Genomic DNA, 50,654 nt, shown 5'->3' with positions numbered 1-50,654 from the left:
GGCCCAGCAACCTCGCGCGAGGTTGCTGGGCCGCCGTCAGGTAGTAATTGGGTCAGTCGACTGCTTCTTCGAGTTCGTGGTCGAGGGCGATGACTCCGTAACTCCAGCCCTTGCGGCGGTAGACCACGGAAGGTTTGCTCGACTCTTCGTCGATGAACAGGTAGAAGTCGTGTCCGACGAGCTCCATTCGGTTCAGAGCCTCTTCGATGCCGATCGGTGAGGCGTTGAATGTCTTCTCACGAAGCACCACCGGCGAATCGCCTTCGGCCTTGATGCGACCGTTCGTCTGATCGATGCTGCGGTCTTCGTCACGCTGCGCGTCGTCGGCATCCGCATCGGGAATCATCGGTTCGGCCACCGGCATCTTCGCCAGCGCCTCGGCAGTGGATTCCTTGCGGTGATGACCTGATCGCGGCACCTTGTGTCGGTCCCTCGCTCGCCTCAGCCGTTCGACGAGCTTCGCCCATGCCAGATCGAGTGCCGCATATTTGTCGCTTGCCATGGCCTCTGCCCGAATTGCCGGCCCCTTCGCCACAACCGTGAGCTCGACTCGCTCGCTCGTCTCGGGCTGGCGGGAGTTCTTCTCGTGAGTGACATGCACTTCGACGCGCTGAGCGCGAGGGGCGAGCTGTTCGACCTTCGCGATCTTGTCCTCGATGTGGGCTCGAAAGCTGTCGGAGATGGTCAGTTGACGGCCGTTGACAACGATGTCCATGATGTGTCCTTAGCGACTCGCTCGTCGGATTCATCCGATCCCATGCCCTTGGATGGGTAAACACCGTTATACAGTAAAGGGAGAGACAAATCGAGTGCCCCCGCGACCGAGGCCGAGAACAGCTCCCACAGCGGGTCTGATCTGCACCGATGCTAGCAAACGTGCGCTTTCTGCCAGTGTTGCGCCGGTGGTGGAGAAGTCATCGATGAGCAGATCCGCAGGCACTGAACCGGTACCCGAGATGAACCGCGGCTTCGCGAGTTCAGCGATTCTCCTCCGGTCGAGATATTGAGTCCGCTGCGCATTCTGCGCCCGCTCGATCGCCCCGAGTCCGACCTGGTCATGCGATCGCTTGGCAGCGAGCACATCGTGGACTTCAAGAGGCAGCTCCGGTGACAGCTCCCTGGCCCGTTCGGCCAGGGCCGCCGTATGAGATCCGCCCCGACGACGTCTCGCCCGGTCCGAACTGGGCGCCGGAAAGAGTCGGATCGCACCACCCGAGTAGCTGATGAGATCGAGGGCGGCGACGATCGAGCGGGTCAGTGCCAGAGCCAACGGGTCGAGGATGTCCCGACGTCCTTCGTCCTTGAAGCCGACGACCATCTTCGAGATCTGCGAGTTGTATTCGCAGACCCCGACGATCGGAATCGATCCGTAGCGCGGTTCCATTGCTCGCGGAATTCCGCCGAGCAGCTGCAGGCAGCGAGTGCACAGAGACACGTTCTCCCGCCCGCATCCGGCGCACCGTCGGGGCAGGAGCAGTTCGCCGAACTCCCCGAGCAGCCCCATGGGAGAAATCTACTCCATCCCCGGTCCGAGGGGTCGTCGTGGATCTGACGGACTGATCGCCGACGCACCGGCCTCCCGGTCGCCTGCACACTCCCCGACGGGTCAGCCGGGGTAGGAGGGATCCTTGGCCGCGACGTCGACGAGTTTCTGCCAGGCGTTCGAGTTGTAGCTGTAGAGCGCGCCATCGGAACTGGTGACCAGGATCGATCGGCCGTCCACTCCGCCGGCGATGCGGCTGCCGTCCGAAACCTCGCCGAGCTGTTCTGCCGGCCCGGTGACTCCGATGCGGAAGGGCTGCGCCGATTCCCCCTCCTCTGCGGCCAGAGCCACGAGAGACGTCGATCCAGCCCACGAGACGTCCTTGACCTCATCGAAGTTCGCACCGACTTCGATCGGTGATTCGGAGACATGACCGGACGGATTACCCGCCTTGTCCCTGGGCACACCGACCACATCGACGCGGTCCGGCTCTCCCTTGTGCCGGCTGAGCAGAGCGACACGGGTTCCGTCTCGTGAGACCTCGATATCGACCAGCTGTCGGCCGTTGAGGAAGTCGGCGGCCACGGTGAAGGATTTGCCGTCACGACCGACGGCCTTGAGCTCGCCCTTGTTCTCCGCTTCACCCGTCCACGTCGTATTGAAGCGGTCGATGCTGGGGCGCACGAGCTTCTTGCCGTTGAGGATCGGGGTGGCATCCACGGCATCGGACTTCAGCCGCATGAGCTGCTTGCCGTCATCAGCCAGATAGACGTAGAGCGAGTCGTCCAAGGACACCGCGGGGTCGCTGGCCTTCGCCTTCTTCAGGTTCGGGCTGTTCTCGACCTTGGCGACGGTCGTTCCCGAGACACGGGAAAGGTGGTCGTCGGCGATCACCACAGGAGGCCCGTCCACCTGGACCGTGGTGTCGGTCTTCGGCTGCAGACTGGCCGGAACCGTCTGTCCGCCGATGCTCAGCTCGATCGCCGATATCGAGGGAATGACCTGCAGAGTGGTGGCGATCTGCTGGCGGATCAGCCCCTTCTCACGGTCCGACGGGGCAGGGTTCTGCGCCCCCAAGGACACGTGCGCGACGCCGTTCTCGATCGTCACCACGTTCGAATCGCTCAGCTTCGCACCGTCGGGGACCGAGGTGATCACCGCTCCCGAGAGATAGGGGGCGGGCCCGCTGAGCAGCTCGTTCATCAGCACGGTCGGAGTCGAGGAGGACCGAAGGAACCAGCGGGAGTCAGGGACGAGATACGAATAGTCGGAGGTGAAGAAATGCAGCGAATAGTTGAGGAAGATCGTGCGGAAGTCGGTCTGGCTGATGAGCAGCCCGTCCGGCGCCGAGGCGATCCTCCACTCCCCGTTCTCCTGCCGCAGTGAGAACTCCAGGGTGGATTCGGTGCCCGGCTTGGCGGAGTTGAAAACACCGGAGGAATCGACGAGGCCGACGACCGGAGCCGAGATGCTCATCGTCTTCTGGTCGGAGGTGGTCCCGACGTTCAGAGAGTCGATGTCCGTGCCGTTGGGCAGCACCGACACCGATTCGTGCGGACTCCATTTCTGCGCCTCGCCCTCGGTGAGGAACGACCGGGCCACGGAGAAGTTGTTGCCGGTGCCCGCTCCTGCCCGCAGGAATCCGCGCACGATGTCCGATGGGCTGTCGCCGGGTTCGGGTCCGTCGGGGATCCGTGCGTTGTTCGCCCCCGGATCACCCGAGTCGTCCTCGATATGGCCGACAGGCGATGACGTCGGGATCGACGAGCAGCCGACGAGGGCCAATGCCGTAAAGACCGAGACGAGCATGGTCTTCAGCCGGAACCCTCTGAGCGTCGTGCGCGTCATGACCGTCCTCCTTCGCTGTCGTCCAAGTCGTCGACCATGTCGCCGTCCGCGTCCGGCTCGCCGAGGTCCATGGACCGCTCCCGTGCATTCGCGTCGACAGCCATATCTCTGTCTGCCTCAGCAGAGTCTGCCTCAGCAGCGCCTATCTCAACAGTGTCCGCTTCGTCACCGTCTGACTCAACCTCCGTGTTGGTCGGCAACGACGATGCGGACTGCGGGGCCGCCTCGGCGGAATCATCGTGGTCGTCCTCGAGCATCTCCGGCTCGGTTTCGACGACGATCGGGATCGACCCGGTCTGGATGCGGACGGAGCCGTCCGAGGACAGCGGTCCTGCCACGAGCGCGGAACCGCGGATCTGCGCATCGCGCGGCGGCAGGGGCAGAGGCGAGGAGGTGATCTCCTGATCCGGGCGCCGGGGAATCGTCAGCCGGAAGCACGACCCTTCTCCGGGCTTGCCCCAGACCTGCAGCCAGCCGTTGTGCAGGTGGGCGTCCTCGAGCGAGATGGCCAGACCCAGGCCCGACCCGCCGAGGGTGCGCTTGCGAGCCGGATCGGCACGCCAGAACCGGTCGAAGACGTGCTCGACCTGCTCTTCGTTCATGCCGACTCCGTGGTCGCGCACGCTCACGGCCACCGCCTCGGCGTTGGAGGCGACATAGACGTCGACGGGGTTGTTCTCACCGTGTTCGATGGCGTTGACGACGAGGTTGCGCACGATTCGGGTGATGCGCACCCGGTCGACCTCGGCCATGACCGGCGAGGACGGGGCGTGGACGACGATCGCCGTCGACATCTGTTCGGCCACCATCGACACGGTCTCGATCACCGAGGTCACGATCGCACCGATGTCGACGGGTTTGGGCACAAGAGCCGCGGCCCCGGCGTCGTAGCGGGAGATCTCCAGCAGGTCGGAGAGCAGGTTGTCGAAGCGTTCGGCCTGCGAGTTCAGCAGTTCCGCACTGCGCGCGGTGACGGGGTCGAGGTCCTCGCGGGAATCGTAGATGAGGTCCGCAGCGGCACGGATCGTCGTCAGCGGTGTCCGCAGCTCGTGGGAGACGTCGGAGACGAACTGACGCTGCAGCACCGACAGCCGTTCCATCTGCTCGATCTGATGCTGGAGTGTGTCGGCCATATCGTTGAAGCTCTCACCGAGGACGGCGATCTCGTCGTTGCCGTGCACCGGCATGCGTTCGTCCAGGTCGCCATCGGCGATGAGCCTGGCCACTTCGGCCCCGGTGCGCACGGGGTGACGACGAGCCGAGTGACTATCCAGGCGACGGCTCCGACGAGGACGACGAGGACGAGGGCGGCGACGAACATCGACCGCTGCACGAAGTTGAGGGTGTCCTGCTGTTCGCTCAGATCGCCGAGGTAGTACAGCTGGAACTGACCGGCGCCCGGGATCTGCAGCTCCTGGGTGATGAGCAGCCCCGGTCCCGTGCCGTCGGGCAGGCTCACCGACTGGTAGAGCTTGTCATCGGACGGGGCTTTGCGGATGGCTTCGCGGAGTTCATCGCTGATGGGCACCTGCGAGGCCTCACCGTCCTCGCTCGGCCGCCGGCGGTGATCGTCGAGAACGAGGAGTTCGGGTCCGTCGGCTGCAGCGTCAGCGAATACACCGACCCAGCTGAGCGGTTGTAGATCGAGGACAGCTGCGAATTCAGCGTGTCCTGGGTGACCGCCTGACCGTCGACTGGCGCCAGGGAGCGCAGCTCGGCGAGGATCGACCGCGTCTGCGAGGACAGGGAATCGAGGCGGGTGTCGAAGAGTCCGCGCGCGATCTGCTGGGACATGTAGGTGCCGACGCCGAAGATCGCCACCGAGGTGAGGACGATCGTGAGCACGACGATGCGGACCTGCAGGGAGTGGCTGAACGATCGGAGTATGAAGTTCCAGAACGTCTTCAGTGCCGAGGCCGCGGTGCGGACGGGTCCGTCCGCGGCTGACTCGGAGGTCACGCGGCTCGGCCGGCCTTATAGCCGACGCCGCGGACGGTGACGATGATGTCCGGCTTCTCCGGATCGCGTTCGATCTTCGACCGCAGACGCTGCACATGGACGTTGACCAGTCGGGTGTCGGCGGCGTGACGGTAGCCCCACACCTCTTCGAGCAGAGTCTCGCGGGAGAACACCTGCCACGGCTTGCGGGCGAGCGCGACGAGGAGGTCGAATTCGAGAGGAGTCAGTGACACCGGGGAGCCGCCCTTGGTCACCGTGTGACCGGCGACGTCGACGACGACGTCACCGACGGTCAGCAGCTCGGGTGCCTGCGGTTCGGAGATCCGCAGCCGAGCCCGGACACGGGCGATGAGCTCCTTGGGCTTGAACGGCTTCGGCACATAGTCGTCGGCTCCGGATTCGAGACCGAGGACGACATCGACCGTGTCAGACTTCGCCGTGAGCATGATGATCGGCACCGAGGAGATCTCGCGGATCTCCCGGCAGACTTCGAGTCCGTCCTTGCCGGGAAGCATCAGGTCGAGAAGCACGAGGTCCGGATTGACCTTCTGGAATTCTTCGAATGCCTGGTCTCCGGTGGCACAGAAGAAGGGCTCGAAGCCTTCGCTTTTGAGCACAATTCCGATCATTTCGGCCAAAGCCGTGTCATCATCAACTACGAGGATTCGAGCGTTCATGCTCCCATTGTCCCTTATGTTCGCGTGTTCTTCGGTTCTCGACACTCCTACCCTATCGGGCGTTGTCGACGACCTCATGCACCACGTCCCATGACACAGGTGGCCAAAGCCCCAGCCGAAGCCTCGACCACGTCCCTGAACATACCCCAGAACACCGCCCCGAACACCACGTCCGAAGAGACCCGATCACACCCCCTGAGCCGCTCCCGAAGGCAGGGATCCGACGGGGCCGACCACACCGCAGAGGACAGGGAGACCGCTCGGCACGCGCCGGCGAATCATGGCAGGATTGGCGTGATGGGACAGACGAATGCATGGACCTCGGAGGTCGACTGGCACACGGGCCGGTGGCAACGACGTTCACCGTCCCCACCGTCACGCGGCTGGCAGCCGACTCCCCCGCGCGGACTCCTGCCCAAGCGTCCGCTGACGTTCATCGAGGCACTGGATTCCGGGTTCCGCCTGCTGCGCTTCATCCCGACGCTGTCCGTCGGCTCCTCCCTCATCGTCTTCAGCCTCTGGAGCCTGCTGCTCACCGCGATCGGCACACTCATCGCCGTGCAGTTCCTGCCGTTCCTCAATGACTTGAGCGGCAACGACGATGCCGTCTCCGGCTTCATCGCTCTGGCCAATTGGGATCGGTCGCGCTGAGCCTGCTCAGCCTCGGGTTGGCCCACCTGCTCTCCGGGCTCATCGCCACCGGCACCCGCGAGTCCTTCGGCGCCCGCAGAACCACCCTGTCGATGGCCTGGAAGTCACTGTCCGGACGCCGCTGGCGCCTCATCCTGGCGACGCTGCTGATGAGCGGAATCAATCTCGGTCTGCTGCTGGCCCTCACCGCTCCGACTCTGCTGTTCGTCAGCGCCGATTCGGTGATCCTCGCCTTCGTCTGGGCCGCGCTGGCCGCCCTGCTGTGGTTCGCTGCGCTCCTCTGGATCAACCTGCGCCTGGCATTCCTCGGTTCGGCGATCGCGGTCGAGGACCTGAGCGTGCGTGCCGCGATCCGGCGCTCATGGACGCTGACCGGGCGCGGCTTCTGGCGGATGCTCGGCCAGCTGGCGCTCGGATACTTCCTGTCCAATCAGCTCGTCCAGCTCATCATCACTCCGATCGTCTTCATCATCTCGCTCCTGTTGGGTCTCGGCATGTCCACGACCAGCGAATCGACGACCGCGCAGGCGGCGATCGCGATCGTCTCCGTCGGTCTGCTGCTCGGGCTCACCCTCATCTCCTCGGCCGTCCTCTTCGCCTATTTCGCCTGCCTGGTGACGGTCTGCTTCTTCGATCAGCAGATGCGCTCCGAAGGTCTCGACCTCGTCCTCATCCGCGCCGAGGAGAACCGTTGATCCTCTCCCCCATCACCGAGGCGGCCGGCGCCTCCACACCGCCATGACCTCCCAGCCGGGCGCGGGACGACTGCACGCCGCCTCGGCGAGCATCGACCGAGACACCGGACGCGAATGGGTCGAGCACGAGCTGTCGAAACCCGAATACGCCGCCAACGACCTCACCCCCTTGGAACAGATCGGACGGTGGCTGAGCGACCTGTGGAACTCGCTTATCAGGACCGCGCTGGGCGCGAACTCACCGTGGCTGCTCGTCTTCGTCGTCCTGGGGCTTGCCGCGATCATCGCCCTCATCGTCTGGCGCGTACGCCGGGCAGGAATCCGCCGTGTCGGGGTTCCGCTGTCGGCATTCGATCCGGTCGTGTCCCAGCCCGAACCGGGTCCATGGCGAGAAAGTGCGGCCCGGGCTGCGCGTGCCGGCGACTTCGAGACCGCGGTCATCGACCAGTCCCGTGCGATCTTCGCGGTCCTGTCACTCAAGCAGACCGTCTCCCTCGAGTCCTCGGCCACGGCGAGTGAGATCGCCCATTCCGCCGAGGCGGCCCTGCCCGAACACGGACCCGCCGTCCACGGTGTGGCCGAGGTCTTCAACGACCTCCGCTACGGGGAGGAGACCGCACAGACAGCCCGTACGAGACGCCTCGACGAGGTCTACGCGGATCTGTGCGCACTGGACCGCACACTGAGCGCACTGCCGGTCCGCCACCACCAGAGCGCAGGCCGCCAGGAGGCACCGGCATGAGCGCCCAGTTGGATGTCGCCGGCCGCGGCACTCGGTCGACCGCGCGGGTCCCGATGCGGGCCCGTCTGCGCTCGGCTTCGGTGTGGATCGTCGCGGCCTTCGTCATCCTCGTCACCGTCATCGCCCTCGTGCTCCTGACCGGTGACGAGGAGACCGACGAACCCCTGCACTATGATTCGACGGCGCGCACCGGCACGAAGGCCCTCGTCGAGACCCTGCGCGACAATGATGTCGACGTCACCACCTCCGAGGATCAGAAGAGCGCCCGCACTGCCGCTGCCCGGCCCGACACCACTCTGCTCATTCCCACGAACACCGATGCGCTGTCGCCCGGGGACATCGCCGGCCTCCAGTACGCTCTGCGCACTCACGGCAACCGGCTCGTCCTCGTCGACCCGGGGCCCTCGGTCGCGCAGTTCACCGACCGGATCACCGTCAACGACAACCTCAGCCCGCTGGCGGACCCGGATGCCACTACCCCGCCGGCCTGTGACTCCCCCATCGCCCGCGGTGCCGGGGCCGTGACCACGGGCGACGTCGAATATGCGGAGACGAAGAAGGGCACCGGCGGGATCACCGCCTGCTACCCGTTCGCCGGCCCCGGGGTCGATGAGATCGACGACGCCGAGGTGGCCCCCGGGTCCGCGCGCGGACAGTTCGTCACCGATTCGGGCGGTTCCGTACCGCTGACCGTGCTCGGCAATCCCGAGTGGGTGACCAATGAGCACATCGACGAAGAGGGCAATGCCTCCCTCGCGCTCTCACAGCTGTCCCAGACGCAGAACGTCGTCGTCTACTATCCGACCTTCGACGGAGCCGACCAGCAGTCGCCTCCATCGACGATCGACTTCGTCCCCGGCTGGTTCCTCGCGGGAGTCCTGTGGCTGATCCCCTGTGTCCTCGTCCTTCTGCTCGTCATCGGACGCCGGTTCGGACCGCTGGCCGTCGAACGCCTGCCGGTCATCGTCCCGGCAGTGGAGACCGTGCACGGTCGGGCCGCTCTGAGCTCTCGCAGCCACGACCGGGACGGTGCGCTGCACACTCTGCGGACCGGCGCGCTGCTGCGCATCGCCAAACGGCTGAGCCTCGGCCCCGATGCCCGCACCCCCGATATCATCACCCGCATCGCAGCCACCACGGGGGCCGACCCCGGCTATCTCCACCACGTCTTCGTCTCCGCTTCGGCACACACCGACGCCGAACTCACCGAACTCGTCCATCAGCTCACCCAGATCGAAAGTGAGATCCCATGACCCAACCGCCCCCGGACCCCACGAATCCTCAGGAACCGGTCGCGCAGCAGGCTCCGGCAGCCGTCGACGGGCAGACCCCGCAGGTGGAGCCGGACCCGGTTCGTAAGGCGTTCACCGGTGTGCGCACCGAGATCGCCAAGGCGGTCGTCGGCCAGGACCAGGCAGTGACGGGAATGCTCATCGCACTGCTGTGCCAGGGCCATGTGCTGCTCGAGGGTGTGCCCGGAGTGGCGAAGACTCTGCTCGTGCGCAGCTTCGCGGCCGCTGTCAGTCTCGACAGCTCACGTGTGCAGTTCACTCCCGACCTCATGCCCAGCGATGTCACCGGGTCGTTGGTCTACGACGCGTCCATCTCGGACTTCTCGTTCCGTCCCGGCCCGGTGTTCACGAACATCCTCATCGCCGATGAGATCAACCGCACCCCGCCGAAGACCCAGTCGGCTCTGCTCGAAGCGATGGAAGAGCATCAGGTGTCCGTGGGCGGACGCTCCCGGAAGCTGCCCGAACCGTTCCTCGTCGCGGCCACACAGAATCCCGTCGAATACGAAGGCACCTACCCGCTGCCGGAAGCCCAGCTCGACCGGTTCCTGTTCAAACTCGTCCTCGACCTGCCCGAGCGGGACCACGAGTTCGAGATCCTCGACCGTCATGCCCGAGGCTTCGATGCAGGCTCCCTGGCAGCCGCGGGTCTGCGTCCGGTCGCCGATGCCGAACTCATCGGCCGGGCGCGCGAAGCGATCGCGAAGATCTACATCGCCCCGCAGATCATCACCTATATCGTCGACCTCGCCCGCGCCACCCGTCAGACCCCGTCGCTGGCGCTCGGAGTCTCACCCCGCGGAGCGACGAGGATGCTCGGCGCCGCCCGTGCTCATGCGTGGCTCAGCGGCCGGCACTATGTCACCCCCGACGACGTCAAGGCACTGGCTCATATGTCGCTGTCGCACCGTGTCATCCTTCGCCCCGAGGCACAGATGGACGGTCTGGACGTCGGACAGGTCCTCGATTCGATCATCGCCACGACCGAAGTGCCCCGCTGAATGACCACGCGACTGTTCCTGCTCACCCTGCTCGGGCTCGTGCCCGTCATGCTGGTGCCCACGTGGCCGACGGCGCTCATCGTGGCCGGGGTGATCGTCGTGGTCGCGGTCCTCGACTTCTTCCTCGTCCCCCGGATCCACGATTTGGAGCTCCAACGCACACCGGGACCGATGGTTCGCCTCGGCGATGGCACCCACAGCACACTGACCCTGATCAACGGGACGAACCGTCGACTGCGGCTGCATGTCCGCGAAGCCTGGGTCCCGAGTGCCGGGGCGATCGAGACGCGGTCGCGTCATGTGCTGGAACCGGGTGCGCAGGCACAGGTGACCACTGAGCTGGAACCGACCAGACGAGGTGCGCTGCCCGGCGACCTGGTGACGGTGCGCAGTCGCAGCGTGCTCGGACTGATCCACCGGCAGAAGAGCATCGACGTGCCCGCCGCTGTGCGGGTGCTGCCTCCGTTCGTGTCCCGCCGGGAGCTGCCGTCGAAGACTCAGAAGCTGCGTGAGCTCGAGGGACGATCTGCGGTGATGATCCGCGGAATGGGCACCGAATTCGATTCGCTGCGCGACTACGTCGACGGCGACGATGTCCGGTCCATCGATTGGAGAGCCAGCGCCCGCGCGCAGGATCTCGTGGTCAGGACGTGGCGGCCGGAGAAGGATCGTCGAGTCGTCATCGTCGTCGACTCCTCGCGTTTCGCCGCCCGCCGCTGTGGCGACGGAACGGTCTTCGATGCCGCTCTGGAGGCGTCGCTGCTGCTGACGGCCCTGGCCACCGGCGCAGGTGACCGGGTCGATGTCATCGTCGCCGATGCCCGGGTGCGCGCAGCCGCGTCGAGCCATCGGGCACACGACCCGGTCCATGACCTGTCGGTGGCGCTGACGCCCGTGCACCCGGAGCTCTACGAGGCGAACTGGGAGTCGATCGCCGCCGCGGTCCTGCAGACCTCCCGGCAGCAGGCGCTCGTCGTATTGGTCACGCAGCTCGACGAAGCGACCGTCGCCGAGGACATCCTGCCCGTGCTGCCGACTCTCACTGCACACCACCGGGTCGTCGTCGCCGGAGTCGAAGATCCCACACTTGAGGACCTGGCTGCCCGGCGCGGCGACGCCGACGACGTCTATACGGCGGCGGCGCCGAGGCCGAGAGACTGGCGACGGCATCGCTGCAGACGCGTTTGCGTGGGCTCGGCGTCTCTTCGGTCTATGCTCTGCCGGAGAAGCTTCCCGGCGCTTGGCCGATCTCTACATCCGGCTCAAGGTCACCGGCGGACTGTGAGCGAACCGCCGGTCAGCGGTTCGTGGAGATGACCGAATATCCGGCCTGGTGTTCGTCCAGATCGGCACTGAGGCCGGCCGCGGCAGCTCGTCGGCCGAAATGCCAGGCGTAGATGACGACCGCGGCGGTATAAGCCACGCCGATGGCGATCTTGAGTGCCGACGGAATCGGGTTCGGTGTCACGAAGCCTTCGATGAGACCCGAACCCAGCAGCAGAAGCACGAGTCCGCCTGCGACGACGAGCAGCGACCTGGCCTCACCGGCGAGCTTGTCCCGGCGCAGCCTGGGACCCGGCAGCACCCAGGCGAAGAACAGACGGAGACCCGCGGCAGCGGCGAGGATGATGCAGCTGATCTCCGGGATCCCGTGCGGCAGGATGTAGAGGAAGAAGTCGGAGGCCCGGTCGAACTCGAACATCATCGCCCCGGAGAAGCCGACGTTGACGGCATTCGAGAACAGTCCGACGATGACATAGGCGCCGGTGATGCCGAGGAGGACGAATTGGACGGCGATCCACGCATTGTTCGTCCACACTCCGACAGCGAAGAATCCGTTCGGGTTCTCCTTGTAGTAGTCGACGAAATCATGTTCGGCGAACTGGCGTCGGAACTCACGATCCCCGAAGGTCTCCAGCACTTCCGGATGCGTCCCCGCCCAGATCCCCGACAGGACGGCCACAGCGAGGAACCCTGCGGCCACGATGACGAAGTCCCAACGCAGCCGATACAGCGACAGCGGCAGACTGATGACGAAGAAGCGTGCGATTCCCGACAGTCCCCCGCTGGGCACGGAGGAGAGATGATTCCGGGAGCGGTGGACGATGGCCGAGAGCCGGGCGGCTTCGAGGGAATCCGGGGCGACGGTCGTGATCCGCGACAGATCCTTCGACGCCGCCCGGTAGAGCTCAAGGAAACGAGTCGTCTGCTCGGGCGTCAGCGTGTTCCTCTTCGCCAATGCCGACAGCTCCAGCCAGTCATCGCCGTGCAGCTGGGCCAGCAGGTTCGGATCCATTCCTCCACCCTATCGGAGACCAAGCTCGGGCACCTCCGACGAGACGAGCGGCTCACGGCATGCTCTGGGCGAAACGCCCGCCTCGGGGCTGGAAACGCCCGCCTCGGGACCCAGCGATATGACACGATGGTCGGGTGAGTACTCTGATCACCGGTGAAGCCGTCGAACTCAATGTCCAGCCGGCCGCTCTGGCGGCTCGGGCGCTGAGCTGTCTCATCGACTACATCGTCTATTCGCTGGTGAATATCGGATTGCTCATCGCCATGTTCTGGCTGATGCTCAAGGTGCTCGATCTCAACGGACTGCTCCTCGGCTCGCTCATGACCGTCATGACGATCTTCGTGTTCGTGCTGCTGCCGATGCTCGTCGAAGTGCTCAGCCACGGTCGGTCTCTGGGCAAACTCATCCTCGGGCTGCGTGTGGTCCGCGACGACGGCGGTGCGGTGCGGCTGCGGCACTCCTTCATCCGAGCACTGCTGTGGCCGTTCGAGATCGTCTCCACCGGCGGCGGCATCGCGGCTCTGTCCGGGCTCCTCTCACCTCAGGCCAAACGCCTCGGCGACTATCTGGCAGGAACCATCGCCGTGAGCGAACGCAGCCGACCTCTGCCGCCCATGCACACCCATGTGGCTCCGCACCTGCACGACTGGCTGCACCGCACCGACGTGACATCGATCCCCGACGGACTGCATCGGCGCATCGTCCAATTCCTCGCCATGGCACCGCAGCTCGGCGCGGAATCGCGGTGGCAGCGGGCGATCGAACTCGCCACCGAACTCAATCCCTATGTGGCTCCGGCACCGCCGGAGGGAACGTTCCCCGAACAGTTCCTGTCCGCGGTCATCCACCGGCAGCGCATCGCGGAGACCGAGAAGCAGCGCCGACGTGCGGACCGTGCTCATGCGTTCCGGTCCGGAGTCGACGCCCTCCCCTACGGCCTCCGCCTCACCCGCCGCTGACTCGATCAGCACCGGCAGGGCCCGGCCAGCCGCGGGGCACGGCCGGCGTCAGTACTCAATCAGCAGCGTCAGTACTCGATCAGTACCGGTAGTGCTCGGGTTTGAACGGTCCCGCCACGTCGACACCGATGTACTCGGCCTGTTCCTTGCTCAGATCCGACAGCTTCGCGCCGAGAGCCGGCAGGTGAAGACGCGCCACCTTCTCGTCGAGTTCCTTCGCCAGTCGGTGCACCGAGTTGCCGTAGTCGGCGTGGGCGTTCCACAGCTCGATCTGGGCGAGCACCTGGTTGCTGAACGATGCGCTCATCACGAACGACGGATGACCGGTGGCGTTGCCCAGATTGAGCAGGCGTCCTTCGGAGAGGACGAGGAAGTCCGTGCGATCGCGGTCGAGTCCCGCCTCGGCGGGCACGGGCACGCTCCACTCGTGGACCTGCGGTTTGATCTCGACCTTCTCCACTCCGGGCAGGCGGGACAGACCGGCGAGATCGATCTCGTCGTCGAAGTGACCGACGTTGCCGACGATGGCGCCGGGTTTGAGCGTCTGCAGCACATCGACGTCGACGACCCTGGTGTTGCCGGTCGTGGTGATGATGATGTCGGCCTGGGGAGCCGCCTCGGCGAGGTGGTCGACCTGGTAGCCGTCCATCGTCGCCTGCAGCGCACAGATCGGGTCGATCTCGGTGACGATGACGCGCGCGCCCTGCCCGCGGAGGGCCTCGGCCGCACCCTTGCCGACGTCGCCGTAGCCGACGACGACGGCGATCTTTCCGCCGATGAGGACGTCGGTGGCACGGTTGAGTCCGTCGGGCAGCGAATGGCGGATGCCGTAGCGGTTGTCGAACTTCGATTTCGTCACCGAGTCGTTGACGTTGATGGCCGGGAACGGCAGTCCGTCCTGCTCAGCAAGGCGGTAGAGGCGGTTGACTCCCGTCGTCGTCTCCTCGCTCACGCCCTTGATCCCCGCGGCCAGGCGAGCGAACCGGCCGGGAGCGGCCTCGATGGACGCGGCGATCTGCTTGAGCAGGACCTTGAACTCCTCCGGGTCTTCGGCACCGGCGGTCGGCACTCCCCCGGCGGCTTCGAATTCGGTGCCTTTGAGCACGTACATGGTAGCGTCGCCGCCGTCGTCGAGGATGAGGTTCGGTCCGTCCGCGAAGTCGAAGATCTTGTCCGCGGCCCACCAGTACTCTTCGAGGGTCTCGCCCTTCCACGCGAAGACCGGGACACCTGCCGGGGCTTCGGGAGTGCCGGAGCCGACGACGACGGCCGCTGCGGCCTCGTCCTGAGTGGAGAAGATATTGCAGCTGGCCCACCGGACTTCTGCGCCGAGGGCGACGAGGGTTTCGATGAGCACTGCGGTCTGCACGGTCATGTGCAGGCTGCCGGCGATGCGGGCCCCGGCCAGCGGTGCGGTCGAGGCGTATTCCTCACGCAGCGCCATGAGGCCCGGCATCTCCCTTTCGGCGAGGCGGATCTGGTGTCGGCCGGCCTCGGCCAGGCTGAGATCGGCGACCTTGAAGTCAGTGGAATCGAGCACGGTACCTCCATACGGCGGGCTGTCTGATCGGCTTCGAGTCTATTGCCGAGCAGGCGGCTTGTCGCGTCGCGCCCGTTCTGCGGACTGCAAATGCCTCCGGTGGACGGTCATCGACGGTGCCGCGGAGATCCGGCTGCCGGAGATCCAGCTGCCGGAGATCCGGATTCAGGCGCACCGGCTTCAGGCGCGAGCGGTGACGAAGTCCGTGACCTGGCTGGTGAGCGCGTCCAACTGCTGCGAATCGGCAGCTTCGACGTTGAGTCGGACGAGTGGTTCGGTGTTGGACTTGCGCAGATTGACCCACCAATCCGCCCCCTGCAGACCGATTCCGTCGAGGTCGTCGACGGTGTTTTCGGGGAAGTCTCCGGCATGCGCGGCGAAGTCGGCGAGCACGGCGGCGGGGTCTGAGACGGTGAAGTTGATCTCCCCCGACTGCACGAAACGGTCGTAGTCCGCGACCAGACGGGAGGCGGGAGCGCGTGATTCGGCGAGGGCGGCGATGAGGTGGCAGGCGGCGAGCATGCCCGAGTCAGCTCCGTAGAACTCGTCGAAGTAGAAATGCGCGGAGTGTTCGCAGGCGAAGACCGCACCGGTTTCACGCATGAGGGTCTTGATGCCCGAATGACCGACCTTCGACCGCAGCGCGTGTCCGCCCGCGGCGGTGATCGTCTCAGCCACGCTGCGGGAGGTGATGAGGTTGTGGATGACGGTGGGCCGGTCATCGCCGAGTGCCCGGGCCCGTGCGATCTCGCGTTCGGCGACGAGTGCGCCGACGGCCGAGGCCGACATCGTCGCTCCGGTCTCGTCGATGAAGAAGCACCGGTCGGCATCCCCGTCGAAGACGAGCCCCAGGTCGGCACCGTGGTCGACGACCGCGCGTGCGGCGTCGACGAGGTTCTCGGGTTTCAGCGGGTTCGCTTCGTGGTTGGGGAAGGTGCCGTCGAGTTCGGTGAAGAGGCCGATGACGTCGAAGGGCACCGAGGCGGCTCCCGCGTCCGTGCCGAAGACCTCCCCGAGGAGGCGTCCGGCCATGCCGTTTCCGGCGTCGAGCACGATCGTCAGTCCTGTGACCTCATCGACGTGGGTGAGTTCGCGGATCCGTGCCGCGTACTGCTCACGCATCCGGGATGCCGCGTTCTCGTCCTCGTCGATGCTCCGGCCGTCGGACTGCGGTGCGATGATCGCGAGCTCTCTGACTCTCGAGAGACCCGAGGCCAGGCTGACGCCGGCGGCTCGGGGTCCGCAGATCTTGATCCCGTTGTAGTCGGCCGGGTTGTGGCTGGCGGTGATCATGGCGCCGGGCAGGTCGAAGATGCCCGAGGCGAAGTAGAGCTGGTCGGTCGAGCACAGCCCCAGCAGCACGGCCTTCGATCCGGCGGCATCGACTCCGGCGGCGAAGGAGTGGGCGAATCCGGGAGAGCTCGGTCGCATATCGTGGCCGATGACCACCTCGGTGACGGTGTGGATCTCGGCCATCGCTCGCGCCGTCGCCCAGCCGAGGGCGAACAGGATGTCGTCGTCGAGCTGATCGGGAATGCGACCGCGGATGTCATAGGCGCCGACGGCGGCATCGAGGGCAGCCGTCCGGGCGCGTCCGAGTTCGGAGTCGGAGGGGGTCTGCGGTGCGGGATCGGCCCCAGTCGATCCCGATCCGGGGTGATTCATGAGTCGCCGATGATGCGCAGGTGACCGTGTCGGCGTCCCGTGGCCGCCGGATCGTCTGCTGGTCCCGGCGCGGTCCGGGTCGGGGTCTGATCGGCACGGTCGGCAGCTTCGCGAACGGCATCGGCGATGGCCAGCAGGTCGTCGTGGCTGCGTTCGGTCGGGGCCTGCCCGGAGTCGATGCGGATGAGCTGCCAGTCCACGGGTGGGGTCAGCTTCGCCGCATGTTCGGCGCACAGGTCATGAGCGCCCGGCTCGGCTCGCCTGCCCAGAGGTCCGATGACGACGGTCGCATCGGCGTGCACGTACGTCATGGTGGCGGCGGCAGGGCGCGAACAGCTGACTTTTGAACACATTCTCACGGCTGACACAGTCCCACACTCTACACGGCGCGCCCGCCGATTCGCTCAGGCACGGCGGCCTCGCACGTAGAATGAAGTGCTATGAGACCAAGCCGACATCGCGACCGACACGGACGGGGTCTGCGGTCTCCGTTGTACCGGGCCGAGGTGCCCGCGCGGCTGAGTCGGGCGGAGAGCTTCGCGAAGGTCGCAGCCGCAGAGTTCGCCCGGATGCGCGGGCGCGAACCCGATCTCCTCGCCGAGGTGGTGCTGGCCGTCGATTCGGTCCCGCCGGCGAGTTCGACCGAACCGAGCTTCGGCCGGGTGTTCCCGGCCGCCGGTGATCGGCCCACCCATATCGTCCTCTACCGGCGGGTGATCGAAGATCATGCCGGCGGCGAGGCCAGGGATGCGCTCATCGCCGAGGTAGTCGCCGATCAGGTCGATATCCTCCGTCGCACCTGATCAGACGGCACACCGAGGCGGCTCGCCGCCGCGGCTACTCAGCCGAGCCGGATGTCCCGGTAGGCGACACCCGCCGGAGCCGGCGCCGGGACGACCGTGGAGATTCCGTCCTTCGTGGTGACGACGAGAGTCGCATGCACCCCGTCGGCCTGCGAACCCGAGGCCTGGGAACCCTTGAGGACGAGCGCACGCACCGAGTCCTCGGAGACGTCGCTCGGGTTGAGCACGGTCGTGCCCGTCGGGTTGAGATCGATCGACTGCGGATCGGTCAGCGAGCCGTCGTCGAGCATTCCCTGCACCTGCACCTGCCCCTGACCGGGCGAGAGCTGCAGGGAGGACTCACCGGTGCGAGGAAGTGCCAGGATCTGCGTCTCGGCGACAGGGTCGGTGGACGGGATGCTGCCGAAGTCGACGGCTCCGTTCTCGCCGTCCTTGCCGATGAAGGCACCCGCTTGGACGCGCTGCGATGATTCGAGGACGACGCTCGTGGTGTCGAGGTCACCGAGATCGGCTTCAGCGACGCCGCGGCCGACCACGGTCATCGAGGAACGGGGAATGTCGATCTCTCCGTCGGGACCATATGCCTTCAGGGACACCTCGGCGAGGTTGCTGCCCGGGTTCGCGACCCGCACTCGCACATCCTTGCCGCTGAGTCCGGTGAGCACCTGTTGGCGATCGGCCCCGGCGCCGCCGGCGGCGAGGTCGATGCCCTGCGGCTTGAGCCCGTCGAGGACGGTCTCCTGGATGGATCCGGCCAGCACTCCGCCGTCGACGGTGACGTCGACGGCCAGGGCGTCGGCCCCTCCCGCCAGTCCGCCGAGCGGAACGGCGCGCTGCTCACCGGCCTTGATGCTCAGTTCGGTCGGTTCAGCGGTTTCGCCGCCGGGAGTCATGAGAGCGACCTTCGCCTGGACGGGAACGTCTCCTGGGTTGCTCAGCAGCAGCTGGGAGTTCGACCCGGTGGCACCGGATCCTGCGACGATCCGGAAGCTGCTCGCCGCTTGGGCGCAGGTGAGTGTGGCGAGGCCCGTGAGGTCACCGGAGCTGCCTTCGACGGTCTCGAGGCCGGTTGTCAGCGCGGGGGCACCGGGGCGGGCGAAACCGGTGACGAGCTTCGTCGAGTCGATGCTGTCGTCTCCGGAGACAAAGCCCTGGCCGGAGGGATTGTCGAAGTCGATCGACCCGCCGAGATCGGCGACCTGCAGTCGCGCCGAGGAGGTCGATCCGTCCGCAGCGCCGATCGGCGCGGAGGCGGAGAGACGCGGGTCGAGACCTTCGAATCGTCGACGAATTCGGGGTCGGTGCCTTCAGCCTCTCCGGCGGTGAGCAGCGGCCCGGGGCAGACCACGCGGGTGTCCGCGGTGGGCATCCGCACCTGTTCGGGACTGCGGTCCAGAGTGCCGGGGGTCAGCGGGGTGAGGAACGACGTCGTGGCCACGAGCACTCCGGGCACGGCGATGGCCGCGAAGGTGACGATGCTGCGCTGATGCTTCATGCTTTCTCCTCCCGGCGGCCGGGCTTCGCCGTGTTCCCTGCCCGACCGAAGGGAATGGCCACGATGAGGCTGAGCAGTCCGAACACCCATCCGGCGATGACGCCGACCGGGTAGAGCGGTGAGTTCAGTGAGATCTCGACGTCTCCGCCGGCGGCGGGGAGGTCGAATTCGCTCGCCCAAGCCTCTTCCCCGGGTTTCGGCTGCGGCAGCGGCTCACCGTCGATCTTCGCGGTGATTCCGTCGGCGGCATCGGCGATGGTCAGGGTGCGTCCTTCTTGGCCGGCCGGCACCTTTGCAGTCGTGCCGCTCATCGTCGCCGTGGAGACCTGTCCCTCGGATTCACGGATGAGGAATCGTCCGCTGTAGGGCTTGTCGACGCGCCACAGCTGTCCCGACGAGGTGGGGCCGACCGGCAGCAGGCCCTCCGAGACGGACACCGAGTTGGTCAGGCTGCCGGCGTTCTGACCGATGAGGACGAAATCGACTCCGAGTTCGCCGAGGATGCCGCTGACGTCACCGGCGTCATCGGCCGAGAGCGCGGACGCCGCCTGAGCCACGAGCACCTGGTCGGACGTGATCGGCAGGGGGCGCCGCTGCCACGGCCATCCCCCGACGGTTTCGGCCGAGGTCACCGTCGATGTGCCGAGAACAGTGCCGTCATCGGAGGAGACGAGGGTGGCCAGGACCTCTCCGTCGACATTGTCCAGACGGAGAGTCCGCGCCTGCGTCGCCCCTTCTGCACGGTCGGCGGCCAGGGCGGGGACGGTGCTCTCGGAGGTCGCGGTGACCGCCTCGGCCGAGGATGTGGAGCGTCCGGCGCCGATGGCGATGAGCCCGATGGCAGCCACGGTCACGAGCCCGACGAGTCCGCGCATGGGCAGCCGACTGGAAGCCGTTGAGGTCCCCTTGGCAGCACTCTTCGCGTCTGTCGAGCCGGCAGTCCGGGTCCGCCCGGGTCGACGACCGGCCGTGCGGTCGGCGCCGAGGGACAGCAGCAGAATCGATCCGAGGCTGACCAGCGTCAACCCCGCTGCAGGGTAGGAGCCGATGAGGTGGAACGGTCCCGTCTGCGCGGGCAGGTGCACTTGGATCGCGGCCAGGAGGAGGCCGCCGAGGTAGAGGCCGACAGCCCAGGACAGGCGGGAGAGTTCGAGCCGCGCTTCGATGAGGGTGAAGAACGCCAGGATGAGCATCGGCAGGAGGAGGACCGGCACCCAGAGCTGGAGGATGCCGGCAGAGACCTCGCCGAGTCCGAGGCTAGAGATCAGGTCTGCCAGCCAGGTCATGTCGATCGGAGCGGGGAACCCGACGGCCAGGAGGTAGGTCGGCGCAGACTCCGCGGCGATGGTCTGCCCGGGCATCGTCAGCAGGGTTCCCGGTTCGCGGACCACAGTCCACAGCCACGGCCAGCCCAGGAATACGGTCGGGGCGAGCAGCCACAGATGGCGCAAGCCGCGACCTGCCACCAGAAGCACTGCGGTGCCGAGGACCGTGGCCAGCAGAAGGAGCGGGACGCCTGCGGTGATGACGAACAGCAGCAGGCCTGTGCCGGCGGCCGCGGCGATCGATCCGGTGGTCAGGCTGCGGCGCAGAGTCACCGCCACCAGCGGTGCGCAGATCCAGACGAAGACCACGCCGAGGCGGCCGTCCGACAGTGCGGTCGTGAACAGTGGAGACGCGATCCACAGCAGAGCGGCGAAACCTCGGACCCACCGCCGGGCCAGCACGCTGCCCGCACCCGCGTAGGCGCTGATGGCGGCCGCGATCGGTGCAGCCAACAGCAGGGAGCGGACCATGACGTCGACATGGCCGAAGAAGAGGAGGGAGAGGACGCCGAGGACGAGGTGATAGGGGTCGGCAGGCACTGCCGCACCGGTCGAGACGTCGAGGTGCCGGCCGAGCAGGCGGTCGACGATCTCACCGAGGCCGATGTCCGTCGACCCCAGGGCGCCGCCGTCGAGGTGACCGGGGCCGAAGAGTCGGTAGCTGATGACACCGCTCATCACCACGGCAGCGAGGATCACATAGGTCAGGGGTGCGCGCAGCAGGCTGGAACCGCCGGTGATCTCCAGTCGGGAGAAGGAGTCGATGGCCTCCTCGGTGTCGCCGACCGGATTGAGCTCCGCATCGGCGTCGGGGCCGCCGGTGGGCACCTCTGCAGGACGCGGGTCGTCGGTCTCACCGCTCATCGTCCGGCGTTGGACGGCGAGTTCTTCGTCATCGGCGAAGAGCGCGGCAACGTGAGCGGTGTTCGATCGTTTGGCCACTCGGTTGCGACGTGCGTTGGCCCGCCGCAGCGGGGCGGTGGTCGACACGTCCGCGGGAAGTCCGAAGAGTGCCGAGAGATGCCATCCGGCGGGGCGGAAGTTGTTCGACAGCAGCCCGCCGAGGATGCGGCCGATATGGCCGATCGCGAGCAGGCAGAACAGGGAGAACAGTCCCTGTCCGGCGAGGCTGAGACGGTATCGCTGCTCGGTCCGGATCTGGGCTTTCGATGTCGGCGGGTGGGGTGAGGAGCCGAGTCGGGCGGCCGAGGTCGCGGAGATCTCCATCCGCGCACGCGGTGCCAGCAGCACGCGGGCGCCGAGGTCGCGCAGACGACGGGAGTATTCGAGTCCCGAGTAGGCGGGGCCGAGCACTCGGGAGGGTGCGCCGATGCGCTCAAGTTCCGTGGTGGCCATGAGCAGGCCCGGGAGGTCGAGACCGAGCGTTTCGATCTGACTGTCGCGCTGGCCCTGATCGATCTCCCCTGAGCCTACGGGGTTGAAGCGCTCCCCCGCCGAGGTGGTGCTCACTCCGGCGGAGACGATGCGGCCGGAGCACATGAGCTTCGGTCCGACTGCGGCGATGGATTCCGTCTCCCCGATGGCGTCGAGCAGCTCATCGAGACAGTCGAGTTCGGGACGGGAGTCAGGGGTGAGGAACCACAGGAAATCCGATTGCGCGATCTCCGGCATCTCGCCGGCTTCGCGGACCGTCCGTCCCCCGAGATCCACCACGGGGATCTCGGGGAAGTGCGGACGAAGAGCCGTTTCGAGCTCGAGCTTGCTGGCATCGTCGCCGGAGACGACGACGATGGTGACGGCTTGACTCACACGACCTTTTTCTTGAGCCGGCGGCGTTCGCGTTCGGACATTCCGCCCCAGATGCCGAAGCGCTCATCGTTGGCGAGAGCATACTCGAGGCATTCGGAACGGACGTCGCAGGATGCGCAGACCCGCTTGGCCTCACGAGTCGATCCGCCCTTCTCCGGGAAGAACGCCTCGGGATCGGTCTGCGCGCAGAGGGCCTGGTCTTGCCAGGACAGTTCGCCGTCTTCTGCGGCGCCCAGGAGCAGCGACAGCGGAGAGACCGCGGAGTTGTCCGGCTGCAGCGGCGTCAGATCGCTCGGATCGACGGCCAGCGGATCCGGCAGCGTCTCGGGTGTGCGTGCTCCAGGTTCGATGAACCAGTCTTCGGCACGACGGGAGGTGACTCCCGGTGCGGCGGTGAAGTCTTCTCCCTCCCGCCATTCTCTCTGTGCACTTTGCACGGTTTTCCCCTTTCTCACGCTCGAGCAGGTCCGTTGCCGTGACTGAGCCGATCAGTCCGATGTACGGTCGAATCCACAGGATCCATGCTCGGCGCGTTCCCCTTAGGTATAAATTACACGCGTGTCATTACCGCCCCGTCAAGCCCTTATGGAGTATTGAGACACCCCTTGAGACACTATTCGAACAGGCGTTCACATGCACACGCACCCAGAACCCCATATATAGGTCATGGCCCGGTCACGCGGCACAACCTGTGGGATCCGCCTGAACAAACCTGGAGAATTTAGAAAGTAGGCGTCCACAATGGGATTATGGAGGAATGAGAGTGGAATCACCGGTGGCCCGGCATGAATGATCGTCTGCTCACCGTCTACGCGCCTCCCGTCGAAGAAGAGATCGCGCAGGGTTCCGACCTCTCGGCGATCCTCATCAACGCTCTGCGGCGCAACCGCATCGACCTCAAGGACGGCGATATCCTCGTCGTCGCATCGAAGGTCGTCTCCAAAGCCGAGGGTCGCCTGCGCACAGTCGCAGATCGCGCCGAATTCGAGGAGCTCGTCGCACAGACCGGCACCCACCTCGTCGCTGAACGCTCCTATCGCTCCGGCACCACCGTGCAGGTCGTGCGCACACCCGCAGGCACCGTGCAGGCCGCAGCTGGTCTCGACCAGTCGAACTCCGGCGGTGCCGTCATCCTCCACCCGCTCGACAGCGACCGGTCCGCCGATGGGCTGCGTCAGCGGGTCGAACAGGCCTTCGAGGTTCGCATCGGCCTGGTCATCTCGGATACGAGCTCACGGCCATGGCGGTTCGGGGTCGGTGATATCGCCATCGGCCTGTCCGGGTTCTCCGGCCTGGACGACCAACGCGGTCGCCCCGACGACGACGGACGCGTCCAGACCGTGACCGTCCGCGCGATCGCCGACGAGATCGCCGCGGCCGCCGACCTGGTCAAGGGCTCCTCGCGCGGACTGCCCATGGCGCTGGTCCGCGGGGCCGGCGGATACCTCGACAACGGTCGTGAAGGTGCCCGAGCGCTGTCCCGCGACCTCGGAGAGGACTGGTTCCGTCACGGCCATGTCGAAGCCATTCAGCGGGGACTGGGTGTCACCGATCTGCCCGGCAGCGCTCCGGCCGGGGACAACAGCGACGACATCCTCGAACGGGTTTCCCGAGCCATCCGGGTCGTCCGCGCCGGGCAGTCCCGGACTCCCGGCCATGCTGCGTGGCGGATGCGCATCGAAGGGTCCGGGTCGCGTATCACGCTGAGCCCCTCTGATTCGCCGGCGACCGCTCAGTCGGGCGGCCCGCCGCTGCTCGAGGCGATGGTCGGGCTCGGTTCTCTCGTCGAACGACTCCATACGGCTCTCTTCGCCGAGGATCTCAGCGCCTCCACGCGCTATCACTGGGTCGATGGTGAGCTCGGGGCCTTCCCCCGCGGGTGACGATCGACATCGGCCTCATCGTTCCCTGACCCACCCGACACAATCCCGGCTCCCCCGACAGACAACCCTGGCCCCACCCGACAGACAACCATGGAAGCGGATATGGATCTCTCAGCCATCGCGCACACCGGCGGACCCGTCCTGATCTGGCGCGGACCCGATTTCGATCGCCTCGACCTCACCGGACCGGTCGTTGCGAATTGGGTGAATAAGGGAGTCGGTCTCTTCGGCGACTACGACCTCGGCCCGGACTTCACTCTCTTCGCTCCCCTGCCGGAGGGCCTGCACTGGCGAGAACTCGTCGCGATCCTCAGCGTTCTGCTGGCCGGTGGCCGCGTCGTCATCGCAGCAGAGGCGCCGGAAGAGGACTTCATGGCCTTCGTTCCCTTCGGCCATCAGGGTGATGACACGGTGGCGGATGCCGATGAGGTCTTCGTCTTCAATCCCCCGGCCCTGGCGTTGAGCACTCCGGTTGATACCGACTTCATCGATGTCAACTCCGCCATCCGGGCCTATCCCGATGTCACGGCGCGCCGCCTCGAGGCATCCGGGACCCTCGACATCGACGGACAGGTCATCGACTGGACGAGCACCGCGGGAGCCGACGGCACCCGTCCGCAGGGACTGCTCGTCTCGAACTCGACCCCGCCGCCCGGCGAATGGCCGCGCCTTCTGCAGCACCTCCTCAGCGGTGGTGAGGTCCTGCTCACCAGCAGAGTCGACGATGCTCGCATCACGGACCTGGCCGACGGGCTCGGAGTGGTCCATGGCACACTGGGCACATGGACAAAGTAGTTGATACCCCCGCAGCAGCGGTGGCCGACATTGCAGACGGATCATCGATCGCCGTAGGCGGCTTCGGTGTCGTGGGCGTGCCTGAATTCCTCATTCGGGCGCTCCAGGACCAGGGAGCCAAAGACCTCGAGGTGATCTCGAACAACGCCGGCGTCGACGGCCGCGGACTGGGCATCCTGCTCGCCGACGGACGACTCCGCCGCATCATCGCCTCCTATGTCGGCGAGAACAAGGAATTCGCCCGTCAGTACCTCTCCGGTGAACTCGAGGTCGAACTCACCCCGCAGGGCACCCTGGCGGAGAAGCTGCGCGCAGGAGGAGCCGGGATCCGGCTTCTACACCATCACGGGCGCCGGGACGCAGGTCGCCGAGGGCGGCATGCCGTGGAAGTACGACTCGGACGGCAACGTCGTCAAAGAATCTCCGGCCAAGGAGACGAAGGTCTTCGACACCTTCGGCGAAGAGAAGGAATACGTCCTCGAGAAGTCGCTGGCCCCCGACTACGCACTTGTGCGCGCAGCGATCGGCGACCGGCACGGCAACCTCGTGTTCCATTCCTCGGCGAGGAACTTCAATCCCCCGGCCGCACAGTCGGCTCGCATCACCATCGCCGAGGTCGAAAAGCTCGTCGAACCCGGTGAGATCGATCCGGACATGGTCCACGTGCCAGGCGTCTTCGTCCACCGCGTGGTGCCGCTGACGCCCGAGCAGGTGGCGGACAAACCCATCGAGAAGCGCACCGTACGAGAAGCCTGAGGAGACACAGAAATGTCATTGACACGCAATCAGATGGCGGCCCGTGCCGCCCAGGAACTCGAAGACGGCAGCTACGTCAACCTCGGCATCGGCATGCCGACCCTGGTTCCGAACTTCCTGCCCGAGGGCGTCCACCTCGTGCTTCAGTCGGAGAACGGCCTGCTCGGCGTCGGCCCCTACCCGACCGAGGATGAGATCGATCCCGACCTCATCAACGCGGGCAAGGAGATCGTCACGATGAACCCGGGCGCCGCCTACTTCGATTCGGCGGCGAGCTTCGGCATGATCCGCGGCGGCAAGATCAACGCCGCGATCCTCGGCGCCATGCAGGTGGCCACGAACGGCGACATCGCGAACTGGATGATTCCGGGCAAGATGGTCAAGGGCATGGGCGGTGCGATGGACCTCGTCCACGGCGCCCAGCGCGTCATCGTCATCATGGACCACGTCGCCAAGGACGGCTCGCACAAGCTGCTGATGTCCTGCGAGCTGCCGCTGACGGGCAAGGGCGTCGTCGAGCGCATCATCACCGATATCGCCGTCCTCGACGTCAGCGGCGACTCCTTCACCCTCGTCGAACTCGCCCCCGGTGTGACCGTCGACGAAGTCAGGGAGAAGACCGGCGCCGAGGTGATCGTCCCCGAGGACGTCCCCACCATCGAGGTCGCCGCCTGAACCACCGGCGGAGCCTGATTCACAGGTGACCGACCACGGTCCTTAGGTGAGAAGTGGTCACGATCGGATACAGACTTTCGATGTCAGTATCCGATCGTGACCACTTCTTTCATGTGTGGGCGTTCTGACCTCACACCTGCCGGCTATCAGACAGCGCTGGCCGATACGCCGTGGTGCCGCCCCTCTGTCAACGTCGGACGCTGCGCGACTTCGTTGGAAACCAAAATTGTTGGGTCGATCCACGGTGATTTCGTTGCAGAAATCACCGTGGATCGACCCAACAATCTCTGTTTAGAGTCCTGCACTCCGGTTCGCAGGGGTGACAGGGGTGGGGAGCAGGCAGTCGACCTCAGCGGCCGGCTGCTCCGGAGTTCAGACCAGTGGTCCCCACGAACAGGTCGCCGTGGCCATCGGCCGTGACCGTCGGTTCGTTGGCCGCGATGAACGCGCTCTGCCCACGTTCGAGCGTGAGGGTCGAACCGAGCGAGCTGAGTGTGACAGTGCCTGCGGTGCACAGGGCGATCGCCGCGCCACGGCGCTCCACCGTCGTCATCCGCGGGCAGCGCAGCGCCTGCAGAGCGAAATCGTCGGTGGGCCCGAGCAGCATTCCCGAGTGGTCGGGTTCGACCATCCGGGGTGCGCCGGAACGGAATTCCGTGATCGTCGCCAGCTGTTCGATGTCGACGTGCTTCGAGGTCAGTCCCCCGCGCACGACGTTATCGCTCGAGGCCATGATCTCGATGCCCGTGCCGAAGAGGTAGGCATGCAGCACACCGGCGTCCATGGTCAGCGCCTCACCCGGCTGCAGGTGGACCCGGTTGAGCATGAGTCCCACCAGCGCACCCGGATCGTGGGGGTAGTCGGTGACGAGTTCGCAGAACGTCTGCGCCGGGTCGACCGCGCTGCCGGAACGGCTGATGTGCCCGGCGGGCAGCTCGTCCATTCCGTGGGCGGCCACCTCGTCGACGAGCCCCGAAGCCCGCGGATCGCTGAGGATGATCTCGACGGCGCGAGACAGCGCTTTCGACTCGCTGAAGGACTTCAGCGCGCCGATGATCGCTCCGAGAACGTCCAGGGACGGCGGGGTCAGCGGCTGGGAGAGCATCCGTTCGAACGTCGCCCGCACGGCCTTACGCGGCCGGAATCCCGTGAGCGCGTGGAAGTCGGTGAGCGCGTAGATGAGTTCCGGTTTCGCCGAGGCGTCCTTGAAGTTCCGATTGGGAGCGTCCAGCGCCGGTCCGGCCTCCTCCTCGGCGGCGAATCCTGCCCGGGCCTGTTCGCTGTTCGGGTGCACTTGGATCGACAGGGCCTTGCTGGCCGAGAGCACCTTGAGCAGGAACGGCAGTCGTGCACCGAAGGATTCGAGCGAATCATGCCCGAGCAGACCCTCCGGGTCTCCCGCCAGGTATTCGATGAGGTTGGGTCCGAGCCGTGGCTCGGCTTCGGTCGCCACGCTGCCCGCCGTCGCCTGCCCGCCGAGGCGGTTCTGCTTATCCAGCGGAGCCTGGGTCCGCGTGTGGCCGACGTCGAGTCGAGAGGGACTGACCGGGTGGGCTCCGAGCCAGAGTTCCGCGCAGGGGGTGCCGTCCGGAACAGTGCCGAGGATCGCGGGAATCGCGTCAGTGCTGCCCCATTCGAAGTTTTTGACCGTGTTGTGCAGACGATGCACTGCGGGCCCCCTTTGACAGGATCGAGTCGGATTCACATCCGGTGAATACCGGGTGTGCTCCGTCCAGCCTAATCCCACCACAATGCGCGAAGCAGGCACTTCACTGACTATTCAGCCGAAGTCACAATCTATTCACCGCTTGTCACCTGGGCTGATGCTTTCTCCCCGGTCAGAGCCTCCCGCATAATCGTGGGGAGAACCAGACAGTGCCCCGAGGGAGATCCACAGTGGGATCGCCCTCGGGGCACTGACTCTCGGACGCTGAACGCCCTGTCTTCGGGGCCGGAGATCAGCCGACGACGCGGATGACCTTGGCTCCACGATCGAGCATCCAGCTGTAGCTTCGCTTCGTGGTGTTCGACCGCGACGAGCCGGCGTCGTACATCTGGCCCTTGGTCTCGGAGATGATTCCGATGTGCCCCGGGATCCAGATCAGGTCGCCGGGCTTGGCGTCCTTCAGCGAGATCTCCTTGCCGGCATACCGCTGCTGGCTGGTTGTGCGCGGCAGTTTGATGCCGTTCTTGCCGTAGACGTACTGGGTGTATCCCGAGCAGTCCCAGCCGGACTTCGGCGAGGTGCCGCCCCAGACGTACTTGACGCCGAGGTTGGCCTTCGCATCCTTGATGATGGACGCACGCTGGGCCGCGATCTTCTCGGCCTTACTCGGCTTGTCCTTCTTCTTGTCGTCCTTCTTGTCGTCCTTGGACTTATCGTCCTTCGAGTCCTTGTCGTCTGCAGAACCTTCCCCGGAGTCTGCAGGCGACTTGTCATCGGAGGAATCGTCTCCGGGCGGTGTCGTGCCGCCCGGAGCATTGTCGTCGGTGACTCCGCCGGCAATCGATCCCTTGGGAGAGAACTCGGTGGTTCCGTAACCCTCGGCCCAGACCAGACGTGCTCCCTGGAAGAGCTGCTCACCGCGGCCCTTCTTGTAGACCACGTCCGACTTGGGGTAACCGAGGTGACCCTTGACGGTCCCCTTGTCACCCCAATACTTCATGATGGTGCCGGAGGTGTAGTGAGCGCCGGTGTCCTTCGACCAGTAGAACGAGCCCTTCTCGAAGCTCTGCGCGGCGCCCCCGCCCTTGAGGCCGCCCTTCTCCGCAGAGGTGGGCAGCCCCAAGTCGGTGACTGCATCGCCCTTGTACGCCGAAGCGATCGCTCCGGACAGGTGGTAGGCACCGGTCTTCTTGGACCAGTAGACGGTGCCCTTCTCGAACTTCTGGGCCTTGGCGCCCGAGATGCCCTTGACGCTGTATTCCTTGCCGAGAGCCTTGCCGAGCTTGTGCTTCTCGGCATATTTCTCGATCGAGGTCTTCGGCTTCGGCTTCTCGGTCTTCTTGTCGTCGTCCTTCTTGTCGTCCTTGCCGTCGCTGGGCTGTTCGCCGGTCTTCAGAATCGAGTTGACCGTCGAGCGCATCTCGCCCATCTTGGCGTAGAAGGCGTCACCCGGGCAGTCGGTCTGTCCGAGGTCGCGGTGTCCGACCATGTTCGACGAGGAGGCCTTGGAGATCCCGTTGAGCGAGAACTTCCAGGCGATCGCCGAGGCGACGGCATCGCGGGTCTTCTTCGGCGGGGCCGAGCTGTTGTAGGTGCCCAGCACGGAGATGCCGAAGGTTCCGGTGTTGTGTCCGGCGACGTGGGCGCCGATGACGGCCTTCTCGATGTCACCGCCGCGGGCGTGCCAGAGACGTCCGTATTTGTCTGCGACGACGTTGTACCCGATATCGTCCCAGCCGCGGCCCTGCTGGTGGTAGGCCTGGATACCGCGGATGATTCCCGGAACGTCGGCAGCCGAGTAGCTGTTCGAGCCGGAGGTGTGGTGGACGACGGCCTGCTTGATGCCGCTGGCGTAGTCGGGGCTGCCGTTGTACGCCTTGGCACCCCATGAGCTGCGCGAGCCGATCTTCGGCTTCGACACCTTCTTCGCCACGGTGTCCACCGTCGACGATCCGGGCACGTAGTTCTGGTTGGTCACCGTCGCACCGGCTGCGGCATCGACATTCTCAGCAGCTGCCGCCTCGGCGTCGGTCGAGTCTTCGGTCGGCTGCGCCGGTGCGGATTCGGCACCGGCGGAGTCGCCGCCGGCCTGGCCGGGAAGCTCGACAGGATCGTTCTCGGCGACGGCCTGAGCGTCTCCGGGGCCCTGCTTCGAATCGACGAGCACGAGTTCGGCCTCGCTCGGTGCGGAATCACCGAGGATGCGCATCTGAACAGCGGAGGCGTTCGACACCGTCATCGGCTCCGAACCCTTGTTCTGGGCTTCCTCCTGCTCCTCTTCGTCAAGAGTGTTCCAATTGCCCCATTCCGATCCCTGCTTGGTGCGGACCTGGATGCGGATATTGGACTTCGATTCGGAGAACGTGAAGCCGATGAGACTCGGGTTGTCGTCCGGAACGTCGAGGACATCGGAGATGAGAGCGATATTCACTCCGTCTTCGGTCTTCTGACGGACCGAACCGGAGATGTCGTCTCCGTCCTGAGTCTTCGACTCCTCGGACGAATCCTTCGCACTCTCGTCCCCGGCATCGTCGGACTTCTCGTCCTCCGACTTCGGGGCCTCGTTCTCTGCGCCTTCGGCGGGAGCCTGCTCGGATGGAGTCGACCCCTCGGACGGTGCGGCCTCGTCGGTACCGGAGGTCAGTCCGGCGGAGACGTTGTTGACCGAACCCGTCGTCGCCGATGCGGAGGCCTTGACGATATCGGGCACCTTGGTCGAGGCCAGGGCCGTCTGCGACTTGAAGATATTCGGCAGATTGCTCGTGGCGCTCTGGTTGGCGGCAGTGGCGTTGGAATCACTGGAATCGCGGGCACCGGGGACCTTGAGTCCCTCTTTGCTGACGTTCAGCGCCTCTTTGGATACATCGGGCGACGTCGCGGCTGCGGAAGCCGTCGGTGCCGAGACCAATAAGGTGCCGACCAGCGCTACGGAAGCGCAGCCCGCAACAGTGGGCAATACATATTTCATCGTTACAGCCTTTTCGAGGAAGACAGGGAAGTTCAGGCCTCGAGGTCCCCTGCACCGTTGGCAGAACGGTGGGCAACCCCAACATCTCAAAATTGTTACACATTTTCGGCGTGTCAGACTAGCCACAGAGCAGAATATTCTAATTACACGAGTGTCGTTCCCAGTATTGGCAGGGGACACACCGAGCAAAAGATTTTCCAGGAATCGTCATGGGATCGACCGATTCGGTCATCGACCCGATCACGATCGGTCCCATGGCGGCACCTTACGGCACGTAGCAGATCGACTTTGCGTCGGCTTCTTCGCCATTGTCAGCAGAGGTGTCGCCGGCGCCCTGTGCCAGCAGCTGCGGCCCTGAACCGGGGTTCGGATCGAGTCCCGCATCGACTCCGGCGGCGGCTGACAGGTCGCTTTCGGGAACCGAGAACGCGTTTTCGTCCTCTTCCGAGGACTTCGACGACTCCTCGATCTTATCGGCAACCAGCTGATGTGCCACATCGAAGTCGGGCTGCGACGGTGTGATGCGAGGTGGGGTGAGGTCGACGGATTCGATCTTCTGTGACTTCACCTTGAGCGCGAGGTCGACGAACGAGTCCACCTGAGATGACGGGATATCCGTCGACACAGCGCCCGGGGTGGCTTTCGCGATCGACTGGTAGCGGGTGAGAACGGTGGCCGGGTCGAGCTGTTTGACCATCGCGGTCTGCACGCAGCGCTGGCGGACCATCCGCTCGTAGTCGCTGGAGAACTCGCGGGACCGCGCGAACCACAGCGCATGGAAGCCGTCGAGCTTCTGCTTGCCCGGTTCGATCCACCCCTTCACCGGCCCGTGCTGGCCCGTGTTCGGATCGACCTTCGACGAGATCGGCACCCGCTTGCCGGAGACCAGAGTGATTCCGCCGAGGGAGTCGATGAGGTTCTCGAACCCTTTGAGGTTGATCATCGCGTAGTACTGGACCTCGAGACCGGTGGCACCCGAGACGGCGTCCATCGTCGCCTGCTCTCCGGCCTTCTTCGGGTCCTCGAACTCGTCCTTGTGCCGCTCGCCCTGCTGGAAGACGGCGTTGAGCAGACATTCGTCTCCGCAGTTGTATCCCTGCGGGTAGTGCTTGTGCAGCGGAGAGTCGTCGGGGAACGGCACGTTCTCCATATTGCGGGGCAGGCCGATGATGACGGACTTGCCGGTCTTCGCATCGATCGAGACCAGCGACAGGGAGTCAGGGCGGATTCCCGTCCGACCCTTTCCGGCGTCCGAACCCAGCAGCAGGATGTTGTAGCGGCCGTCGACGGGCTTGAGCGCCTTGCCCGAGGCGAACAGGTCGCTCATCAGTCCCCGCTGGGAGTTGAGGATCGTCGTCCCGTAGGCCAGTGGTCCCACGACGATGAGCATGAGGGCGCAGAAGGCCGCTATGAAGCGCTTGCGGGCTCTCCGCGAGATCGTGACGAGCCGGATACGGCGCAGGGTGTCGAAAAGACACACCGCCCAGTTGACGGCGATGACGGGCACCCAGATGGTCAGGAAGGTGAGAATGAACGGGTTCGTGCCGATGGTGAAGAGGAACGTCCGGCTGATGAGGACGATCACTCCGGCGATCAGGGCCAGGATCCAGCTGATGGCGGTGATCGACAGTGAGATCTTCGCCCAGCGGCGATGACCGAAGAGGAGCTGCACTCCCCCGGGCACGATGGCCGTGACGAGCAGCAGGAGCCACGCCCGCACATCACGCGTCGGCTGCGAAGCATACGACGGGTGGCGGATCGGGTCCACATATCTCGTTTCGGCCACTGACTTCCCTTCGCTTCGGGCTCTGCTCACGGACTGATTCCGACGTCGACATCCGCGGGTGGCCACACACAGGTCGCTTCGCCCTTCGGGTGCCCACAGCAGACTACTGTGCCAAAGGCACTTCAGAGTCCACTGTGTTCACCTATTGTGTCGCGTGAGAACCGTCGATTCCGGCACATCCGCGCCGCGCATGTCGCATTCGTCGCGTGTGCGATTGTTCACAGACCGAAGAACGGGTGCTGCGGACTCCCTTCCGGGGAATCCGCAGCACCCGTTCGACACAGCCCCGTGCGATGCACCTCCGGCCGACGCCGTGCGCGGCCCTGGGCACAGGCTTCGCTTCGAACCCGACTCAGGCGATGAGCTTGCGTCCCATCACCATGCGCTGGATCTGGTTGGTGCCTTCGTAGATCTGCGTGATCTTCGCATCGCGCATCATCCGCTCGACCGGGTGGTCGACGACGTAGCCGGCGCGCCGAGCAGCTGCACGGCGTCCGTGGTGATCTCCATCGCGGCGTCGGAGGCGAAGGCCTTCGCAGCGGCACCGAAGTAGGTGAGGTCATCGTCGCCGCGCTCGCTCTTGGCGGCGGCGGTGTAGGTGAGCTGACGTGCGGCCTCGAGCTTCATGCCCATATCGGCGAGCATGAACTGGATCGCCTGGTTATCGGCGATCGACTTTCCGAACTGCTGACGATCCTTGACGTAGGCCAGGGCGTAGTCGAGCGCGCCCTGAGCGATGCCGACGGCCTGCGCGGCGATCGTGACTCGGGTGTGGTCGAGGGTGCGCAGGGCGATCTTCAGACCCTCCCCGGGCTCGCCGACGATGCGGTCGCCGGGCAGGCGGACGTTGTCGAAGAGGAGCTCTCGGGTGGGCGAGCCCTTGATGCCGAGCTTGCGCTCCTTCTCACCGAAGGTGAAGCCCTCGTCGGACTTCTCGACGACGAAGGCGGAGATGTTGCGGCCGCGTGCTCCGTCGGGGTCGGTCACGGCCATCACCGTGTAGTACTCGGACTCTCCGGCGTTGGTGATCCAGGTCTTGACTCCGTTGAGGATCCAGTCGTCGCCGTCGCGTTCGGCACGGGTCTTCATCGATGCGGTGTCGGAACCGGCTTCGCGCTCGGACAGGCCGTAGGAGAATCCCGCTTCACCGGCGGCCACGGACGGGAAGTACTTCTTCTTGATCTCTTCGCTGCCCCCGAGCTGGACCGGCATGCTGCCGAGCTTGTTCACGGCCGGAATGAGCGACGACGAGGCGCAGCCGCGTGCGACCTCTTCGATGATGATCGCCACAGCCAGCGCATCGGCGCCCATGCCCCCGTACTCTTCGGGGATGTGCGCGGCGAAGAAGTCCGTCTCGACGAGGGCGTCATGCGCTTCCTGCGGGTACCGGGAGTCCGCGTCGACCTCGGCTGCGAACGGCGCGATCTTCTTCTCGACGACGTTGCGAACTGCGGCGCGGATCTCTTCGTGCTCTTCGCTGGGCTGGTAGAGGTCGAACATCATTCTCCTAAGACTTATCAAACGTTCAGCAAGAGCTATTATTCCTGCAGTGCCCGACCTTTGTCGAGAGCGACCTGCCGCAGCTGCCCCCGATAATCGTCGAGACGGGACCGCAGAGCCTCGGCCTCGGTCCCCTGACCGGCCCCGAGGATGCGCGCGGCCAACAGGCCCGCGTTCTTGGCGCCGCCGATCGAGACGGTGGCCACGGGAACTCCGCCGGGCATCTGCACGATGGACAGCAGCGAGTCCATTCCGTCGAGGTACTTCAGGGGCACGGGGACGCCGATGACCGGAAGAGAGGTCATCGAGGCGATCATTCCGGGCAGGTGGGCCGCTCCCCCGGCTCCGGCGATGATGACGCGGACGCCGCGATCGGCCGCGGACTTCGCCCAGTCGATCATGTCCTCGGGCATACGGTGGGCGGAGACCACCTCGGCGCTTGATTCGATGCCGAGCTCGTCGAGCGCTTCGGCCGCGGCCTTCATCGTCGGCCAGTCCGAGTCCGAGCCCATGACGATGCCGACCGGAGCCGCCGTCGGAGTGGAGCCTTCATTCGCTGTGGTCATCTGTGCTTCCTTCGCTGCAGGCGGTTCTGTCCCGTCCGTGCGGACGAGTTGCGGGCGGTGACTGAGTGCAGCACGCGCTGGGGCTCAGCGTGTGCCGGGCTCGCCCTCGGCCCGGAGATCCTCGGGAGTGGGCATCTGCGGATGCGGATCGACATCGACACCGGCGATGAAGTCCGCGGCATGCCGTGCACGGGCGAGCACGAGCTGCCGGTCCTCGCCGTAGGCATTGACGTGGCCGACCTTCCGGCCCGGGCGCACGCCCTTGCCGTAGAGGTGGACCTTCACTGCCGGGTCGTGAGCCATGACGTGCAGGTACGGCTGATAGAGGTCGTCATGATCGGCGCCGAGGATGTTCACCATCACGGACACGTCCTCGCGGGCCGCGGGGCTGCCGAGGGGCAGGTCGAGGACCGCGCGGAGGTGCTGTTCGAACTGGCTCGTCACCGCTCCGTCCTGCGTCCAGTGCCCCGTATTGTGCGGTCGCATCGCGAATTCGTTGATGAGGAAGCCCTCGGGAGTCTCGAACATCTCCATCGCCATCACGCCGGTGACCTCGAGGGTGCCGGCGACCGTGAGGATCGCCTCGGTGATGGCCCGCGCCTTCTCCGCCGACAGGTCGGGGGCCGGGGCGATCGCCTCCTTGCACACGCCGTTCTGCTGCCAGGTCTCGACAACCGGCCACACCGCGGTCTGCCCCATCGGGGAGCGTCCGACCATGACGGCGAGTTCCCGAGCGAAGTCGACCTTCTCCTCGGCAAGCAGCTGGGGCACCTCGTCCAGCCACTCGACGGCTTGATCGAGGCTGTCGATGACGCGCACGCCCTTGCCGTCGTAGCCTCCGCGAGGAGTCTTGAGGATGAAGGGGTATCCGACGCGAGCGGCGAAGGCCTCGACATCGGCGGCCGAGGTGATCTCGGCCCACGCGGGGTTGGGCAGACCGAGTTCGTCCATCCGCGCGCGCATCCGGATCTTGTCCTGGGCGAAGATGAGGGCGTCAGGGCCGGGGCGCACAGCGTGTCCGGCTTCAACGAGGGCCTGCAGATGCTCCGGCGGGACGTGTTCGTGGTCGAAGGTGATGACGTCGACGGTCTCGGCGAAGGCCTTCAGCGTCGGATAGTCCGTATAGTCGCCGACCGTCACCTCATTGATGACCTGTGTGGCGGGGGCGTCAGCGGTCTCCGCGAGAACGGAGAAGCGGACGCCGAGGGCTTCTGCGGCGGGGGCCATCATGCGTGCCAGTTGACCGCCGCCAATGACACCGATTCGAGGAAAAGTCACGTGTGCCATCCTAACGCGGGCAGTCAGACGAGAAGGAGCGGGATCTGCAGTTCCTGCTCCGTGGTGGAACCGTGGTGGCCGATGAGCGCCAACGCCGAGGCGGATTCCACATCCGAATCGACCACGGCGAAGCCATCGGTGCAGATGACGAGGAAATCCCCGATCCGCGGATAGACGTGCGGGGCGACGGGGCCGAAATAGCCGCGGGCGATCGCCTCGGATTTCGGCAGGATGAGCCCGCGGTCGCCGAGCGTCTCCTGCCATGCCGAGAGCACATCCGCCTCGGCGCCGTCAGCGGCGTAGAGATGCAGTGCGCGCGGCTCTCCGCCGACGTGGCGCAGACCGGCCTTGAGCTCGGGGAGCTCCGCGAGATCGAAACGTCGTTCGTGGTCGACGTCGACCATTCCGTGATCGGCGGTGACGAGCATCGTCGCGTCGTGCGGCAGGTCGGAGGCGAGCCGGGACAAGGCGAGATCGACGCGTTCGAGCTCCTCGGTCCAGGCCGCGGAGTCCGCACCGTGCACATGTCCGGTCTTGTCGAGGTTGCCCCAGTAGAGATAGACGAGGCGACGACCGGGAGCCTTCGCCTCGGCCAGGGCTTGGGCGCAGCGTTCCTCAAGTGTCTTCGAATCCCGGAATCTGCCGCCGCGCAGCGAAGCCCGGTTGAGGCCGCGTCCGGCGAACTTCTTCTCGCCGAGGCTGACCACATCGATCCCGGCATCCGTGAGGCGTTCGAAGAGCGTCGCATCGGGGACCCAGGCGACGGGGTCGACGTCGAGGTTCCACGTCAGCTGGTTGAACACCGCGTCCTTCTCCGGGTCCAGGACGCGGTAGCCGACCACTCCATGTGCACCGGGAAGGCGGCCGGTAGCCAGAGACGACAGAGAGTTCGCCGTCGTCGACGGGAACCCGGCGGACAGCGTCCGGCGGGTTCCGGCCTGTGACCGGAAGAAAGGGGTGTATCCGCTGTAGCGGCGCAGCTGCTGCTCTCCGAGACCGTCGATGAGCACGACGATCGTCGCCCGGGATTCCCTGTCGAGTCCGAGCGCTCGAGCGCGATCGGACATCGGCGAGTCGAGCGCGTCGGCCGCACCGAGGCTCAGCGCCGCAGCGGGAACGACATCGGAGAGCATGGGGCCCGCATAGTCCGGAGGCCCCAAAGGCTCACTGCCGGAAGGGGACGCCTGTCCGAGCCGCGTCGAATCCTCACCCATCAGCGGCGCGACCGCAGCCGGGCATGGAAGACCGCGGCACGCAGCTTCCCGGCGAAGTCGGCCATGCGGTCGACGGCGGCCTGCCCCTCGGCTTCGGCCGAGACCCGGAGCATGACATCCTCGGCGAAGATCGATCCGCCGTAGCCGTGATCCCCCATGCAGTTGGGGTCTCCGCAGGTCTCGGGGAAGGCCTCGATGCGCTTCGACGCGCCCCAGGACATGGTCAGCGAGACCTCGACGGGCTTGTCTCCGGGCTTGAACGCGGCAGGATCGGCGAAGGTGCGACCGACCATCACGGTGCCCAGACGATCGAGTTCGATGTCCTCGCTGCTCGTGACCGCACGGGGTTTGGAGCCGGGTTCCGCATTCGGATCGTCATCGACGTGAGCCAGCAGGAGGCGGGTCTCGGTGAGGACGAAGGCGGTGACGTGCCGGTGGATGGATTCGATGTCGACATGGGTGTCGATGTGGACGAAGTGAGCCAGGACCGGTTCGTCGTAGAGCGAGTCGGCGAGTATGCCCTGTGTGAGCTGGGGATAGTAGCCGGCCGACTGCAGATCGTGAACGAGAACCTCGGGTAATGCCATGCCCACCATTGTGCCCCACTCCTCTGACACTTCCCAGCGAGGTCGGCCATAACCGAGCGCCCGACGCATATGCTGGGACCATGGAAAACTATCCTGCCGGGTGGGAAGCCGATGTCGTCCTCCGCGACGGCGGCACCGCCCATCTGCGTCCGATCACCCCTGACGATTCCGCGGCCCTGGCCCGCATGCACGAGGCTCAGTCGCCGGAGTCGGTCTATCTGCGCTTCTTCGCTCCGCTGCCCCGGCTTCCCAAACGCGACCTCGACCGCTTCGTCAACGTCGACCACCACGACCGAGTGGCGCTGATCATGCTCATCGGCGACGACATCATCGGCGTCGGCCGCTTCGATCGGATCAGCGACACCGAGGCCGAGGTGGCGTTCAACATCGCCGACGCCCACCAGGGTCGCGGGGTCGGTTCGATCCTGCTGGAGCATCTGGCCGCGGCCGCGCGCGAATCGGGGATCCAGCGATTCACCGCCGAAGTGCTTCCCCAGAACCGGTCGATGCTGCAGGTCTTCCAGGCCGCCGGCTACGAGGTCTCCCGCGGGTTCGATGACGGTGTCGTGGCCGTGAAGTTCGACATCGATCCCACGGCGCGGTCCATCGAAGTGCAGGCCTCCAGGGAACACAGGGCCGAGGCCCTGAGCGTGCGCACGGTCCTCCACCCCGCCTCGGTGGCGGTGATCGGCGCCAGCCGCAAACGCAACTCCACCGGCCATCTGCTCATCCGCAACATCACGGCCGCGAAGTTCACCGGCGACCTGTGGGTCGTCCACCCCGAAGCCGATCAGATCGCCGGCGTCCAAGCCTATCCGAGCCTCGCCGATCTGCCGGGCAAGGCCGACCTCGCGGTCATCGCCGTGCCCGCCGAATCCGTCACCGAGGTGGTCAAGGACTGTGCCGTGCACGGGGTCAAAGCCGTGCTCGTCATCTCCTCAGGATTCGCCGAGACCGGCCCCGAAGGGGCCGAACTCCAGCGCCGCATGGTCGCAACCTCCCGCGCCTACGGAATGCGCGTGGTCGGGCCGAACTCCTTCGGACTGGTCAACGAGGCCGCCGACATCTCGCTCAACGCCTCTCTGGCCCCGTTCCTCCCGGCCTCCGGAACGCTCGGGCTCTTCAGCCAGTCCGGAGCCCTCGGCACCGCCCTGCTCGCGGCGGCGAAGACCCGCGGACTGGGCATCTCCACCTTCGTCTCCGCAGGCAACCGCGCCGACCTCTCCGGCAACGACCTCCTCCAGTACTGGGAGGAGGATCCGGCCACGCAGACCGTCGGCCTCTACCTCGAATCCATCGGCAACCCGCGCAAGTTCTCGCGCATCGCCCGTCGAGTCTCCCGCGTCAAACCCGTCGTCGTCATCAAGTCCGACCTCACGGGGCGGGAGCTGCCGCCCGGGCATATCGTGCGCACCTCATCCCTGGCGCCGAACACCCTCGACCAGGTGCTCGAGCAGGCGGGAGTGATCCGCGCGGATACGATCCACCAGCTCTTCGACCTCACCCAGGTGTTCTCGACCCAGAAGCTGCCGGCGGGCCGCCGGGTCGTGTCATCGGCAACTCCGCGGCGATGAGCACCCTGATCATGCAGCGCGCCCGTTCCGAAGGTCTGCGCGTCGACACCGAGCCCGTGTCCCTGCACCCCGAGGTCGATGCGGAGACCTTCCGGACCGAACTCGATGCGATGTATGCCCGCGACGACGTCGACTCGGTCATCGTCACCTTCACCCCGTCGGCGGGAGCCGAGGAGTCGGAGATCGCCGCGCTGCTGTCCGAGGCCGCCGCACAGTCGGAGAAGACCACTGTGGCCTGCTTCCTCGGCATTCAAGGTGTCCGCGACGAACTGACCAGCTACCTCAAGGACCAGGACGGCAACCGCGTCTCCCGCACGGTGCCCAGCTACATCGGCCCGGAGGATGCCGTGTGGGCGCTGGCCAGGGCGACAGACTACTCGCGTTGGCGCGCCGCCGACCACGGTCGGTACGTCGAACTCGACGACATCGACGACAAAGCGGTGCGTTCGATCATCGATTCGGCTCTCGACGGGGCGCCGCTGGGCACACCGGTTCGCATCGAACGCGATGCCACGAGAGAGCTGCTCCGCGCCTACGGGATCGAGGTCCTGCCTTATATCGCTGCTTCCTCGGTCGCCGAGGGGCTCGCCGCCGCCGAGAAGATCGGCTATCCCGTGGCGCTGAAGGCGGTGACGAACGTGCTCCGGCACCGCATGGAGCTCGGCGGGGTGCGCCTGAACATCGATTCGCCCGAAGAGCTGGCCGAGGACTTCGCTGCCGTGCAGCGGATCATCACCCAGGTGATCGGCGACGACGAGCCCCTCGTCGACGTTCAGGCCATGGCCCCCCACGGTGTCCCGTGTGTCATCCGCGCCGGCGAGGACCCCCTCCTCGGACCGCTGCTGTCCTTCTCTCTGGCCGGGGACACGACCGAGCTGCTCGGCGACGTCTCGCACCGGGTCGCGCCGCTGACGGATCGGGAGGCCGACGACATGATCCGCACGGTCAAGGCCTCCCCGCGCCTGTTCGGCTACCGCGGTCTTCCGCCGATGAACATCGGCCCGCTCATCGACGTCCTCGAAAGGCTCTCGGTGCTCGTCGAACGTCATCCGCAGATCCTCGAACTCGTCATCCATCCGATGATCGCTACGGAGACCGAGGGGCATGTGCTCAGCGCCCGTGTCGATCTGCTGCCCGACCCCACCCGCATCGACGGCACCCGCCGACTGCTGAGCTGAGACGGTTCGGAGCAGACACCCGCCCAGCTGAAAGGAGAATCCACGCCCGCCGCAGGACGCCTCCGACTTTCGGTGTCCCAGCGCCATATTGGCGCGTCCTATACCAATTCGCAGACTTGACGGGTAGTGTCTGTATCCGTTCACCACGAAATGTTATGAATTCGTGTTTTAATGAGTGGCCGCTCCGGCGGCCATTGTCTGTGGCCAGTCACTGGTCATCCACCGTCCCAGGCGTCCGCATTCAGCGGGTGTCCCATGAGAGCGAGGCCTCACAGTCATGATTTCGCGCAGAGACGTCGTCACCGACTCCGCGATCGCCGTAGTCGCCGAACAAGGAGTCCGCGGGCTCACCCATCGGGCAGTCGATGCACTGGCCGAACTGCCGGTGGGGTCGACTTCGAATGTCTACCGCACCCGCGATGCCCTGATCACAGGAATCATGGAGCGCATCGGGGAACTCAACTCCCAACAGCTCGAACGCCTGCCGGAGCTCGTGCGCGCTCCGGGCGCCGATGCCGTCGAAGTCGCCATCGACTTCTGCATGAACTGGCTGACCACCGACCGCAACCGGTTCTACACGATGATGATGCTCAGCCTGGATCCGGCGCTGCCGCCCGAGGCAGTGATCGCCAAGGAGAAGAACCTCCGCGCGATCAAGGAATTCATCATGCGCTTCGCCGGCATCGACGCCGAATATGCGGAGCGGGTCAACAGCTCGGTCGCGGGCATGATGGTCAGCGAACTCGTCGCCGGCACGGCCGATCGCTCACATGTCGAGGCCTACATGAAGGAGTTCTTCCAGTGGCTGCGCGGCGGCCGCGAAAGCGCCTGAACTCCGACACGGACCCTCCGGGAACGGCCGATTGAGCCGGAGAGCGCAAATCGAACGCTAGAATCGACGGGTGCCCTCCCCCGCTGAGGTCAGGCCTCGGCACGGGCGGGTGTTCGATTCGAACAGTTCGTGCGTCAAAGGAGTTCCATGCCCGAAGGCAGAGTCATCGAAGTCGACGTCTCGTCAGAGATGGAGAGTTCGTTCCTCGAATATGCGGTCTCGGTCATCCACTCCCGCGCCCTGCCTGATGCCAGGGACGGCCTCAAACCCGTCCAGCGTCGCATCGTCTACCAGATGGGTGACATGGGCCTGCGGCCCGAGCGCGGTCATGTGAAGTCCTCGCGCATTGTCGGCGATGTCATGGGCAAGCTCCACCCGCACGGCGATACCGCGATCTACGATGCCCTCGTTCGCCTCAGCCAGGGCTTCATCATGCGTGTGCCCCTGGTCGACGGCCACGGCAACTTCGGCTCCCTCGACGACGGTCCCGCTGCCCCTCGCTACACCGAGGCGCGGCTGACGACCGCGTCGATGCAGATGATCGCGGGCCTCGACGAAGACGTCGTCGACTTCGTGCCGAACTACGACAACACGCTCACCCAGCCCGAGGTCCTGCCCAGCGCCTTCCCGAATCTGCTCATCAACGGCGCCTCGGGCATCGCTGTGGGCATGGCCACGAACATGGCCCCGCACAATCCCGGCGAAGTCATCGCCGCCTGTGCTCACCTCATCCGCAATCCGGAAGCCGGGCTCTCGGAGCTCATGCGCTTCATCCCGGGACCGGACCTGCCCACCGGCGGGCGGATCATCGGTCTCGACGGAGTGCGAGAGGCCTACGAGACCGGTCGCGGCACGTTCCGCACCCGCGCCACCGTGTCCATCGAGAACATCAGTGCACGCCGCAAGGGAATCGTCGTCACCGAACTGCCCTACCTCGTGGGACCTGAGAAGGTCGTGTCCAAGGTCAAGGACGCGGTCGGTGCGAAGAAGCTGTCCGGAATCGCCTCGATCGATGACTATTCGGATCGCAAGAACGGCATGCGCCTGGTCATCGGCGTCAAGAACGGCTTCAACCCCGAGGCGGTGCTGGCCGAGCTCTACCGCCAGACACCGCTCGAGGAATCGTTTTCCATCAACAATGTCTGCCTCGTCGAGGGACAGCCGCGGACGCTGGGGCTGCGCGAGCTGCTCATGGTCTATCTCTCCCACCGCATCGACGTGGTGCGCCGGCGCTCGGTCTTCCAGCTGCGCAAGGCCAAGGACCGGCTCCACCTCGTCGAAGGTCTGCTCATTGCGATCCTCGACATCGATGAGGTCATCCAGCTCATCCGCTCCTCGGATGATGCGGCCACGGCGCGCACTCGCCTCATGGACGTCTTCGAGCTCTCCGAGCTGCAGGCGACCTACATCCTCGATCTGCAGCTGCGTCGACTCACGAAGTTCTCCCGCCTCGAGCTCGAGGCCGAACGGGACGAGCTGAGGAAGAAGATCGACTACCTCGAATCGCTGCTGGCCGATGAGGCGAAGCTGCGGGAGCTCGTCGCCTCCGAACTCGAGGCCACGGCCGAGATCATCGGCTCGCCACGGCGCACCGTCCTCATCGAAGGGTTGATGAAGGAACTGTCGGCCAAGGGCAAGAAGGCTCCGGCGAATCTCAAGATCGCCGACTCCCCCTGCCGGGTGCTGCTGTCGACGTCGGGACGCATCGCGCGCACCTCGGACGCCGCTCCGCTGGCACGCGAGGGTCGACGCTCCAGCCATGATGCGCTGGTCTCGGAGATCGTCACCACCACTCAGGGCAAGGTCGGTGCCATCACCACCACCGGTCGACTGCACATGGTTGATGTCGTCGATCTGCCGGCCCTGCCGCCGGCCGCAGCGCGCCCCAATGTCGCCGGCGGTGTGAAGATCGCCGAATACGCGGCCCTGGAGAAGAACGAGAAGATCATCGGACTGGTCGACCTCGACCGCGAATTCGTCCTCGGCACCGCCGAAGGCGTCGTCAAGAGGGTGTCGGTGGCCGGAAGACCGAATAAGAACGAATGGGAGGCCATCACCCTCAAGGGCAAGGACTCCGTCGTCGGAGTCGCTCAGCCCGAGGACATCGACGATTCCCTCTCCGTGTTCGTGACCTCGAATGCCCAGCTGCTCGCCTTCGACGCCTCCGGTCTGCGCGCGCAGGGCTGGAACGCCTCCGGTGTGGCCGGCATCAAGGTCGCCGCCGAAGCGAAGGTGATCTTCTTCGGAATGACTCCTAAAGCGGCGAAGACCGACGAAGACGGTGCCGCGGATGCCGAGCTCGCAGCTTCGCGGTCGTGACGATCGCCAGCGGTGAGAACTTCTACGGTGCCCCGTCGTCGTCGATCAAGGTCAGCGAATTCTCCGAGTTCCCGACCAAGGGACGAGCCACCTCGGGGGTGCGTGCCCATAAGTTCCTCAAGGGCGAGACCGAGCTGTCGCTGGCCTGGGTCGGCGACTCTCCGCAGGCAGCCGCCACCGCCGGTGGTGCACGCACACTTCCAGCCGAACTGTCCCGTCGCGATGGGACGGGATCGCCGCTGGAATCGAAGATCGATGTCATCGGAACCCTCCCCCGCCTCGGCGGCGCCGAATCCGCCGACCATTCCCCGGCAGCCGACGATAGCTCGGCCGATGCCTCTGCCGACGCCGAGGCGACCGCGGATTCCGCGACCGGCACCGGCGCGAAGACGGCGAAGTCCGGGACGAAGCGATCGGCAGGCAAGGCAGCGAAGGGTCAGCAGGGCCTGGCGACGAGTTTCGACGAGCTCGATCTCGACCTCGATGAGGCAAAGGATGAGATCGCGCGGTCGAAGTTCGACACCGAAGGCGCGGTGATCGTCTCCCACGACGATGACGAAGACGGAGACGACGACTCCGCGCTGTTCTGAGCTCGGCCCGGTTCGGACGATGGCTCGGCAGGGTTCGGTCGATGCGCCGACTCCGCCGAACTGCCCGGCCAGCCGGCCGTTCCAACACTTGAGCCCAGCACCTTGGTGCTGGGCTCAACTGTCGGTCGGCCGTGCTGTCAGTTGTCGATGTGGTCGGTCACTGATCCGAGTTCTCGGGTTCGTCGTCGAGGTCGAGGCGCATCTGGGCCGCGGTGCCGCGCTTCATCTCGCCGATGGCGGTCTCGCCGAGTCCGTGCAGCGAAATCGAATCGCGCGGTTCGAAGACGTAGTCGTCCGATGCCGAGAGCACTCGCGCGGTCTCCTCGTCGGTGAAGATCGTCCCGGGATCGGCCACTGCTGTCAGGCGGGCGGCGAGGTTGACGCTGGAGCCGAAGATGTCGCCGAGGCGGGAGAGCACCCGGCCCCAGACGAAGCCGACGCGCGCCTGGGGCAGGTCCTCGGCTGCGGTCACGCGCTCCATCAGTGTCATGGCGATCTCGGCCCCGGCCAGCGGTGTCGAGGCGGCGAAGAACACTTCATCGCCGACGGTCTTGATGACCCGTCCGCCTCCGGTGGCGACGATGTTGTAGGCCATGCCCTGGAACTCCTGAACCATGTCCGCCAGCTGCCGCGGCTCCATCTTCTGCGACAGGCGGGTGAAGGAGACGAGGTCGATGAATCCGACGGCGCGGGCCAACGGCATCGAGGAGTCGTACCAGCCCTGCCTGTTGTCCATGGCCAGCCCGTCGGAGACGTTGACGTTGAGACGGCCCATGACGTCGGCGAGGTTCCGCCGCCAGGAATAGGTCAGCATCTTCTGCAGCGGGTCGATCATCTCTTCGACGACGGCCAGGGCATCCCGGCGCGCTTCCGGGTCGGTCAGTCCCTTCTCCTCGGTGAGGAATTCGACGAGGGTCTCCATCTGCCAGACGACGAGGCGGTCCGTCGTCTGCCCGATCGCTCGGGCCAGGGACAGCGCGGTGGTCTGGTCGATGAGTCCGTCGGCGACGGGCTTGGCCCAAATCCGCAGGGCATGCGCATCGCTGACGGTGTAGGCCTTGTCCTCCGGCTTCGCCTGGGACATGCCGAGTGCCCGCCACATCTTCCGCGCCGAGACCGTGGAGATTCCGCCGAGTTTCGCCGCCTCTCGGCGGTCGAGGACGCGTTTGCCGTCGAGCAGGATCTCTTCGAGTCGCTGGGCGGCGGTGCGGGTCTCATAGATCGTGTCGTCGAAGTCGGGACCGGCCGCGTCGAGAGCTCCGTCGGCGTCGTCCTCATCGATGATCGGCAGCGCTGTGGTGCGCGGATCCTCGCGCAGTCCGCTGAAGAAGTCCTCATCGACATCGATGTCCGGGTCGGCGTCGGCGCCCGGTTCTGCTTCGGCAGAATCGGCGTCAGCGGAAGCCGTGCCCGGATCGGCCGTCACTTCGTCGGCGAGGTCGGCGCCGACCTCTCCTGCCTGCGGAGCGGATCCCGTCAGACCGCCGACGGGTTCGTCGTCGGCCTCGTCGAACAGATCGTCCGCACTCGACTCGGCGTTCTCGTCGGTGACGGCATCTGCGGAACGGTCGTCCGCCTCGGCGACTGACGGGGTCTCCCCGTCGTCCTGCGGGGTCGGATTCGTCGAAGCATCGGAATCGGGCTGATTCTCTGAATCGGCCTGGAATCCGACCTCGGGCGAGCCCAGCCGTTCCGGATCGACGATGTCGAATCCGGCAGTGAAATCCGAAACAGCCATCAGCGATCGCTCCTCTCCGACGCGGTCGGAGAGACGGCGGGACGCAGGTGGTGGACGTCTCCGGCGCTCAAGGACACATGATCGTCGATGATGAGGTCGGCTCCGGAGTCCAGACCCGTGGCGATGCCGATGATGTCGGAGCCGTCGGGCTTCTCCACCCGGACCTTCGATCCGAGCGTCACCATATGATCACGCACTCTCCGCGCTGTGCGGCTGGCGCGGAAATCCTCGTCTCCATAGTCGACCAGCTCTCTGTAGCAGGGGATCAATGTGCCGAGAATTGAGACTAGCAACGCTTCATGATCAATTTCTGAACCGTCGACACCGGTTTCGATCGCCAGCGAGCTCGCGTCCTCGCGCGGCAGGTCCGCGGGCTTCAACCGGGTGTTCAGCCCCATCCCCAACACGATCTGCGGGCCGCCGGCCAAGGGTTCGACGCGCGCGAGGATTCCGCACAGCTTCTTTCCGTCTGCGGTGAGCACATCGTTGGGCCATTTGATCGCGGCGGGCACCCCCGCCTCGGTGACGGCTGAGTGCACGGCCTCACCGGCGATGAGCGGGATCCATCCCCACTGCGAGAATCCGGCCGGGGGTGTGAGCAGAATCGACCAGGTCAGCGACCGGCGGGCGGGCACCGTCCAGGTCCGGCCGAGGCGACCGTGCCCGGCGTTCTGAAAGTCTGTGCCGCGGATGGTGAATTCGGCGACGGACGAATCGGCCTCAGCGCCTTCCCGGACCAACTGCGCGAGTTCGTCATTCGTCGAGGTACAGCTATCGTCCCAGATCAGCGGCGGGAGCGTCAGACCACGGTCCGCAGCGGTGCGGCGCACTGAGTCGACGTCGACGAGCAGAGAATTGTGTTGGCTGTTCACCAGTCCACTCTAGATTCTTTTGGTGAGAGTGCACAACGAAGTCTCACACCATCGTTATTGTGGAGGCATGACGGATACTCCACGGACCACAGCCGAGCGCATCGACGCTTTCACCCAGCGCCGAGAAGCAGCCCACACGGGCAATCAGCGCTCGGTGGACAACCAGCACAAGCGCGGCAAGCAGACCGCCCGTGAACGCATCGATGCTCTCCTCGACACTGACTCCTTCCAGGAGATCGACGAGTTCGCCCGCCACCACAACCACCAGTTCGGGATGCAGGACAACCGCCCCGACGGTGACGGAGTCGTCTGCGGCCTGGGCACGATCGAAGGCAAGACAGTTGCCGTCTTCGCCCACGACTTCACGGTTCTCGGCGGTTCCCTGGCCGAGGCGAACGGACGCAAGATCGTCAAGGTGCAGAAGCTCGCTCTCAAGCTCGGCTGCCCGATCATCGGCATCAACGACTCCGGCGGTGCCCGAATCCAGGAGGGTGTCGGATCGATTGCGCTCTTTGCCGAGATCTTCCGCCTCAACGTCGCCTCGTCCGGCGTGATCCCGCAGATCTCACTGATCATGGGCCCCTCGGCCGGCGGCGCCGTGTACTCCCCCGCGCTGACCGACGTCACGATCATGGTCGATCAGATCAGCCACATGTACATCACCGGTCCCGACGTCATCAAGACCGTCACCGGCGAATCGGTCGGTCATGAGGAGCTCGGCGGCGGACGGACGAACAACACCGTGTCCGGAAACGCCCATTACCTGGCCTCCGATGAGGACGATGCGCTCAACTATGTGCGCGATCTGCTCTCCTTCCTGCCGCAGAACAACCTTGACCCGGCCGATGCCGACGAGTTCGAGTCCGATCTGTCGGTGACTCCCGAGGATGAGGCCCTGGATACGCTCATGCCGGATTCGCCTTCGCAGCCCTACGACATCCTCGACGTCGTCACCACGATCCTCGACGACGGCGATTTCCTGCAGGTCTCTGAACTCTTCGCTCCGAACATCGTCACAGGCTTCGGCCGCGTCGAAGGTGTGAGCGTCGGCGTCATCGCCAACCAGCCCATGCAGCTGGCAGGCACCCTCGACATCGACGCCTCGGAGAAGGCCGCACGCTTCGTGCGCCTCTGCGATGCCTTCAACCTGCCGATCCTCACCTTCGTCGATGTGCCCGGGTTCCTGCCGGGCACCGACCAGGAGTACGGCGGCATCATCCGCCGCGGCGCCAAGCTCATCTACGCCTACGGCGAGGCCACCGTTCCGCTCGTCACCCTCATCACCCGCAAGGCCTACGGCGGCGCGTACTGCGTGATGGGGTCGAAGCAGCTCGGTGCCGATATCAATCTCGCCTGGCCGAGCGCGCAGATCGCGGTCATGGGTGCCCAGGGTGCTGCGAACATCGTCTATCGCCGCAAGCTCAAGGCCGTCGAAGAGGCCGGAGAGGACGTCGAAGCGGCACGTGCCGAACTCATCCAGGACTACGAGGATGCGCTGCTCAACCCGTACCTGGCCGCCGAGGAAGGCTACATCGACGCCGTCATCAAGCCGAGCGAGACCCGCAGCCGAATCGTGCGTTCCCTGCGTGCGCTGAAGAACAAGCACGTCGACGCTCCCGCGCGCAAGCACGGTAACATCCCCCTATGAGCGATGATCTGCAGACCGACGCCGAGGCGCACCTGCCCGGCGAAGTCGATGCCGGGGTGACCGTCCCCGGTGAGGGTACCGCCACCGAGGTAGCCCCGACCTCGGACGAGACGCTGCGGGTGCCCTCGGTGGAGGGGCGGTCACAGGTGCACGCCGACGACGGCGAACCGATCAGTGACGAGATGGCCAGTGCCGCCGCTGTGGCCGCGGTGGTGGCGATCCGTCAGGTAGCGATCGCCTACGCAGCCCAGCAGGCCAGTGCGGAGGCCGAGTCCGAAACCCGCAAGGGCGATCGGGCCGGCTTCCGGGCTCCGCGTCGCAATGTGCGCAAGCGCCTCCCCCAGACCTGGGACCAGCACCTGGGTCGGTGACCTGAGTTCTAGTCGGTCTCTTCGCGGAAGAGTGCGCGCAGTTCGTCGAACAGCGTGTCGACCACGGGTCCCGGATCGCCGTCGACGCTCCGCATCCGGGTGAACGTCGTCTTGAGCACCATCATCGACAAGGCGGCGACAGCCTCGGCGCGCGGAGAGACGACGATGTCATCGTCGGGATTGTCACCGGAATGAGTCCCCATGACATCCACCGGCGGCAAGACGGCCCCGTCGAGCCGTCGTTGGATGATCTGCCGGAAGAGCCGTTCGCTGTTGCCCATTCGCGCCATCTGCAGCGGAATCAGCGACGGATCCTGTTTGAGCATGAGGTGGTACTGGTGCATATCGTCGAGCTTCTTCATCCGAGTATCGACGATGAATGCGAGCAGATGCTTGAGGTCGGAGACGAGGCGCCCATGGGGTCCTCCGGCTTCGAATTCCTCGATAGCCGGTTGGTCCTCTTCGTCGAAGACGGTGTCCACGCGCCCGAGCAGCGCCTCTTCCTTCGATGAGTAGTAGTTGAAGAACGTCCTCCGGGAGACTCCGCAGCGCTCACAGATGTCTTCGACGGTGACGTTGGCGTAGCCCTTCTCCAGCGCGAGGTCGATGGCGGCACGTCGCAGGGCCTGCCCGCGCTCGCGCTTCTTGCGCTCACGCAGACCCTCGACCGGCGGTGACGCTTGGACCTCTGAACCAGAACTCATGGGAACAGTATTGCAGTCAGTGTATTTTTACCGGAAATGGGCGGCAGACCCGAACCGAGGTCAGTACCCGAGTTTGGCGTTCGTGAGCACCGGAACCGTCTCCGCCGCGGTGTCGGCTGCACCGAGGTCGACCTCGACGATCTCGAGGCGTTCGGCACCGTCGAGTGAGTTCAGCACCTTGCCGAGCGGGTCGGAGACCAGGCTGTGGCCGACCCCGGTCGGTCCCTTCTTCGGGACGGGAACCCCGGTCACCTCGGGGTCGGCTTGGCCGAGCGCGGCGATGAACATGTTCGAGTCCAGCGCCCGGGCGCGGGCCAGGATCTCCCACTGTTCGGCCTTGCGCGGTCCCGCACCCCACGAGGCCGCCACGACGGTCAGTCGTGCACCCCGGCGGCTGAGTTCGGCGAAGAGCTTCGGGAACCGGATGTCGTAGCACAGGGCCAGGCCGATGTCCTCGCCGTCGAGGGTGAAGAGCACCGGTTCCTCCCCCGCTTCGACGGTGTCTGACTCTTTGAATCCGAAGGCATCGTAGAGGTGGATCTTCGCGTAGTCGCTGCGGTCCCCGGAAGGAGAATAGACGGCGAGCAGGTTGATGACCTTGTCCTCAGTGGTCGCGAATTCGCCGACGACGACGGTGATTCCGGTTTCGACGGCCAGCTCACTTAAGCCTCTCCGCCACGACTCTGCGTGCTCCTCGGCGATCGAGCGCAGTCCGGATCCGAACGCCGACATCGTGGCTTCGGGGAAGACGACGAACCGGGCGCCTGCCGCGGCCGCTTCGCGGGTGTAGGTGCGGACCTTCTCGAGGTTGTCGGCCACCTCGGTGGTGGTGTTGATCTGAGCGAGCGCGAACTTCATTCCCATCCTCCCGTCGTTTCCCTCAAGGCTATCGCGACCACCCCTCCCCGTTGCTACCTGACGGCGGCTCAGCAACCTGGCGCGAGGTTGCTGAG

41 protein-coding genes and 3 pseudogenes are annotated in these 50,654 nt (G+C 65.8%); 18 read left to right on the top strand and 26 right to left on the bottom strand.

Going from position 1 to position 50,654, the window contains the following annotated elements:
- Positions 1-52 precede the first annotated feature (52 nt).
- The 6 genes from hpf to mtrA form a co-directional block, all read right to left on the bottom strand.
- Positions 53-715, bottom strand: coding sequence for a ribosome hibernation-promoting factor, HPF/YfiA family (gene hpf, locus AC2W7L_RS15235; protein WP_486005113.1), 663 nt, complete (start codon positions 713-715; stop codon positions 53-55).
- Between the two features lie 66 nt (positions 716-781).
- Positions 782-1,504, bottom strand: coding sequence for a ComF family protein (locus AC2W7L_RS15230; RefSeq protein WP_486005112.1), 723 nt, complete (start codon positions 1,502-1,504; stop codon positions 782-784).
- Between the two features lie 102 nt (positions 1,505-1,606).
- Entirely contained in the window at positions 1,607-3,331 is a 1,725-nt protein-coding gene (locus AC2W7L_RS15225; protein ID WP_486005111.1) for an LpqB family beta-propeller domain-containing protein, read from the bottom strand.
- Entirely contained in the window at positions 3,328-4,575 is a 1,248-nt protein-coding gene (mtrB, locus tag AC2W7L_RS15220; RefSeq protein ID WP_486005110.1) for an MtrAB system histidine kinase MtrB, read from the bottom strand. The genes AC2W7L_RS15225 and mtrB overlap by 4 nt, the downstream gene beginning before the upstream one ends.
- A 211-nt stretch (positions 4,576-4,786) precedes the next feature.
- Positions 4,787-5,290 (bottom strand): hypothetical protein, encoded by a 504-nt coding sequence (locus AC2W7L_RS15215; protein ID WP_486005109.1) that lies wholly within the window; start codon positions 5,288-5,290, stop codon positions 4,787-4,789.
- The gene (gene mtrA, locus AC2W7L_RS15210; RefSeq protein ID WP_062861422.1) at positions 5,287-5,967 is read right to left on the bottom strand and encodes an MtrAB system response regulator MtrA; all 681 of its coding nucleotides are present in this window, start codon (positions 5,965-5,967) and stop codon (positions 5,287-5,289) included. Before mtrA ends, AC2W7L_RS15215 begins: the two co-directional genes overlap by 4 nt.
- 297 nt (positions 5,968-6,264) lie before the next feature.
- Here mtrA and AC2W7L_RS15205 point away from each other — a divergent pair, with 297 nt between their 5' ends.
- The 6 genes from AC2W7L_RS15205 to AC2W7L_RS15180 are packed head-to-tail and all read left to right on the top strand — an operon-like array spanning position 6,265 to position 11,665.
- Positions 6,265-6,618: a hypothetical protein gene (locus AC2W7L_RS15205; RefSeq protein WP_486005108.1), complete on the top strand. Its 354-nt coding sequence runs from the start codon at positions 6,265-6,267 to the stop codon at positions 6,616-6,618.
- Positions 6,600-7,313 carry a DUF7847 domain-containing protein gene (locus tag AC2W7L_RS15200; protein WP_486005107.1) on the top strand — a complete coding sequence of 238 codons (714 nt, stop codon included), beginning with the start codon at positions 6,600-6,602 and terminating at the stop codon, positions 7,311-7,313. Before AC2W7L_RS15205 ends, AC2W7L_RS15200 begins: the two co-directional genes overlap by 19 nt.
- 43 nt (positions 7,314-7,356) lie before the next feature.
- Positions 7,357-8,055, top strand: coding sequence for a DUF4129 domain-containing protein (locus AC2W7L_RS15195; RefSeq protein ID WP_486005106.1), 699 nt, complete (start codon positions 7,357-7,359; stop codon positions 8,053-8,055).
- Positions 8,052-9,308, top strand: a complete 1,257-nt coding sequence (locus AC2W7L_RS15190) for a DUF4350 domain-containing protein (protein ID WP_486005105.1) — start codon at positions 8,052-8,054, stop codon at positions 9,306-9,308. The genes AC2W7L_RS15195 and AC2W7L_RS15190 overlap by 4 nt, the downstream gene beginning before the upstream one ends.
- Complete coding sequence (locus AC2W7L_RS15185; protein ID WP_486005104.1) at positions 9,305-10,348, top strand: AAA family ATPase; 1,044 nt, start codon at positions 9,305-9,307, stop codon at positions 10,346-10,348. The genes AC2W7L_RS15190 and AC2W7L_RS15185 overlap by 4 nt, the downstream gene beginning before the upstream one ends.
- A complete protein-coding gene (locus AC2W7L_RS15180; RefSeq protein WP_486005103.1) occupies positions 10,349-11,665 on the top strand; it encodes a DUF58 domain-containing protein in 1,317 nt (438 codons plus the stop codon).
- Here the strand turns inward: AC2W7L_RS15180 and AC2W7L_RS15175 are convergent.
- Positions 11,646-12,644, bottom strand: a complete 999-nt coding sequence (locus tag AC2W7L_RS15175; RefSeq protein WP_486005102.1) for a stage II sporulation protein M — start codon at positions 12,642-12,644, stop codon at positions 11,646-11,648. The genes AC2W7L_RS15180 and AC2W7L_RS15175 overlap by 20 nt on opposite strands.
- Before the next feature lie 134 nt (positions 12,645-12,778).
- On the opposite strand from AC2W7L_RS15175, the gene AC2W7L_RS15170 reads away from it, so the two are divergent.
- Positions 12,779-13,603, top strand: coding sequence for an RDD family protein (locus tag AC2W7L_RS15170; protein WP_486005101.1), 825 nt, complete (start codon positions 12,779-12,781; stop codon positions 13,601-13,603).
- A 79-nt stretch (positions 13,604-13,682) separates the two neighbouring features.
- Here AC2W7L_RS15170 and ahcY read toward each other — a convergent pair whose 3' ends face one another.
- The 3 genes from ahcY to AC2W7L_RS15155 form a co-directional block, all read right to left on the bottom strand.
- The gene (gene ahcY, locus AC2W7L_RS15165; RefSeq protein ID WP_486005100.1) at positions 13,683-15,143 is read right to left on the bottom strand and encodes an adenosylhomocysteinase; all 1,461 of its coding nucleotides are present in this window, start codon (positions 15,141-15,143) and stop codon (positions 13,683-13,685) included.
- Between the two features lie 180 nt (positions 15,144-15,323).
- Positions 15,324-16,808 (bottom strand): phosphohexomutase domain-containing protein, encoded by a 1,485-nt coding sequence (locus AC2W7L_RS15160; RefSeq protein WP_486005099.1) that lies wholly within the window; start codon positions 16,806-16,808, stop codon positions 15,324-15,326.
- The gene (locus tag AC2W7L_RS15155) at positions 16,805-17,161 is read right to left on the bottom strand and encodes a DUF3499 domain-containing protein (protein WP_486005098.1); all 357 of its coding nucleotides are present in this window, start codon (positions 17,159-17,161) and stop codon (positions 16,805-16,807) included. Before AC2W7L_RS15155 ends, AC2W7L_RS15160 begins: the two co-directional genes overlap by 4 nt.
- Before the next feature lie 87 nt (positions 17,162-17,248).
- Between AC2W7L_RS15155 and AC2W7L_RS15150 the strand changes: the two genes are divergently transcribed.
- A complete protein-coding gene (locus AC2W7L_RS15150) occupies positions 17,249-17,611 on the top strand; it encodes a metallopeptidase family protein (RefSeq protein ID WP_486005097.1) in 363 nt (120 codons plus the stop codon).
- A 38-nt stretch (positions 17,612-17,649) separates the two neighbouring features.
- On the opposite strand, the gene AC2W7L_RS15145 is transcribed toward AC2W7L_RS15150, so the two are convergent.
- From AC2W7L_RS15145 to AC2W7L_RS15130, 4 genes are read right to left on the bottom strand one after another with little or no spacing between them, the layout of a single operon-like run.
- Positions 17,650-18,738, bottom strand: coding sequence for a DUF5719 family protein (locus AC2W7L_RS15145; protein ID WP_486005114.1), 1,089 nt, complete (start codon positions 18,736-18,738; stop codon positions 17,650-17,652).
- Complete coding sequence (locus AC2W7L_RS15140) at positions 18,684-19,106, bottom strand: hypothetical protein (protein WP_486005096.1); 423 nt, start codon at positions 19,104-19,106, stop codon at positions 18,684-18,686. Before AC2W7L_RS15140 ends, AC2W7L_RS15145 begins: the two co-directional genes overlap by 55 nt.
- Positions 19,103-22,201, bottom strand: coding sequence for a glycosyltransferase family protein (locus AC2W7L_RS15135; protein WP_486005095.1), 3,099 nt, complete (start codon positions 22,199-22,201; stop codon positions 19,103-19,105). The genes AC2W7L_RS15140 and AC2W7L_RS15135 overlap by 4 nt, the downstream gene beginning before the upstream one ends.
- A complete protein-coding gene (locus AC2W7L_RS15130; RefSeq protein WP_456061984.1) occupies positions 22,198-22,638 on the bottom strand; it encodes a WhiB family transcriptional regulator in 441 nt (146 codons plus the stop codon). The genes AC2W7L_RS15135 and AC2W7L_RS15130 overlap by 4 nt, the downstream gene beginning before the upstream one ends.
- A gap of 348 nt (positions 22,639-22,986) precedes the next feature.
- On the opposite strand from AC2W7L_RS15130, the gene AC2W7L_RS15125 reads away from it, so the two are divergent.
- The 4 genes and pseudogenes from AC2W7L_RS15125 (at position 22,987) to AC2W7L_RS15110 (ending at position 26,310) form a co-directional block, all read left to right on the top strand.
- A complete protein-coding gene (locus tag AC2W7L_RS15125) occupies positions 22,987-24,084 on the top strand; it encodes a coenzyme F420-0:L-glutamate ligase (protein ID WP_486005094.1) in 1,098 nt (365 codons plus the stop codon).
- Positions 24,085-24,186: 102 nt separating this feature from the next.
- The gene (locus AC2W7L_RS15120) at positions 24,187-24,879 is read left to right on the top strand and encodes a hypothetical protein (protein ID WP_486005093.1); all 693 of its coding nucleotides are present in this window, start codon (positions 24,187-24,189) and stop codon (positions 24,877-24,879) included.
- A pseudogene (locus AC2W7L_RS15115) lies at positions 24,867-25,635 on the top strand (CoA transferase subunit A). Before AC2W7L_RS15120 ends, AC2W7L_RS15115 begins: the two are co-directional and overlap by 13 nt.
- A 12-nt stretch (positions 25,636-25,647) precedes the next feature.
- Positions 25,648-26,310: a 3-oxoacid CoA-transferase subunit B gene (locus AC2W7L_RS15110; RefSeq protein WP_486005092.1), complete on the top strand. Its 663-nt coding sequence runs from the start codon at positions 25,648-25,650 to the stop codon at positions 26,308-26,310.
- A 349-nt stretch (positions 26,311-26,659) separates the two neighbouring features.
- On the opposite strand, the gene manA is transcribed toward AC2W7L_RS15110, so the two are convergent.
- The 8 genes and pseudogenes from manA to AC2W7L_RS15070 form a co-directional block, all read right to left on the bottom strand.
- Positions 26,660-27,979, bottom strand: a complete 1,320-nt coding sequence (gene manA / locus AC2W7L_RS15105) for a mannose-6-phosphate isomerase, class I (protein ID WP_486005091.1) — start codon at positions 27,977-27,979, stop codon at positions 26,660-26,662.
- A 289-nt stretch (positions 27,980-28,268) separates the two neighbouring features.
- On the bottom strand, positions 28,269-30,944 hold the full coding sequence (locus AC2W7L_RS15100) for an NlpC/P60 family protein (protein WP_486005090.1): 2,676 nt from the start codon (positions 30,942-30,944) through the stop codon (positions 28,269-28,271).
- Between the two features lie 265 nt (positions 30,945-31,209).
- Positions 31,210-32,730 carry an LCP family protein gene (locus AC2W7L_RS15095; protein WP_486005089.1) on the bottom strand — a complete coding sequence of 507 codons (1,521 nt, stop codon included), beginning with the start codon at positions 32,728-32,730 and terminating at the stop codon, positions 31,210-31,212.
- 352 nt (positions 32,731-33,082) lie between these two features.
- Positions 33,083-34,230: pseudogene (locus AC2W7L_RS15090) on the bottom strand (acyl-CoA dehydrogenase family protein).
- 38 nt (positions 34,231-34,268) lie between these two features.
- Positions 34,269-34,796 (bottom strand): 5-(carboxyamino)imidazole ribonucleotide mutase, encoded by a 528-nt coding sequence (gene purE / locus AC2W7L_RS15085; protein WP_486005088.1) that lies wholly within the window; start codon positions 34,794-34,796, stop codon positions 34,269-34,271.
- 84 nt (positions 34,797-34,880) lie between these two features.
- Positions 34,881-36,083: a 5-(carboxyamino)imidazole ribonucleotide synthase gene (locus AC2W7L_RS15080; protein ID WP_486005087.1), complete on the bottom strand. Its 1,203-nt coding sequence runs from the start codon at positions 36,081-36,083 to the stop codon at positions 34,881-34,883.
- Positions 36,084-36,097: 14 nt separating this feature from the next.
- Positions 36,098-37,207 (bottom strand): alkaline phosphatase family protein, encoded by a 1,110-nt coding sequence (locus AC2W7L_RS15075; protein ID WP_486005086.1) that lies wholly within the window; start codon positions 37,205-37,207, stop codon positions 36,098-36,100.
- Between the two features lie 80 nt (positions 37,208-37,287).
- Positions 37,288-37,875 (bottom strand): DUF5998 family protein, encoded by a 588-nt coding sequence (locus tag AC2W7L_RS15070; protein ID WP_039212707.1) that lies wholly within the window; start codon positions 37,873-37,875, stop codon positions 37,288-37,290.
- Positions 37,876-37,955: 80 nt separating this feature from the next.
- On the opposite strand from AC2W7L_RS15070, the gene AC2W7L_RS15065 reads away from it, so the two are divergent.
- The 4 genes and pseudogenes from AC2W7L_RS15065 (at position 37,956) to AC2W7L_RS15050 (ending at position 44,368) form a co-directional block, all read left to right on the top strand.
- Complete coding sequence (locus AC2W7L_RS15065) at positions 37,956-39,449, top strand: GNAT family N-acetyltransferase (protein WP_486005085.1); 1,494 nt, start codon at positions 37,956-37,958, stop codon at positions 39,447-39,449.
- Complete coding sequence (locus AC2W7L_RS15060; protein ID WP_486005084.1) at positions 39,446-40,627, top strand: acetate--CoA ligase family protein; 1,182 nt, start codon at positions 39,446-39,448, stop codon at positions 40,625-40,627. Before AC2W7L_RS15065 ends, AC2W7L_RS15060 begins: the two co-directional genes overlap by 4 nt.
- A gap of 277 nt (positions 40,628-40,904) precedes the next feature.
- Positions 40,905-41,459 carry a TetR/AcrR family transcriptional regulator gene (locus AC2W7L_RS15055; RefSeq protein ID WP_486005083.1) on the top strand — a complete coding sequence of 185 codons (555 nt, stop codon included), beginning with the start codon at positions 40,905-40,907 and terminating at the stop codon, positions 41,457-41,459.
- 147 nt (positions 41,460-41,606) lie between these two features.
- Positions 41,607-44,368: pseudogene (locus AC2W7L_RS15050) on the top strand (DNA gyrase/topoisomerase IV subunit A).
- Between the two features lie 157 nt (positions 44,369-44,525).
- Here AC2W7L_RS15050 and AC2W7L_RS15045 read toward each other — a convergent pair.
- Together AC2W7L_RS15045 and AC2W7L_RS15040 are read right to left on the bottom strand one after the other, a co-directional pair.
- Positions 44,526-46,106, bottom strand: a complete 1,581-nt coding sequence (locus AC2W7L_RS15045; protein ID WP_486005082.1) for an adenylate/guanylate cyclase domain-containing protein — start codon at positions 46,104-46,106, stop codon at positions 44,526-44,528.
- Positions 46,106-46,978 carry a biotin--[acetyl-CoA-carboxylase] ligase gene (locus tag AC2W7L_RS15040; protein ID WP_486005081.1) on the bottom strand — a complete coding sequence of 291 codons (873 nt, stop codon included), beginning with the start codon at positions 46,976-46,978 and terminating at the stop codon, positions 46,106-46,108. The genes AC2W7L_RS15045 and AC2W7L_RS15040 overlap by 1 nt, the downstream gene beginning before the upstream one ends.
- Before the next feature lie 67 nt (positions 46,979-47,045).
- On the opposite strand from AC2W7L_RS15040, the gene AC2W7L_RS15035 reads away from it, so the two are divergent.
- Together AC2W7L_RS15035 and AC2W7L_RS15030 are read left to right on the top strand one after the other, a co-directional pair.
- Entirely contained in the window at positions 47,046-48,626 is a 1,581-nt protein-coding gene (locus AC2W7L_RS15035) for an acyl-CoA carboxylase subunit beta (RefSeq protein WP_486005080.1), read from the top strand.
- The gene (locus AC2W7L_RS15030; RefSeq protein WP_486005079.1) at positions 48,623-48,997 is read left to right on the top strand and encodes a hypothetical protein; all 375 of its coding nucleotides are present in this window, start codon (positions 48,623-48,625) and stop codon (positions 48,995-48,997) included. Before AC2W7L_RS15035 ends, AC2W7L_RS15030 begins: the two co-directional genes overlap by 4 nt.
- Positions 48,998-49,005: 8 nt before the next feature.
- Here the strand turns inward: AC2W7L_RS15030 and AC2W7L_RS15025 are convergent, their stop codons facing one another.
- On the bottom strand, positions 49,006-49,701 hold the full coding sequence (locus tag AC2W7L_RS15025) for a TetR/AcrR family transcriptional regulator (protein WP_167195103.1): 696 nt from the start codon (positions 49,699-49,701) through the stop codon (positions 49,006-49,008).
- A gap of 60 nt (positions 49,702-49,761) precedes the next feature.
- On the bottom strand, positions 49,762-50,559 hold the full coding sequence (locus AC2W7L_RS15020) for a carbon-nitrogen hydrolase family protein (RefSeq protein WP_486005078.1): 798 nt from the start codon (positions 50,557-50,559) through the stop codon (positions 49,762-49,764).
- Positions 50,560-50,654: the final 95 nt, after the last annotated feature.

The organism is Brevibacterium sp. LAARM3_SD1, from assembly GCF_057364765.1.
The sequence above is the reverse complement of the archived record's forward strand: the minus strand, read 5'-3'. Positions and strand labels throughout refer to the sequence as shown.

Bases quoted from the DNA above. Each gene is read 5' to 3' on its own strand.
- AC2W7L_RS15180 (WP_486005103.1), top strand. From the start codon at position 10,349: ATGACCACGCGACTGTTCCTGCTCACCCTGCTCGGGCTCGTGCCCGTC.
- AC2W7L_RS15160 (WP_486005099.1), bottom strand. From the start codon at position 16,808: ATGAATCACCCCGGATCGGGATCGACTGGGGCCGATCCCGCACCGCAG.
- AC2W7L_RS15140 (WP_486005096.1), bottom strand. From the start codon at position 19,106: ATGAAGCATCAGCGCAGCATCGTCACCTTCGCGGCCATCGCCGTGCCC.
- AC2W7L_RS15185 (WP_486005104.1), top strand. From the start codon at position 9,305: ATGACCCAACCGCCCCCGGACCCCACGAATCCTCAGGAACCGGTCGCG.
- AC2W7L_RS15125 (WP_486005094.1), top strand. From the start codon at position 22,987: ATGAATGATCGTCTGCTCACCGTCTACGCGCCTCCCGTCGAAGAAGAG.
- AC2W7L_RS15230 (WP_486005112.1), bottom strand. From the start codon at position 1,504: ATGGGGCTGCTCGGGGAGTTCGGCGAACTGCTCCTGCCCCGACGGTGC.
- mtrA (WP_062861422.1), bottom strand. From the start codon at position 5,967: ATGAACGCTCGAATCCTCGTAGTTGATGATGACACGGCTTTGGCCGAA.
- AC2W7L_RS15065 (WP_486005085.1), top strand. From the start codon at position 37,956: ATGGAAAACTATCCTGCCGGGTGGGAAGCCGATGTCGTCCTCCGCGAC.
- AC2W7L_RS15055 (WP_486005083.1), top strand. From the start codon at position 40,905: ATGATTTCGCGCAGAGACGTCGTCACCGACTCCGCGATCGCCGTAGTC.
- AC2W7L_RS15030 (WP_486005079.1), top strand. From the start codon at position 48,623: ATGAGCGATGATCTGCAGACCGACGCCGAGGCGCACCTGCCCGGCGAA.
- AC2W7L_RS15075 (WP_486005086.1), bottom strand. From the start codon at position 37,207: ATGCTCTCCGATGTCGTTCCCGCTGCGGCGCTGAGCCTCGGTGCGGCC.
- AC2W7L_RS15120 (WP_486005093.1), top strand. From the start codon at position 24,187: ATGGATCTCTCAGCCATCGCGCACACCGGCGGACCCGTCCTGATCTGG.
- AC2W7L_RS15100 (WP_486005090.1), bottom strand. From the start codon at position 30,944: ATGAAATATGTATTGCCCACTGTTGCGGGCTGCGCTTCCGTAGCGCTG.
- AC2W7L_RS15080 (WP_486005087.1), bottom strand. From the start codon at position 36,083: ATGGCACACGTGACTTTTCCTCGAATCGGTGTCATTGGCGGCGGTCAA.
- AC2W7L_RS15190 (WP_486005105.1), top strand. From the start codon at position 8,052: ATGAGCGCCCAGTTGGATGTCGCCGGCCGCGGCACTCGGTCGACCGCG.
- AC2W7L_RS15175 (WP_486005102.1), bottom strand. From the start codon at position 12,644: ATGGATCCGAACCTGCTGGCCCAGCTGCACGGCGATGACTGGCTGGAG.
- AC2W7L_RS15205 (WP_486005108.1), top strand. From the start codon at position 6,265: ATGGGACAGACGAATGCATGGACCTCGGAGGTCGACTGGCACACGGGC.
- AC2W7L_RS15020 (WP_486005078.1), bottom strand. From the start codon at position 50,559: ATGAAGTTCGCGCTCGCTCAGATCAACACCACCACCGAGGTGGCCGAC.
- hpf (WP_486005113.1), bottom strand. From the start codon at position 715: ATGGACATCGTTGTCAACGGCCGTCAACTGACCATCTCCGACAGCTTT.
- AC2W7L_RS15035 (WP_486005080.1), top strand. From the start codon at position 47,046: ATGACGGATACTCCACGGACCACAGCCGAGCGCATCGACGCTTTCACC.
- AC2W7L_RS15110 (WP_486005092.1), top strand. From the start codon at position 25,648: ATGTCATTGACACGCAATCAGATGGCGGCCCGTGCCGCCCAGGAACTC.
- AC2W7L_RS15225 (WP_486005111.1), bottom strand. From the start codon at position 3,331: ATGACGCGCACGACGCTCAGAGGGTTCCGGCTGAAGACCATGCTCGTC.
- purE (WP_486005088.1), bottom strand. From the start codon at position 34,796: ATGACCACAGCGAATGAAGGCTCCACTCCGACGGCGGCTCCGGTCGGC.
- AC2W7L_RS15195 (WP_486005106.1), top strand. From the start codon at position 7,357: ATGACCTCCCAGCCGGGCGCGGGACGACTGCACGCCGCCTCGGCGAGC.
- AC2W7L_RS15060 (WP_486005084.1), top strand. From the start codon at position 39,446: ATGAGCACCCTGATCATGCAGCGCGCCCGTTCCGAAGGTCTGCGCGTC.
- AC2W7L_RS15045 (WP_486005082.1), bottom strand. From the start codon at position 46,106: ATGGCTGTTTCGGATTTCACTGCCGGATTCGACATCGTCGATCCGGAA.
- AC2W7L_RS15155 (WP_486005098.1), bottom strand. From the start codon at position 17,161: ATGTGTTCAAAAGTCAGCTGTTCGCGCCCTGCCGCCGCCACCATGACG.
- AC2W7L_RS15025 (WP_167195103.1), bottom strand. From the start codon at position 49,701: ATGAGTTCTGGTTCAGAGGTCCAAGCGTCACCGCCGGTCGAGGGTCTG.
- AC2W7L_RS15150 (WP_486005097.1), top strand. From the start codon at position 17,249: ATGAGACCAAGCCGACATCGCGACCGACACGGACGGGGTCTGCGGTCT.
- AC2W7L_RS15070 (WP_039212707.1), bottom strand. From the start codon at position 37,875: ATGGCATTACCCGAGGTTCTCGTTCACGATCTGCAGTCGGCCGGCTAC.